Consider the following 49,178-nt stretch of genomic DNA (forward strand, 5'->3'; position numbering starts at 1 on the left):
TCGAGTGGGTGTGCAGGTTGCCGCGCCAGAACCGGCCCGGGGCGGCGAAGGCGATGGGTCGCATGGGTGCTCCTCGCTGGAATTGCGCCCCATGGCGTGCCGCAAGCGGCGCCGGCGCGCAAGCCCGTGTCCGGCCCGCGCCGCATTTCCCGCCACCCGGGCGCGGCACTGCCCGATTTGCGGGCGGGTGCGGGCAAAGCGCCGCGCCTCGCTGCGGCGCTCTTGTGCAGCCGCGCGGGCTCTGCTTGAGTTTACGGACGCTCCTCGCTGCCGGGGGCGCCAAAAAAGACCGGGTCCGACAGGGAAGACCGACATGAAACAGATCCTCAGCCTCGCGGCCGCAGCCATGCTGGCCGCCGGCGGTGCGCTTGCCGATACCGCCGTGAGCTTTTCCAACGACTGGAAATGGGAGGGGCCGGCCGCGCCGCTGCTCCTCGCCCTCGACAAGGGCTATTACGCCGACGAGGGGCTGGACGTGACCATGGACACCGGCAACGGCTCGCTCGAGGCGATCCCGCGCGTGGCCTCGGGCACCTACCAGTTCGGCGCCTCCGACATCAATTCGCTGATCAAGTTCCGCGACCAGAACCCGGACATGAAGGTTACGGCGATCTTCATGATCTACAACAAGCCGCCCTTTGCCATCGTGGGGCGCAAGTCGCTCGGCGTGAGCGCGCCGAAGGACCTGGAGGGCAAGACCCTCGGAGCCCCGGCGCCCGACGGCGCCTATGCCCAGTGGAAGGCCTTCGTGAAGGCCAACGGCATCGACGCGGAGAAGGTGACCATCGAGAACGTCGGCTTCCCGGTGCGCGAGCCGATGCTGGCCCAGGGCAAGGTGGACGCGATCACCGGCTTCTCCTTCTCCTCCTTCATCAACCTCAAGGCCAACGGCGTGCCGGAGGAGGACATCTCCACCATCCTGATGGCCGATCACGGGCTCGACCTCTACGGCAACGTGATCCTGGTGAACCCCGATTTCGCGGCGGAGAACCCGGACGCGGTGAAGGCCTTCCTGCGCGCCACCGTGAAGGGCTTCCTCGAAACCCGGGCCGACCCCGAGGCGGCGGTGAAATACGTGATCGCGCACAACGACGTGGCGCGCGAGCCGGTGGAGCTGGAGCGGCTGCAGATGGCGCTGGCGCAGAACATCTTCACCGAAGAGGTGATGGCCAACGGGCTCGGCGGGGTCGACATGGCGCGGCTCGAGCGCTCGATCGACCAGATCGCCGACACCTACGACTTCACCGCCCGCCCCGCGGCGGAGGAGGTGTTTGACGCCTCCTTCCTGCCCGAGCCCGCCGAGCGCGCCGTTCCCTGATGGGTTTCGTCGAGATCGAGGACGTCTCGCTGCGCTACCGTGCGCAGGGCGCGGAGGAGGGCACGCTCGCGGTCGAGGGGCTGAACCTCTCGGTGGAGGAGGGCGCCTTCGTGGCGGTGGTGGGGCCGTCGGGCTGCGGGAAATCCTCGCTGATGCGGCTCGCCACGGGCCTGCATTTCCCCACCACCGGGCGGGTCTCGGTGGCGGGGGCGCCGGTGAAGGGGCCGGTCTCGGTGGCCGGCATGGCGTTCCAGAACCCGGTGATGCTGCCCTGGCGGCTCACGCGCGACAACGTGCTGCTGCCGCTCGAGGTGGTGCAGCCGCACCGGAGCCGGCTGCGGCGCAACCGCGCCGAGTACCGTGCCCGGGCCGAGGCGCTGCTCGCCACGGTGGGGCTGGCGGGGCAGGGGGGCAAGTATCCCTGGCAGCTCTCGGGCGGCATGCAGCAGCGCGCCTCGCTGTGCCGCGCGCTGATCCACGAGCCGCGGCTGGTGATGCTCGACGAGCCCTTCGGTGCGCTCGACGCCTTCACCCGCGAGGAACTGTGGTGCGTGATGCGCGACCTGCACGCCGAGAAGCGCTTCACCGCCATCCTGGTGACGCATGATCTGCGCGAGGCGGTGTTCCTCGCCGACCGGATCTTCGTGATGTCGGCGCGGCCGGGGCGGGTGATCGCGGTGCGCGACGTGCCCATGCCGCGGCCGCGCGACATCTCGGTGACCTACACGCCGGAGTTCTCGGAGATCGTGCACGAGCTGCGCGGGCATATCGCGGAGGCACGGGCATGAGGCGCGGCCCGACCGGGAAGGCGCCGGGGGCCGGGGGCGCGCGGGGCGAGGCCCCGGGTCAGGCCCGGGGCAGCGGGGTGCCCGGGCCGGAGGCGGGGGGAGGCCGCTCTGCCGGGTTCCGATCCCACAAGGGGGCCGTGCGCCAGGCCGCGCCGGAGGAGGCGCCGGCCCGGCCGGCACCGCTTGCCCCGCACAACCGCTCGCGCCGGCCGGCACCGCTCTGGGCGCATCGCGACGAGGGGGAGGAGCGCTGATGGCCGCGCGCATCGACTGGGTGAAGGCCGCCCCCTGGCTCTGCACCATCGGCCTCTTCCTGATCTGGGAGGCGGCGGTGCGCCTGCTGGGCGTGCCCTATTACATCCTGCCCGCGCCCACGGCGGTGGCCTACGCGGCGGGCGAATTTGCCGGCGGGCTCTGGCGCAACTCGCTGCAGACGCTCTGGACCACGGCGGCGGGCTTCGGTCTCGCCATCGTCTTCGGGCTGGGGCTCGGGCTCTTCATCGGCTGGGACCGGCGCATCTACGCCGGGCTCTACCCGCTGATGATCGGCTTCAACTCCATCCCCAAGGTGGCGGTGGTGCCCATCCTGGTGCTGTGGTTCGGCACCGGCTGGCTGCCGGCCGTGCTCACCGCCTTCCTGATCTCCTTCTTTCCCATCGTGGTGAATGTGGCCACGGGGCTTGCCACCATCGAGCCGGAAATGGAGGATGTGCTGCGTGCCCTCGGCGCGAAGAAGTTCGACATCATGACGAAAGTGGGCATTCCGCGCTCGCTGCCGTTCTTCTTCGGGTCGCTCAAGGTGGCGATCACGCTGGCCTTCATCGGCTCGGTTCTCTCCGAGACGGTTGCGGCCAACGCGGGGCTGGGGCACATGATGTTGACGGCGCAGGCGAATTTTGAAGTGCCCCTGGTCTTCGCCTGTCTCATCGCGCTCGCGGTGGAGGGTATCGGCATGTACGCGCTGATGGCCTGGCTCGAGAAACGCATGACCGGCTGGGCACAGAGATCCGGGTTCAATCGCTGATGTCCATTTCACAGGCATACGAAGATCATGACGGGCTCGGCCTTGCCGCGCTGGTCGCCGCGGGGCAGGTCACGCCCGACGAGCTGCTCGACGAGGCGCTGGCGCGGGCCGAGGCCCTCGACCCAGCCCTCACCTGCCTCACCCAGCTCAGGCCGGAGACCGCGCGCCGCCATATCGGCGACGGGCTGCCCGAGGGCAGCTTCGCCGGCGTGCCCTTCCTGCTCAAGGATCTCGGCGCCGAGGCGGTGGACTTTCCGGCCAACAACGGGTCGCGCCTGCTGGCCGACACGGTCTACCCGGGCGACAGCGAGCTCTACACCCGGCTGAAGGCCACCGGCCTCGTGACCTTCGGGCGCACCACCTCGCCCGAGGGCGGCGTGGGCCCGGTGACGGAGGCGGCCGTCTACGGCGGCCCCACGCGCAACCCCTGGAACCTCGACCACACCTCCGGCGGCTCCTCGGGCGGGGCGGCGGCGGCGGTGGCGGCGGGCATCGTGCCGATGGCGCATGGCTCGGACGGCGGTGGCTCGGTGCGCATCCCGGCCTCCTCCTGCGGGCTCTTCGGCTTCAAGGCCACCCGCGCGCGCCTGCCCGACGGGCCGTTTTCCGGCGAGGGCTGGGCCGGCATGGCGATCGACGGTTTCCTCACCCGCTCGGTGCGCGACACGGCGGCGCTGCTCGATGCCTGCTCGGGCCCCGACCTCGGCGCGCCCTACGTGGCGCCGCCGCTGAAGGGCACCTTCATGGACGCGCTCTCCCGCCCCTCCGGGCGGCTGCGCGTGGCGGTGTGCCCCACCTCGCTCACCGGCGAGCCGATCCACCCCGAATGCGCCACCGCGGTGGCCGACGCGGCCAAGCTGCTGGAAACCCTCGGCCACCACGTGGAGGAAGCCCGGCCCGAGGCGAGCACCCTGCGGATGATGAAGGCCTGGACGGTGATCGTGGGCTGCGGCACGGCGCTGTGGATCCGCGAGGCGCTGGCCAAGCGCGGCCGCACCCTGCGCGAGGACGACATCGAGCCGGTGGCGCGCGGCGCGCTGGCCTGGGCGGCCGGGCTCACCGGGCCGGACTATCTCGCCGCGGTGGAGGCCATCCACGACTACGGCCGCGAGATGGCGCAGTTCTTCACCACCTACGACGTGCTGCTCACCGCCACGCTGGCCGAGCCGCCGGCCGAGGTGGGCCGCTTCCGCCACCGCTCGGAAGACTTTGCCGAATATCGGAACGGGCCGCAGGGCGTGTTTCCCTATTCGCCCTTCACCGCAGCCTTCAACGCCACCGGCCAGCCCGCGGCCTCGCTGCCGCTGCACTGGAGCGAAAACGGCCTGCCGGTGGGGGTGCACCTTGCCGCGCCCTTCGGCGAGGACACCTTGCTGATGGCGCTCTGTGCCGAGATCGAGGCGGCGCGGCCCTGGTTTCACCGCCGGCCGCCCGCCGCCAACCGCTACCAGCCCTGAGAGGAGGCCAGGGCACGCCCCCGGGAGCGGGGCGCTCGCACAGGAAGACCATGCCCCGGGCGGCTCCCGCGCCCGGGACGGGAACGAGGGTGACACATGCAGGCTCCAGCGCCGACCGACACGACTTCCCCGCTGCCGGCCATCGAGGCCCGCCGGGTGACGAAGATCTTCGGAGAGGGAGACGACGCGTTCCAGGCGCTCGACGCCGTTTCGCTCAGCATCCGGGAAAACGAGTTCTTCACGCTGCTGGGCCCCTCGGGCTGCGGCAAGACCACGCTGCTGCGGCTCATCGCCGGGTTCGAGCAGCCCTCGGCCGGGCATATCCTGCTGGAGGGGAAGAACATCTCCAACCTGCCGCCCTACAAGCGGCCGGTGAACACGGTCTTCCAGTCCTACGCGCTGTTCCCGCATCTGACCGTGGCGCAGAACATCGCCTTCGGCCTGCAGCGGCTGGGCAAGCCGAAGGCCGAAGTGGCCGACACGGTGGAGCGCATGCTGCGGCTGGTGAAGATGGAGCACCTGAAGGACCGGCGCACCTCCAACATCTCCGGCGGCCAGCAGCAGCGCGTGGCGCTCGCGCGCGCGCTGGCGCCCCGGCCGAGGGTGCTGCTGCTCGACGAGCCGCTCTCCGCGCTCGACCTCAAGCTGCGCAAGGAGATGCAGATCGAGCTCAAGCGCCTGCAGGGCGAGACCGGCATCACCTTCATCTTCGTCACCCATGACCAGGAGGAGGCGCTCACCATGTCCGACCGCATCGCGGTGATGTCGGAGGGCAAGGTGCTGCAGGTGGGCGGCCCGCGCGAGATCTACGACCGCCCGGCCGACCGGTTCGTCGCGAGCTTCATCGGCGACACCAACTTCCTGCCCGCGCAGGTGATCTCCACCGCCGGGCCGCGCGCCCGGCTCGCGGTCTGCGGGGTGGAGATCTCCGCCGCGCTGCCCGAGGGGGTGGAAGGCCCGGCGCTGACCATGGCGCTGCGCCCCGAGCAGCTCCGCCTCGAGGCGGCGGGGGCGGCGGGTGCCTTGCAGGGCGTGCTGAAGGACACGGTCTATTTCGGCACCGACACGCATTTCCACATCACGCTCACCGACGGCACGCCGCTCATCGCCCGGGTGCAGAACGCCCGCACCGCCGAGCATGCCTTCCGCGTGGGCGAGCCGATCGGCGCCCGCCCTCAGGCCGATGCCCTCCAGGCGCTGCACGACTGATGGCGCGCCCCTCTCTCCGCACCCGCTCGCCAGAGGAGCAGGCCGCGCGCAGCGCCCGCATCCGCGCGAGCTGGCTGCTCTCCACGCCCGCGCTCATCCTGCTCACCTTCGCGGCCTTCGGCCCGCTGCTGATCGTGCTCGCCTATTCCTTCGTGGCGCCGGGGGAATATTCCGGCGTGGTGTGGGAGCTCTCGGGCCAGGGCTGGTTCGAGGTGCTCTTCACCCGCGACATCTTCGATGACACGGTGAGCCTCGCGCAGGCGCATCTGTCGATCTTCTGGCGCTCGGCCTCGCTGTCGCTGCTCACCACGCTCATCACGCTGATCTTCGGCTTTCCCACCGCCTATTTCATCGCCACCCGGCCGGAGCGCCAGCGCCCGCTGTGGCTGTTCCTCATCACCATCCCGTTCTGGACCAACCTGCTGATCCGCACCTTCGCCATCATGGAGGTGATCCGCAACGAGGGCATCGTGAACACGGTGCTGCTCAACCTCGGGATCATCGACCAGCCGCTGCAGATGCTCTACACCTACGGCTCGGTGCTGCTGGGCATGGCCTACGTATACCTGCCGCTGATGGTGCTGCCGATCTACGCCTCGATGGAGCGCTTCGACTTCCGGCTGGTGGAGGCGGGATACGACCTCTACGCCTCGCGGCTCGACATCCTGCGCCTCATCGTGCTGCCCATCGTGAAACCGGGCATCGTGGCGGGCTCGATCCTCGTCTTCGTGCCCTCGCTGGGCGCCTACGTGACGCCGCGCGTGCTGGGCGGCGGCAACAACATGATGCTGGGCAACCTCATCGAGCTGCAGTTCGGCCAGGGGCGGAACTGGCCGCTGGGGGCGGCGCTCTCCATCACGCTGCTCATCATCGTCGCCTGCGCCCTCGTCTTCTACGTGCGCGCCGCCAACCGGGAGGACCCGCATGGCTGACCGCACCTTCGAAGTCCGCCGCCTGCCGGGCATGGCGGCCATCGCCATCACCTGTTTCGTCATCCTCTACGCGCCGATCGTGACGCTGGTGGTCTACTCGTTCAACGCCGGCTCCTCGGTGGCGCTGTGGGAGGGGCTGTCGCTGCGCTGGTACGCGGTGGCCTGGGACAACGTGGCGGTGCAGGAGGCGGCGATCCGCTCGCTGGTGGTGGCGGCCAGTGCGGCGGCCATCGCCACCGTGCTCGCCACGCTCGCAGCACTCGGCACCACGCGCACCGGGCCCTTCCCGGGGCGGATGACCATCTACACGCTCATCAACCAGCCGCTCATGGTGCCCGAGATCGTCACCGCCGTGGCGCTGCTGATCTTCTTTGCCATGATCAAGGTGGCCACCGGCTACACCGGGCTTGCCTACCTGATCGCGGCGCATGCCGCCTTCTGCGTGCCCTTCGCCTACCTGCCCATCCGGGCGCGGCTGGAGGGCATGGACCTGAGCCTGGAGCGCGCGGCGGCCGACCTCTACGCCACGCCCTTCGCCACCTTCCGCCACATCACCCTGCCGCTGATGGCGCCGGGCATCGTGGCGGGGGCGATGCTCGCCTTCGTGATCTCGCTCGATGACGTGGTCATCACCGAGTTCGTGAAATCGGCGGGGCAGGACACGCTGCCCACCTACATGCTGGGCCAGCTCCGCCGCGCCATCTCCCCGGAGGTGAACGCCATCTCCACCGCGCTGCTGGCGCTCACGGTGCTGCTGCTCACGGCGTTCTTCTTCCTCAACCGCAAACGCAACTGAACACGGGTAACCAACAGGGAGTTTCGAGATGAAAACCACCACCCGCGCCACGCTGCTCACGGCCACGCTGCTGGCCAGTGCCGGCATCGCCCATGCCGAGGGCGAGCTGCAGATCTACAACTGGGGCAACTACACCAGCCCCGAGCTGATCGAGAAGTTCGAGAAGGAATACGACATCGACGTCACGGTGACGGATTACGATTCCAACACCACCGCGCTGACCAAGATCGAGGCCGGCGGCCACGGGTTCGACATCGTGGTGCCCTCGGCCAACTACGTGCCGATCTTCGTGGAGAAGGGCCTGCTGATGGAGGCCCGGCCCGACGAGATGGAGAACTTCAAGAACGTCGCGCCCGAGTGGGTGGACGTGCCCTGGGACCCCGGCCGCCACTACACCGTGCCCTGGCAGTGGGGCACCACCGGCGTCTCGGTGAACACCTCCGTCTACGACGGCGACGTGAACACCTCCGCCATCTTCCTCGACCCGCCGGAGGAGCTGGTGGGCAAGGTGAACGTGGTGCCCGAGATGAACGACGTGATGGCGCTGGCCATCATGTATGCCGGCGGCGAGCCCTGCACCGAGGACAGGGAACTGCTCAGGAAGGTGCGCGACACCCTGGTGGAAGCGAAGCCCAAGTGGATGTCGATGGACTACGGCATGACCGACAAGATGTCGGCCAACGACGTGGCGGCCAGCGTGAACTGGAACGGCTCCTCCTTCCGCATCCGCCTCAACAACCCCGACGTGGTCTACGGCTACCCGAAGGAAGGCTACCCGGTGTGGATGGACTCGGTCGCCATCCTCTCCGACGCGCAGAACGTCGAGAACGCTAAGCTGTTCATGAACTTCATCATGGAGCCCGAGAACGCCGCGATGATCTCGGCCTTCGCGCGCTACGCCAACGGCATCACCGGCTCGCAGGAATTCCTGCCCGATGACATGAAGGACGCGCCGGAGGTGAACGTGCCCGAGGAGTTCAGGGAAGCCGGCACCTTCCTGCCGACCTGCCCCTCCGACGCGCAGAAGCTCTACACCGCGATCTGGACCGACCTGCAGAAGTAAGCCCCCCGCGGGCCGCCGCCCGCCGCGCGGCGGCCCGCGTTTCGTACCGTGCCCGCGAGCGGGCACGGCCCGCTCTCTCCGCCCGCCGTGCCTTCGGCGCCCGCGCCCTTGGCGGCGCCCGCGCCGAGCACTAGATCGACAGGGCTGCCTCCTCGCGGGGCGGGACGAAATGGAGAGAGAGATGAAGGTTCTATACACCACGCGCGCAACGGCCACCGGTGGTCGGACCGGCCAGGCGACCTCCGAGGACGGTGCCCTGGACGTGACGCTGGCGATGCCGAAGGAACTGGGCGGCGACGGTGCAGCCGGAACCAACCCCGAGCAGCTCTTCGCCGCCGGCTACGCGGCCTGTTTCCTCAGCGCGCTGAAGAACGTGGCCTCGAAGGCCAAGGTCAAGCTGCCCGACACCGCCGCCGTGACGGCGAGCGTGAGCGTGGGCCCGCGCGACGACGAGCAGGGCTTCGGCCTGGAAGTCACCCTGGGCGTCGACATCCCGGGCATGAACAAGGACCAGGCCGAGGACCTGGTGGAGGAGGCGCATGCCGTGTGCCCCTACAGCTACGCCCTGCTGAACGACACGCAGGTGCGCCTCAACGTGCTCTGACCCCCCCTTCGCCCGGCAGCGGCAGTGCCGCCGGCCCCTCCCGCACCGCTTCCGGCGCCCGCGCGCCCGGCGCGGCGCGGCTGGGGCGGGGCGCGGGCTTGCCCCTGCCGGGCCGATGGGCCAGTGTGTCGCCCGACGCGAACCCGCCCCGCCTTGCCCCGGCTTCCGCCCCGGCCGGCGCGGCCCGTGAGCGCCCCCGAGATCCAGACGCAGACCCGACCGATACGGAGACCACCGCATGCCCCCAAACCCCCTTTTCGACCTCACGGGCAAGCGTGCCCTCGTCACCGGATCGAGCCAGGGGATCGGCCTGGCGCTGGCACACGGGCTGGCGGGCGCGGGCGCGACCCCGATCCTCAACGGCCGTGACACCGCGAAGCTCGCCGCCGCCGCCGAGGGCCTTCCCGGCGCGCTCACCCTCGCGTTCGACGTGACCGACCATGCCGCCGTGCGCGCCGCGGTGGACGGGTTCGAGGCCGAAACCGGCCCGATCGACATCCTGGTGAACAACGCCGGCATCCAGATCCGCGGCCCGCTGGAGGAGTTCTCCGCCGCCAATTTCGAACGCATCCTCGCCGCCAACATCTCCTCGGTGTTCAACGCGGGCCAGGCCTGCGCGCGCCACATGATCGGCCGCGGCGCCGGCAAGATCATCAACATCGCCTCGGTGCAGACCGCCCTCGCGCGGCCCGGCATCGCGCCCTACACCGCCACCAAGGGCGCGGTGGGCAATCTCACCAAGGGCATGGCGACCGACTGGGCCCGCCACGGGCTGCAGATCAACGCCATCGCCCCGGGCTACTTCGCCACGCCGCTCAACAAGGCGCTGGTCGAGGACCCCGAGTTCACCGCCTGGCTCGCGAAGCGCACCCCGGCGGGGCGCTGGGGCGAGGTGGAGGAGCTGCAGGCCGCCTGCGTGTTCCTCGCCGGGCCCGGCGCGTCCTTCGTGAACGGCCACACGCTCTTTGTCGACGGAGGGATCAGTGTCTCACTTTGAACCGAAACGCCTGGTGATCGTGATGGGCGTGTCCGGCTGCGGCAAGTCCACGGCGGGCGAGAACCTGGCCGAGCATCTCGGCGGCGTGTTCCTCGACGGCGACGACTTCCACCCGGAGGCGAATGTCGAGAAGATGGCGCATGGCATCCCGCTCACCGACGAGGACCGCTGGCCCTGGCTCGACATCCTGGGGGGCGAGATGGCCAGCCGCGAGGGCCCGGTCATCGTGGCCTGCTCGGCGCTGCGCCGGGTCTACCGCGACCGGCTGCGCGATGCGGCGGGCGAGCCGGTGTGCTTCGTGCATCTCACCGCCTCCAAGGAGGTGATCTTCTCGCGCGTCGGCCACCGCAAGGGGCATTACATGCCGGCCTCGCTGGTCGAGAGCCAGTTCGCCACCCTCGAGACGCCGCAGGCCGACGAGAACGTGGTGACCATCGACACCGAGCCGCCGAAGGACGAGGTGCGCGCCACGCTGCTCGCCGCCTTCCCGAAGCCGGCCTCCTGAAGACCCCGCCGAAGATCCCGCGCGGGGCCTCTCGGGGCTCCGCGCGGCCCGGGCCGCGCCCGGTGGCGGCTCATCCGCCCGGTCGCGGCTCCGCCTCTCCCGCCGATGCCGCCTGCGGCGGCCCTGCGTCTGGCGGGGGCACGGGCAGGGCCTTCCAGCAGGCGAGGCCGAAGAGCCAGAGCCCGACGGGCACCAGCACGAAGCTCGCCGGCCCCACCGGCACCTGCGGCCAGGCCCAGTGCGCGAGGCCCAGCATCGCGTCGCGCTCGCCCACCAGCAGCAGCGCCACCACGTTGTTGACGAAATGGATGCCCATCGCCGCCGAGAGCCGTCCGGTGCGCGCGGTGATGAGGGCGAGCACCAGCCCCAGCCCCGCGGCCCAGAACACCACGAGCGCGCCCTCCATGAGCCCGCCGAACGGGTTGAAATGCAGCACCCCGAACAGGACCGAGGGCAGCACCGCCCAGGCGAGCGGGCTGCGGAAGTGCGCCGCCATCTGCTGCAGCAGGTAGCCGCGGAAGACCATCTCCTCGGCCGCGGTCTGCACGAAGAGCAGCGGCACGGCGAGGGCGATGAGCGCGAGCGGCGCGCCGGGAACGGGTTCGGGCGGTCCGGCGCTGGCGAGCACCATGAGCGCGCCGGCCAGCGCGAAACCCGCCGCCAGCCCCAGGCCGCGCAGGTAGTCCGGCCAGAGCGGGCCGCGCCCCAGCAGGCTGGTGACCGGACGGCGGTGGAACAGGCGCAGCGTGAGCCAGAGCAGCGGCCAGGTGAACAGGTAGCCGGCGAGGATGAAGATCTGCGCCAGCGGCGGCAGCGTGCCCTCGGGGGGCGCCTCCATGCCGATGGCGCGGGCCGCCAGAACGCCGGTGCCGGCGCTGACCGCCATCAGCCCGGCGCCGAGCAGGCAGGTGCCCGCGATGCTGCGCCAGAGCGCGCGTCGGGGCAGGGCGGGGCGGATGAGCCCGGGCAGGCCGGGAAAGGAGCGGGGGCGGGGCCCCGGGGCGTCGGGCATCGGCTGGTCCGGAAAGCGGGCGGCGCGGCGGCGGCGCCCGGGGGGGTGGCGGGAAGGCCGGGCCATCCGCGCCGCCGGGACGGGATGCGGCTGCCCTGGCGCGGCGGCGGGAGGCGGCTGGCTGCCCCCCCGCGCGGCAGTTTCCCGTGCGCGGCCGGGCCAGTCAAGTTGCCGTCAACCGGGGTGCCTGGGCGCTTGTGCTCGGCCGCCCGCTCGCATAGACCTGCCCCGACCGGTGCCGCCCGCGCAGTTCCCGCGCTGCGGTGCACGGGCGGAACATCCGGGCCGCGGTCGTGGCCCGGGCAGGCGGCGGGCGTCACGGGCGCCCCGCGCCCTGCCTGGCCGCAGGCGGCCCGCTTTCCCGCCCGCGGCACACCCCCGGACCCGGCCGCCTGCGACGAACCTGACCCGATCGGGAGGACATTGATGATTGGCCGTACTCTGGCTCCGGGCATTCTGCTTGCCGCAACGCTCGCCGCCTGCACGCCGCCCGCCGTTTCGGTGGACACGGGCATGCAGGTCCGCCGTGCCACGCGCGACGAGGTGCTGGTGAGCGCCGAGGGGCGCTCGGTGAGCCTGGTGCCGCCGGAGGGATACTGCGTGATGCGCGACTCGGTTCAGACCGCGGAGCAGGTGGTGTTCACCCTCATGGGCGAATGCGCCACCCCGGCCGCCGCGGCCATCGACGCCGACGACCTGCCGCCGGGCGGCCTGCTCACCGCGTCCGTATCCTATGCGCCGCTGTTCCGCGCGCAGGAGCCGCATGGTGCCTCGCTCGATGCGCTGGAGGAGTTCCTCGGCTCCGACCGGGGGCTGGCGCTGGTCGGGCGCGGGGGCGAGACGGAGCGGCTGCAGATCCTCGAATCCTACCGCGAGAACGATGCGCTGCTGCTGCTCGTCGAGGACAGCGGCGCGCAGGTGATCCCGATCTCGGCGCCGCGCTTCTGGCGGGCCTTCCTCGAGCTCAACGACCGGATGGTGAGCGTCTCGGTGAGCACGTTCCGCGACCGGCCGTCGGATGACCGGCAGATGCTCTCGCTGCTGCGCCGCTTCATCGCCGGTCTGCGCGAGGCGAACCGGCCGGCGCTGGTCGAGGCGGGCATCGCCGCCGCGGCGAGCCCGACCGAGACCACCGTGCAACCCGCGCCGGCCGCCCCGGCCGGGCCCACCGACCGCTGAACCGGCAGCCGCGGGGGGACGCGCGCCGCGCCGGGGGGGCCTTGCGGCCCCCGCAGCTTGGCGCGCGTGGCGAAGACCCTGGCGGGCCTTCGCCCGCGTGGCACCCGGCGAAAAGACCCTCGCCGCCGCGCCTGTGCGGCGGTCGGCAAAGCGGGGTGCAGCTCAGCCCTTCCGCCCGGGCGGCCAGCCCGGGCCGCGCCCGACCCTCCCCCCGGGAGGGCGCGATGGCGATGTCATCTCCCGCACGGCCGTCGTCCGGAGCTTTCGAGATAAATCGCTGACAACAGGCGGTGTTGCGCCCACCCGGGGTCGGGCGCGGCCCTTCGCGCACAGTTCGGAGCGATGAGGGGTTTGCGCGTTGGAGCGAGGTAGCGCAGGTGCCCTGTGCCCTGTGCCCTGTGCCCTGTGCCCTGTGCCCTGTGCCCGCGTGTGTCGGGCGCCCTCGCGGGGCCTGCCCCTTATTCTGCCGCGTCGATCACATGCGCGAAGGAACCGGAGACGGCGCCTTCGCGCAGGCCGGCGGGGCCCAGCGGCGCGCCCTCGGCGTCTTCCGCATCGAAGAGCGGGGTTCCCGCGGCGCGCAGTGTGGAGGCGTAGTGGAACTCGTGCCCGGCGAGGGCGCCGCGCCGCGGCGCGCCGGGGCGGGGCAGGAGGCGACGGTAGCCCAGGTGCAGCCGGCGCCGGGCGAAGCTCGTCTCCAGCCGCAGCAGGCCCAGCATGGCATGGCGCCCGCCCTCGGCATCCTCCAGCCCGTCGCCCAGCACCATGTAGCCGCCGCATTCGCCCTCGATCCGGGTGCCGGCCGCCATGGCCCGCTGCATGCCGGCGCGGAAGCTGCCGGCGGCGGCGAGGCGTGCGGCGTGCAGCTCCGGGTAGCCGCCGGGCAGGAAGATCGCGTCGGCACAGGCGGCGGGGGCCTCGTCGGCGAGGGGCGAGAAGGGCATGATCTCGGCCCCCGCGGCGCGCCAGTCTTCGAGCTGGTGGGCATAGGCGAAGGCGAAGGCCGCGTCAGCGGCGACGGCCACGCGCTGGCCCGGCGGGCTGAGGCCGGAACCGCCCGGGCCGGGCCCGGCCAGCGGCCGGGCGGCAGCCCGCAGGGCGGGGAGGTCGAGCGCTGCGGACACCTGGTCCGCGGCGCGTTCGAGGAAGGCCTGCAGGGCGGGGTGTTCGGCCGCCTGCACGAGGCCGAGATGGCGCGAGGGCAGCTCCAGCTCCGGATCCCGCGGCAGGGCGCCGAACACGGGAAGGCCGCTGCGGGCGAGGGCGTCGCGCAGCATCCGCTCATGGCGCGGCGAGCCCACGCGGTTGAGCACCACGCCGGCGAAGGCGAGGCCGGGCCGGTGGCGGGCGAACCCCTCCGCCAGCGCCGCGACCGACTGGCCCTGCCGGGCGGCGTCGATCACCAGCACCACCGGCAGGCCGAGGGCCTGCGCGAGATCGGCGGTCGAGCCGCGCCCCTCCGGCGGGGCGCCATCGAACAGGCCCATCGCCCCCTCCACCACCAGCAGCTTGCCGCCCTGGCGCGCGGCGAGGGCGCGCAGGCGCGCGGGCGCCATCGCCCAGGCGTCGAGCGAGACGCAAGGATGGCCCGTGGCGGCGGCGTGGAAGGCGGGGTCGATGTAGTCCGGCCCGCTCTTGGCCGACCGCACCGCCAGGCCCTCGCGCGCGAGGGCGCGCAGCAGGCCCAGGGTGAGCGTGGTCTTGCCGCTGCCCGAGGCAGGGGCGGCCAGAACGAGCCCGCGGGCCTGGCTCACGCCTGCTCGGCCGGCTTGCCACGGCCCAGCGGGTCGGTCGAGCGGGGGGCGATGCCGGCGGCCTGGCCCATCCAGTCCAGCGCCTGGCGCAGGAGCACGGCGCGGCCGATGCAGATGATGGCGGGGGGCACGACACCGGCGGCCTCCGCCTCGGCCGCGGCGCGGCCCAGCGTGGTCTCCAGCACGTCCTGGTCGGGCGAGGTGGCGCGGGTGACGATGGCCACCGGCTCGTCTGCCGACCGGCCTGCCGCGATGAAGCGCTCGGCGATTTTCCCGAGGTGTTTCATCGCCATGTACATCACCACCACCTGGCTGCCGCGGGCGATGGCCTCCCAGTCCAGCGAGGTGGGGGTCTCGCCGGTCTGGTCGTGCCCGGTGAGGAAGGTGACCGCCTGGTTCACGTCGCGGTGGGTGACCGGGATGCCGGCATAGGCCAGCCCGCCGATGCCCGCCGAGATGCCCGGCACGATGCGCACCGGCACGCCGTGCTGCACGAGGGTCTGGGCCTCCTCGCCGCCGCGGCCGAACACGAAGGGGTCGCCCCCCTTCAGGCGCAGCACCCGCCGCCCGGCGCGGGCAAGCTCGACCAGCGACAGCGAGATGTCGCGCTGCTTCGCCGAGGGCTTGCCGCCGCGCTTGCCGGCGAAGATCAGCTCGGTGCCGGGCGCGGCCCAGTCGAGGATGCGCTCGTCGACCAGCGCGTCGTAGACCACCACGTCGGCCTGGCGCAGGGCGTTGAGCGCGTGGAGTGTGACGAGGCCGGGGTCGCCGGGGCCGGCGCCCACGAGCCAGACCCAGCCGGGCAGCAGTTCGGGCCAGTCCGCGTTGCGCGGCAGGGAGATGGGGGTGCTGTTCATGTCGCCTTCATATCTGCCTGATCCGAACCGCGAAAGGCCCGTTGGCGCGCCGCGGGGCGGGGCCTATAGTCGCCGCCATGACACGCAAGCCGCAAGGGGAATTGCGCCGGGGCTGGACCACGGGCGCCTGCGCCACCGCCGCCACGCGGGCGGCGCTCTCCGCCCTCATGGGCCGCGGCTTTCCTGCGCAGGTCACCATCACCCTGCCGCGCGGCGAAACTCCGGTCTTCGCGCTGGCCGAGACCGCCTCGGGCCCCGGCTGGGCCGAGGCCGGCGTGGTGAAGGACGCGGGCGACGACCCCGACGTGACCCATGGCGCGCTCATCCGCGCCCGGCTGCGCTTCGGGCCCCCGGGCAGCGGCGTGAGCTTCCGCGCCGGCGAGGGCGTGGGCATGGTCACCCGCCCCGGCCTGCCGGTGCCGGTGGGCGAGCCCGCGATCAACCCCGTGCCGCGGCAGATGATGGCGCAGGTGGTGGCCGAGGACGCGCCGGGGCGCGACGTGGAGATCACCCTCTCCATCCCCGGCGGCGCGGCGCTGGCGGCCAAGACCTGGAATCCGCGCCTGGGCATCGCCGGCGGGCTCTCGGTGCTGGGCACCACGGGCATCGTGCGCCCCTTCTCCTGCGCGGCCTGGATCGCCTCCATCCACCGCGGGGTGGACGTGGCGCGGGCCGCCGGCCTCACCCATGTCGCGGGCTGCACCGGGGCCACCTCGGAGCGGGTGGTGCAGGGGCTGCACGGGCTGCCAGACCACGCGATGCTCGACATGGGCGATTTCGCCGGCGGGCTGCTGAAATACCTCGCGCGCCACCCCGTGGCCCGGCTCACCATCGGCGGCGGCATCGGCAAGATGGCCAAGCTCGCACAGGGCGCGACCGACCTGCACTCCGGCCGCTCGCAGGTCGACATGGCCGCACTTGGCCGGCTCGCGGGCCAGCCGCTCGAGGGGGTGAACACCGCCCTCGAGGCGCTGGAGCGCTGCGGCCCCGCCCTTGGCGCCGCGGTGGCGGCCGCGGCGCGGGCGCGGGCCGAGGCGCTGCTTGCCGGCACCGGCATCGCGGTCGACACCGTGGTGATCGACCGCGCGGGCACCATCGTGGGCCGGGCGTGAGGCTGCTTCTCCTCGCCGGTACCGCCGAGGCCCGGGCGCTGGCGGCGGCAGCCGTGACGGCGGGGCATGACGTGACCGTCTCGCTCGCCGGGCTCACCGCCCGGCCGGCGGCGCTGGCGGGGCGGTTGCGGGTCGGCGGGTTCGGCGGGGCGGAGGGGCTGGCGCAGGCGCTGCGCGAGGGCGGGTTCGACGCGCTGGTCGATGCCACGCATCCCTTCGCGGCACGGATGTCGGGGAACGCCGTGCGGGCAGTGCTGGCGACCGGCCTGCCGCTGCTGCGGCTCGAGCGGCCGGGCTGGGCGCCGGAGCCGGGCTGGCTGCATGTGCCTGACCTGGAGGCCGCGGCGGCCGCGCTGCCGCCGGGCGCGCGCGTCTTCCTCAGCACCGGGGCGCAGAGCCTCGGCGCCTTCGCCGGGCGGGCGGATTGCTGGTTTCTCGCCCGGGGGGCGGAGGAGGGGGCGTTTCCGCTCGCGCAGGGGCTGCGGGTGACCGGGCGGCCGCCGTTCGCGCTCGCGGCCGAGCGGGCGCTGATGCAGGCGCATCGCGTCGGCTGGCTGGTGACGCGCAACTCGGGCGGCGCGCGCGAGAAGCTCGACGCCGCCGCTTCCCTCGGCCTCCGGGTGGTGATGATCGACCGGCCGCCGCCGCCCGAGCCCGCCCCGCCCCGGGTGGAGGCGGTGGGCCCGGCGCTGGCCTGGATCGCGGCTCAGGCGGCGAAGTAGCCCGCGAGGATGCGGCGGTAGATGTCCTTGAGCTGGCGGATCTGCGCCACCTCGGCATGCTCGTCGGTCTGGTGCATGCTCTGGCCCACGAGGCCGAACTCGGTGACCGGGCAATGGTCCTTGATGAAGCGCGCGTCCGAGGTGCCGCCAGAGGTGGAGAGCTCGGGGCGCAGGCCGGTGACGGCCTCGGCCGCGTCGGCGATCAGGTCGGAGAGCAGGCCCGGCGGGGTGAGGAAGCTCTCGCCCGAGACCTCGATGCGGATGTCGATGGCGATGCCGGTCTCGGCGGCCACGGCGGCGGCCTCGGCGCGCAGCCAGTCGGCGAGGCTGGCGGAGGAATGGGCGTCGTTGAAGCGGATGTTCACCGTGGCGCGGCCGCGGGCGGGGATGACGTTGTTCGCCGGGTTGCCGGTGTCGATGGTGGTGACGGCGAGGGTGGAGGCGTCGAAATGCCCGGTGCCGGTGTCGAGCTCATGGCTCGCCAGCCGGTCGATGAGCTTCGCGAGGGCGGGCAGGGGGTTCTTCGCCCGGTGCGGGTAGGCGGCGTGGCCCTGCACGCCGGTGGCGGTGATGAAGCCGGTCATCGAGCCGCGGCGGCCGATCTTCATCATCTCGCCCATGCGCTCGGGGCAGGTGGGCTCGCCGACGAGGCAATGGTCCATGCGCTCGCCGTGCTCGGCCATCCAGTCGAGCAGGGCGCGGGTGCCGTCGCGGCCGGGGCCTTCCTCGTCGCCGGTGATGGCGAGCACGATGGCACCGTCCGGCGGGGTGGCGGCGACGAAGTCGATCGCGGCGGCGACGAAGGCGGCCACGCCGGATTTCATGTCGCAGGCGCCGCGGCCCCAGATGCGGCCGTCCTTCTCCACGCCGCCGAACGGGTCGACCGTCCAGTCCTCCGCGTTGCCCACCGGCACCACGTCGGTATGGCCGTTGAAGCCGAAGGTGCGGGCGTTGCCCTGCGCGCCCCAGCGGGCGAAGAGGTTCGACACGCCGCCGCGGTCGACCCGGGTGCAGGTGAAGCCGCCGAGGGTGAGCACCTCCTCCAGCAGCACCAGTGCGCCGCCCTCCTCCGGCGTGACGGAGGGGCAGCGGATGAGGTCGGCGGTGAGGCGTACGGGATCGGTGGGCATGGGATCGGGCTCTCGGCATTGCGGGGAACGGCCCCGTTCCTGCCGCGTTTCGCGCCCGCGCACAAGCCCCCGGGAGAGGGGGGGGGGCGGCGGCAGCGCGGCTGCCGGTGCGCTGAGGCGGCTCCCCGACGGGAGCCTGTAGCAGCCGTACCCATCCCGCGCGGGTGCTCGCAACGCCCGGGTTCCGCACGGAGGGACGCGCCCGACCCTGGGTGGGCGCGAGTAACGCATGTGGTCAGCGGTTTATCGTGCAAGCCCCGGACGAAGGCTGTGCGGTGCGCGACATCGCCATCGCGCCCCCCCGGGGGGGAGGGTCGGGCGCGGCCCGGGCTGGTCGCCCGGGCGGGAGGGGTGAGCCGGGCGGGCGCTGCGAAAGGGGGGGGGAGCGGCACCAGTCGGCCGGGCCCGCCTGCCGGGTGCGCAGCGCCCGGCGCGGCCCAAAGGCGGGGACACCGACAGGTGATCCCGGCACGGGAGCCCCCCGGCCCGCGTGCCGCGGGAGAACCGGACGGGGGCTCTCCCGTCCTCCGTCGACCCGCCCTTGCGGGCGCGTCTCCTGCGGTTTGGGCCGGGCCGCGCGTGCCGCGCGGCGGTGCCGCGACATTGGTGACGGGGCAGCAGGTGCCTTGCAGCTTTCCGGCCTGCGCGGCGGGGTGGCGGGCGGGGTCAGTCCTCGTCGTAGAACGGGGTCATCTGGGCGATGATCACGGCGTTCTCGGCCAGGGCGCGGTCCATGAGGGCGCGTTCCTCGTCGGGGATGTCGTGGCCCTCCTCGAGGCGTTCCTCGAGGGTGCCGTAGCCGGAGACCTCGAGGGGCGAGAGGTCGGCCTGGCGCAGGACATTCACCGTCTCGCGCACCGCCTCGGCCTCGTCCACGCCGGAGGCATAGCACATCAGGGCGGCGCCGGTGGAGCCGTCGGGCAGGCCGTCATCGGCGCTGCGGCCCACCTCGACGAGCAGGGTGTAGACCTTCTGGCGGCTGTCGGGCTTGGGCATCGGGGCTCTCCGGGGCGGGCGGCGCGGGCGTTGCGATGCAGGGCGCCGCGCGGGCGCCCTGCCTGTGGGGGCGGAGCGTCACGCTCCGCCCGGGGGCGCGTCAGTCGCGCAGCAGGTCGTTGATCGAGGTCTTCGAGCGGGTCTTCTCGTCGACCCGCTTCACGATCACCGCGCAGTAGAGGTTCGGGCCGCCCTTCTCGGAGGGCATGGAGCCGGCGACCACCACGGAGTAGGGCGGCACCTCGCCGTAGAAGACGCGGCCGCTTTCGCGGTCGACGATCTTGGTGGACTGGCCGAGGAACACGCCCATGCCCAGCACCGAGCCCTCGCGGACGATGCAGCCCTCGACCACCTCGGAGCGGGCGCCGATGAAGCAGTTGTCCTCGATGATCACCGGGCCGGCCTGCAGCGGCTCGAGCACGCCGCCGATGCCGACGCCGCCCGAGAGGTGCACGTTGCGCCCGATCTGCGCGCAGGAGCCCACGGTGGCCCAGGTGTCGACCATGGTGCCCGAGTCGACATAGGCGCCGAGGTTCACGAAGGAGGGCATCAGCACAACGCCGGGGGCGATATGGGCCGAGTGCCGCACGATGGCGCCGGGCACGGCGCGGAAGCCGGCCTCGCGCCACTGGTTGTCGCCCCAGCCCTCGAACTTGGAGGCGACCTTGTCCCACCAGGTGGCGCCGGCGGGCCCGCCGGGGATGGTGACCATGTCGTTGAGCCGGAAGCCCAGCAGAACCGCCTTCTTCGCCCACTGGTTCACGGTCCAGCTGCCGTCGGTGCCGCGCTCGGCCACGCGCAGCTCGCCCTTGTCGAGGGCGGCGAGGGTGCTCTCCACCGCCTCGCGGGCCTCGCCCTTCGTGGCGGGGTTGATCTTCTCGCGCGTGTCCCAGGCAGTTTCGATCGCCCGTTCGAGATCGGCGTATTCCATCGCGGCGGTCCTTTTTTACTGGTCGTATCCTTTGGCCCGCTATAGTGCGGTTCCCGCCCCGGCGCAATTGCCGGGGGCAGGGCATGACCACCCGAGGAGCGCAGAATGAGCGACGCCAGGCCCGGCCGCAGCCACGGCCATCTTCCCACCGCCGACGAGGACCTGCGCCGCGCGGGCCATGTCGAGGACACGCCGCAGACCCGCTCACCCTCCTACCGCCTCGCCTTTCGCGACGGCGATTTCCTCGCCCGCGAGGACCTGCGCCCGGTGCGCCTGCAGCTCGAGCTGCTGAAGCCCGAGCTTACCCTGCAGGAGCGCGGCATCACCGGCACGGTGGTGATGTTCGGCGGCGCGCGCATCCCCTCCCGGCCGGAGGGGGCCCGCACCGAGACGCTGGGCGGCCTGTCGCGCTTCTACGAGGAGGCCCGGCGCTTCGCCCGGCTGTGCACCGAGGAGTGCCTGCGCCGCGGCGACGGCACCCATGTCGTGGTGACCGGGGGAGGCCCCGGCGTGATGGAGGCCGGCAACCTCGGCGCGGAGGAGGCGGGGGGTGTCTCCATCGGCCTCGGCATCGTGCTGCCGCACGAGCAGGCGCCGAACCGCCACGTGACCCCGGAGCTGAGCTTCAACTTCCACTACTTCGGCATCCGCAAGATGCATTTCCTGCTGCGGGCGCAGGCGGTGGCGGTGTTCCCCGGCGGGTTCGGCACGCTCGACGAGCTGTTCGAGACCCTCACGCTGGTGCAGACCGGCCGGATGGAGCCGCTGCCCATCCTGCTCTTCGGCCGCGAGTTCTGGGAGCGGATCGTGAACTGGGAGGCGCTGGCCGATGCCGGCACCATCTCGCAGGACGACCTTCGGCTGTTCCATTTCGTGGAGACGGCCGAGGAGGCCTGGGAGATCGTCCGCCCCGGGACCTGACCCCGCCCCGCTCCGGGGGGGAGCGCCCGCCTCGCCGAGGGGGCCTCGCGGCCCCCGCAGCTCGGCGGGCGCGGCGAAGGGCTCTCCGGCCCTCCGCCGGTGCGGGGTGTCTGCGGGCGCGCCTTCGCGGCGACCGGCCCCCGGCTCAGCCCTTCCGCCCGCCTCTCCCCCCCGGGAGGGCGCGACGGGAATGTCGGTCGTGGTTCGGTTCTCGTCCGGGGCTTCGGGACAGAGCGCTCATCGCAGGCGCAGATGCGCCCGCCCGGGGCCGGGCGTGGCCCTCTGCGTGGCGGGGGAAGGGGCGGTTTCAGTCCCGGTGCCCGGCCGCGGCGCATCCCCTGCGGGTCCGCCCGGCCGCCACGCCGCCCGGAGCCGGCAGCCACGGTGACGCGAGCGGCGGAGGCCCGGAGAGGCCTTCGCCACGCCTGCGGAGCTGCGGGGGCGTAGCCCCCTCGGCGAGGCAGGCGTTCCCCCCCGGGGGGCGCTACTCGTCCACCAGGGCGAACTCGATGAGCTCGGTTTCCTGCAGCAGGGAGAGGTTGTCGTCGGCCACGAGGAGCACCCGCACCTGGCCCGTCGCGGTGGCCCAGGTCGAAATGCCCTCGAGATTGTCGTACTCGCCGAGGCTGCTCTCCATCAGCTCGCGCTCGTCGGTGAGCGCGTCCTCGCCCAGCATGAAGCTGCGCACCCGGCTGCGGAAGCCGATGAAGGCGAAGTCGCGCTCGAGCACGTAGAGCCGCCCGTCCGGGCCGATGTCGGCGCCGGTGACGAGGTAGGCCCCGCGCCGCGGCACCTTCAGCACCTCGTCCCAGGTGCCGTCGCGGAAGCGGTAGACCGGGAAGGGGCGCTCCATCTTGCCCGAGCGTTCGGGGATGGCGTAGAGCGCGGAGGCATCGCCCGCCAGCGCCTCCAGCCCGGAATTGGTCTGCAGCCGGCCGAAGGCGGCGGCGGGGGGCACGGCGGTGGCCGGCGCCCCGGGCCCCGCGTAGTGCCAGATGCGCGCGCGCCCCTCGAAGGAGACGTACCAGCCGCCGGAGCCGTCCATCGTCAGCCCCTCGGAATCGGCGAGCTGGCCGGTCACCGGCTGGCCCTTCGTGTCGAGCACGGGGGCGATGGTCTCCACCGTCGCGCCGGTCATGCGCTCGCCCTCGCGCAGGATGGCGCCGCGCACCAGGATGCCGCGGTCGCCCAGCGCCATCCAGGCATTGCCGTCGGAGCGCACGGCGAGGCCCGAGAGCCCGCCGAAACGCGCGTCCGCGTTGCGCAGCACGAGGCGCGAGAGCTCCTGCAGGCGTGGCTCGGCCCGCACGGCAGGCGCCGCGGCGAGCAGGGCCGCGACCGTCAGCGCGGCACAGGTACGGGGAAGCCGGGACAACACGCTCACGGGGCTGACAGGACCCCGCGGCAGGCGGCCGGCAGGTCGGCCAGGGTGAGGGCGGGCTTCGGCTGCGGGGCGGGCGTGCCGGGCGCGGGCGGCGCGGGGTTGAGCGCTTCGTCGGAGGTCCACCAGGCGAGGGTCTCGTCGCAGCCGTCGCCGGGAGGGATCGGCTCCTGCGCGGCGCAGAGGGCGGAGCCGGCGGGGCAGCTCAGCCGCACGTGGAAATGCGCGTCATGCCCCCACCAGGGGCGCAGCTTGTGCAGCCAGTCGCGCCCGCCCGCGGGCAGGCTGCGGCACAGGAGCTGCTTCACCGGGGCGGTGACGAAGATGCGGGCCACGGCGGGGTCCTCGGCCGCGGCGCGCAGCACGGCCTCGTGCGCCGGCGTCCAGTTCGCGTTCACCGCGCGGCCGTCGGCGCTGCGCACGGAGACGGAGGAGAGGCTCTCGCGCTCGGCCCGCCCGAGGTCGAGCCGGCGGGGCGGCAGCATCCAGATGTCGGCGTCGAGCCCGAGCTGGTGCGAGGCGTGCCCGGAGGTCATCGGCCCGCCGCGCGGCTGCGAGATGTCGCCCACGTAGATGCCGGCCCAGCCGGCGCGCTGCGCGGCCTCACCCAGCCGGGCAATGAAGGCGATGGTCTCCGGGTGGCCCCAGTTGCGGTTGCGGCTGAGCCGCATCGCCTGCCAGGAGGGCCCGGTCTCCGGCAGTTCCACCGCGCCGGCCATGCAGCCCTTCGCGTAGGAGCCGATGGCCGAGGCGAGGCCGAGCGTGGGCCCGCTCTCGGCCCCGAAGAGGGTCTTGGCCGCCGGCTCGGCGAGCCCGGCCGCCGGCAGGGCCAGCAGGGCCGCGGCCAGCGCGCAGGCGCGGCGCAGCGGGGCCGGGGCGGGGTGGGGCAGGGGCATCGGGCGGAGGCTCCGGGACAGGCGATGGCGCGGCCCCGGGGCGCCCGGGGTGTTTGCCAAGCATATCAGAGCCATGGCGCGGCGAAAGGGGGCGCACGCTCACGCCCCCGTGAGCGCGGGCAGTCGGGCCGGGAGTGGCGGGCCCGGGGCAGTCGGGCCGGCGCGGAGTGGTCGGGCCGGGAGTGGCGGGCCCGGGTGGCGGGCCCGGGGCGGTCAGGTCTCGGGCGGCCAGGGACGCTCGGCCTCGGAGCGCACCCAGGTCTCCACCCAGCCGGGCAGCGGCGGGTTCCACTCCGGCGCGCCGAGGGCGGCCATCACCCGGTCGGTGTGCACGATGCCGCCCGTGTCGGCCACCGCGGCGCGGTAGAGCGCGGAGGCGAGGCAGTCGCCGTCGCGCCACATGGACTGCTGCATGTAGAGGAAGCGCGCGTCGCGCCCGATCATCCGGCTGCGCATCTCGAAGCGGCTCCACACCTGCACGCGGCGGCGGTAGCGCACCGTCACGCCGGCCATGGTGAGGCGCCAGCCCTCGCGCTTCACCGCACCGAGCAGGCCGATGCGCTTCGCCAGCGGCAGGCGGCCGAGGTCGAACAGGGTCAGGAAGCGGCCGTTGTTGAGCTCGGCGAACATGTCGAGGTCCCACGGCAGGCAGGAATGGGCCGAGACATGCGTGCCGTCGACGGGCAGGTCGTCGAGCCGCGACGCGGCGCGCATCGACAGCGCCAGGCGGATGAAGGGAAACATGGGGCCCCCGGGGGAAAGGTCTGACTCACTGTCCCGCTGCATGGCACAGGCCGCGGGAAATGCCAATTCGGCGCGCTCTCCCGCCCCGCGCTGCGCCGGGGATACGCCGGGCCCCTCAAGTAGCGGGACATTCAGAATTGACTCGAATCGTATTCGGAAACCATCATCGACGCATTGATTGCGCAGTCTTCTGTGCGCTGATTTGCATGAATTCAGGTTTCATTTCGCGTAGTGCCGCGTTCGAAGGTCACTCTCCCTGATGGGGCGGAGTGCAACTTGCGGTTTATCTCTCTATCCTGCCGATTGTCGAAGGACGTATTGATTTATGTGCATTCCGGACCGTGCGCCGCGTTCTCCCGCCCTGCTGCTTTCCCTCCTCCTTGCGCTGTTCGCCGTGCTGGCGCACCCCCAGCCCGGCCGGGCCGATGCGGCCTGCACGCCGGAGCAGCGCAGCGCGCAGCGCGCGGCGGAGACCGGGCTGCAGAAGGCCCTGCGCGGCCGCGCCCGGGCCAGCGACAGGCTCGATGCCCAGGACCGGCGCATCGGCGCGTTGACCGCGGCGGGGGCGGATGTCTCCGCCCTGCCGCCGCGCCCCGCCCTGCCGGAGCCGCCCGGCGCTCCCTTCGACGACAGCGCGCGCCTCGCGCCGGATTGTGCCGACACCGCCGCCGCCGGCACCGCGCTGGAGGAGGCGGAAGCGCTGCTCGCTGCCTTCACCGGGGCGCTGGAGGCCGCGGAGGCGGAGATCGCGGCGCGCGAGACCGCGCTGCTCGATCTCGAGACCGCCACCGCGCCGGAGCCGGAGCCGGAGCAGGCCGCCCCGGCGCCGGGGGCCGCGGCGCAGCCCGGACCGCTGCCGGTCGAGGACAACGCGCTCCTGTTCCAGCGCGTGCTCACCCTGCCGGATGCGCGCACCGCGCCGGCGGCGGGAGGGGAGCCCGACGAGGCGGGCGCGCCGCTGCCGCCCTTCTCGGTGCTCTACGTCTTCGAGCGCGCCCAGGCCGGCGACGGCGAGTGGCTGGCCGTGGGCCCGCGCATCGACGCCGCGCCGCTGGGCTGGCTGCCGGCCGCCTCGACGCTGGAATGGAACAGCGCGCTGGTGATGCAGTTCGCGCCCAAGGGCAAGCGCGAGCGGGTGCTGTTCTTCGAGAATTCGCGCGACCTCGTGGACATCGTCACCGGCTTTCGCGTGGCGCAGGAGGCGGGCGAGATCTACGACGCCCTCGCCGCCGGCACGCTGGAGGACAGCCGGCTGGTCGCGGTGGAGCCGGCCACCGCCGTGTCCTATGCCGACGAGCCCTACCTGCTGCCCGTGGTGGGCCACGTGGAGCAGATGTTCGACGACGGCACCCAGGTGAACCTGGTGAAGGTCGCCTCGGTGTCGCTGCGCAGCGCCACGCTGGGCGCGCGCGACGAGGGCTCGCTCGAGGCGCCGGCCCCCGCGCCGGAGGCCGACCTGGCGGAGTTCCGTGTCGGCATCGCCTTCGTGATCGACACCACCGCCTCGATGGGCCCCTACATCGAGCGCACGCGCGAGACGGTGCGCGAGATCTACCAGGCCTTCGAGGCGGCGGCCACCGAGGCCCGGGCCTCCTTCGGCATCGTCGCCTACCGCGACAGCATGGCCCATGACGCGGGCGTGGAGTATCTCACCCGGGTGATCCAGCCGCTCGACGCGGCGGCCGACCCGCGCACCGTGCTCGCCAATCTCGCCCAGGTGGGGCCCTCGCGCTCGGCCACGGTGGACTGGCGGGAGGATGCCTATGCCGGGCTCGCCGAAGCCATCGAGGGGTTCGACTGGGAGCCCTTCGACGCCCGGATGATCTTTCTCGTCACCGATGCCGGCGCGCGCGAGGGGGCGGACGGGCTCGCCTCGCGCCACGACCTCACCACCCAGGTGCTCAACTCCGCCGCGGTGCAGAAGAACATCGCCATCCTGCCGCTGCACCTCGTCACCCCCGAGGCGATGAAGCTCGGCCAGGTGGAGAGCGCGGCCGACCAGTACCGCCGGCTCTCGGTGACCGGCGACGTGAACAGCCGCAAGTACGTGGCCGTGGCCGCCGAGACCGACGAGGCCTTCCGCCGCGAGATCCGCGCCGCGGCCGCCAGCATCGTGGAGGCGGTGGTGAAGGCGGCGCACAACCAGCGAATCGACACGCAGGCCCCCGCGGTGAACGACGGCTACATCACCTCCGACGACCCCGGCGCGGGCGGTGGCGAGGCGGGCCCGGCCACCCGGCTCGGCGGGCTGGTGGCCAACGAGATCCTGCGCGCCCAGCTCGAGTATCTCGGCCGGCGCGACGAGGCCGTCGCCCCCGGTTTCGTGAGCGGCTGGGCGGCGAACCGCGACCTCACCGACCCCACACGCGAGATGCTGGAGATATCGGTCTTCCTCAACCGCAACCAGGTGAGCGCGCTGGCGCAGAGCGTGGAGATCCTCGTCGACGCCTTCCGCGCCGCCGACCAGAGCCCCGGCGCCTTCTTTGACGAATTGCAGCTCGTCGCCGCCCGCACCGCCCGCGACCCCGAGCTGGTGCGCTCGGACGAGCGCGCCGCGGTGCGCGAGATCCTGCCGGCCTTCATGCAGGGCCTGCCCTATCTCTCCGAGGTGCTGGGGCTCGACCGGGCGCTCTGGTCCTCCTTCTCCGCCGCCGACCGCGAGCGCTTCGTGGAGGGGCTGGAGGAGAAGCTGCGCATCTACCGCCAGCTCTACGACCAGACCGAGAACTGGGTGGATTTCGGCTCCGGCGACCCGGCGCTGGAGGCCTATCCGCTCGCGCTCGCCAAGCTGCCCTGAGGGGCGGGCGCATGACCCTGCTCGAGATCACCGCGGCCCGGGTGCTGCGCGCCGCCGCCCACGGCGGGCCGGAGCACGAGATCGGGCTCGACCGGCTGAGCCTCGCGCCCGGCGCGCGGCTGGGGCTGGTGGGGCCCAGCGGCTCGGGCAAAAGCACGCTGCTCGAGCTCGCGGCGCTGCTGGTCTGGCCGCAGGCGCTGGGCGGCTTCCGGCTGGCGCCGCCCGGCGCCGCGCCGCTCGAGCTCGCGCCCTTGCTGCTGGCCCGCGCGCAGGAGCGGCTCACCCGGGTGCGGGCGGCGCATGTCTCCTACGCGCCGCAGAACGGCGGGCTGCTGCCCTGGCTGAGCGTGCGCGGCAACGCGGGCCTCGGCCTGCGCCTCGCGGGGCAGGCCGGGGCCGCGTCAGGCGGGCGGATCGAGACGGTGGCGGCGGCGCTCGGCCTCGCCCACCTGCTCGACAAGCCGCCCGCCGCGCTCTCGGGCGGCGAGCGCCAGCGCGCGGCGCTGCTGCGCATGGCGGTGAGTCCCCGGGCGCTGATGATCGCCGACGAGCCCACCGCCGCGCTCGACGCCGACACCGCCGGGCGCGTGCTCTGCGCCCTCGCGGGCATCGCATCGGCCGCCGGCGCGGCCTTCCTCGTCGCCTCCCACGACGAGGCGGCGCTGCGCCGCCACGGCTTCCGCCTGCTGCGCCTGCCCGCCCCGCGCGCCGGCAGCGGCGGCCGGCTGGTCTCGCGGCTCGACGGCGAGGTGGCGGCATGAGCGCGCGGGGCCCTCTCTGCAGGCCGGCCCGTCGCTCGCGCGGCGCGGGCCCCGGCCCGCGCGTGCCGGCCCGTTCCGCGGCGCGGAGGCGCGCGCACTCCCCTCTCGCGGCGTCCACGCCCCACGGTCCTGCACGCCGCGGGCGACTCTCGCTGGTGCCGGTCGGCCCGGCGACCCGGCGTCGATGCGGAGCCGGGAGCGCGCGCGCGCTTCTCTCCGTCCGCGTGCCCGCCCGCACCTTGCGCAGCGGGCGCATGGCTCTGTCCCGGCGGCTCGCGGATCCGGCGGTCGGGCGACGGGGCATCACCGCCACGCCCCCGGTCGCCGCCCCGCGCGCAGGGCCGCGCCCGACCCCGGGTGGGCGCCGCGCCGCCCGTGGTGATCGGTTCATCTCGCAAGCCCCGGACGAGGGGCGTGCGGCGCGGCACATCGCCAGTGCGCCCTGCCGGGGGGACGCTCGGGCGCGGCCCGGGCTGGTCGCCCGCGCCGGAAGGGCATGGGCCGCAGGGCCGCGCGGCGGGGCAATGCGGAGTGCGCCGAGGGCCCGCTCCCTCCGGCCGGCCGTGCGGGGGAGGGGCGCATGAGCCGGCTGCCGCGCCTCGGGCTCTTCGCCGCGCTCGCCTGCCGCGACCTCGCGCATGGCTGGCTCTCCACCGCCTGCCTCGCGCTGGGCGCGATGATCGCCATGGCGCCGCTGCTGCTGCTCTTCGGGCTCAACCACGGCTTCGTCTCCGGGCTCATCGCGCAGCTGCGCGAGGACCCGCGCACCCGGGAACTCACCCCCGTGGGCCAGTACACGCTCGATGCCGCCTGGTTCGAGCGCCTGCAGGCCGACCCGCGCACCGGCTTCCTGCTGCCGCGCACCCGCTACCTCGCCAGCTCCGCCGTGCTGCGCGCCGCCACGGCCGAGGGCGTGGCCGAGGTGGAGCTGGTGCCCACCGCCGCGGGCGACCCGCTGCTGCCACCGGCGCTCGCCGTCACCACCCCGGGCGAGGCCGTGCTCTCGGCCAGCGCCGCCGCGGCGCTGGGCCTCGCGCCGGGCGACGCGGTGAGCTTCGTCTTCACCCGCCGGGTGGGCAGCGCGCGCGAGAGCTTCCGCCACGAGGCGCGGGTGCTGCACGTGCTCGACCGCGGCCTCGCCCAGCGTGACACGGCGCTCATCCACCCCCGGCTGCTCGACGCGGTGGAGCGCTGGCGCGAGGGCGGCCCGCCGCCCGACCTCGCCGCCGCTCCGGAGCCGGGCCGCAGCTGGGCCAGCTTCCGCCTCTTCGCCCGCGACGTGCGCGACGTGCCGGCCCTGCGCGACGCCCTCGTGAGCCAGGGCATGGACGTGCGCACCGAGGCGGCCGACATCGCCCGCGCCCTCGCCATCGAGACCGGGCTGGGCTGGGTCTTCTCGGTGATCCTCGTGCTCACCACGGCGGGGGTGATGCTCACGCTGGGCTTCCAGCTCGCCGCCGCCACGGCGGAGAAATCGGGCGAGCTGTCGCTCCTGCGCATGCTCGGCGCGGCCGGGGCGGAACTGCAGCTCTTCCCCATGGTCCAGGGCGCGCTGCTGGCCGGGGCGGGGGCGCTGGCCGCCGGGCTCGCCGTGCTCGCGGCGCAGGGGCAGGTGAACGCGCGGCTGGCCGGCATCGCGGGCTTCGACGGGCCGATGTCGCTGCTCACCCCCGGGCACGTGGCCGCCGCAACGGCCCTCGCGCTGCTCGGGGGTGCCGTGTCGGGGGCCGTCGCGGGGCGCCACGCGGCGCGGCTGGAACCATCGGAGGGCCTGAGACGTGACTGACATCCTGCGACGCACCGCCCGGGGCATCGCCCTCGCCACCGCACTGGCCCTCGCGCCGGTGCAGCCTTCCGGCGCGGGCACCGGCGAGGGGGCGGGGGCATCGGCTCCCGCGCCCTCGGCCCGGGCGACCTACGGACCGGGCCTGGCGGAGGCTGCGGGTGCGGTCATGGCCGGCACCGCCGGTGTGGGCTCCGCTGGCGCGGCTCCGGTGAGGGCCGTCAGGGAGGGGGGGGCGGAGGGTCACGGCGGCGCGCATGCGCCACGATTGGCCGACGCGGCTCCGGCGGGCTCTTCCGACGGGCTTTCGGCAGGCAGCCGCGATGCGGCTTCGGGCGGCTCAACCGGTGCGCCTCCGGCAGGTTCCGCCGACGCGGCTCCGGCGGGATCGGCTGAGGCAACTGCGGCGGGATCGGCTGAGGCGCCTCCGGCAGGGGGCTCTGGTAATGCGCCTCCGGCAGGGGGGGCTAGCTATGCGCCTCTGGCAGGAGACTCCAATTATGCGCCTCCGGCAGGGGACTTTATTTATGCGCCTCCGGCAGGGGACCTTAATTATGCGCCTCCGGCGCAATGGTGCCGCACAGACGACCCCGCCCGCTTCCGCGCCCTCGCGGCAGAGCTCGCGGCAACGGACACCGGAGACCCCTCGCAGATCACCTGCCCCCAGATCGGCGCCGCGCGGGGCGCCCTGCCGGAGGAGATCGCCCTGCCGATGCCCTGCGGCCGGCAGGTGATGTTCCGCCGCGTCGACGTGCCGGCCGAACACGTGCTCGACCAGCAGCTCGCCAGCCTCGGCCGCCGCATCGAGGCCGACCGCGAGACCGTTCAGGTCGCCATGGCCAGCGGCGCCTGGCAAACCCCGGTCGCCGGCGGCTTCACCCTGTCCGACAGCGCGCCCGACGGCGCCTCCGAGGCCCTCGCCGCCCCGCGCGCCCGCGCCTACTACATCGCCAAGTACGAGATCACCGCCCCCCAGGCCCTGCTCTGGAGCCTCGGCCTGCTGGGCGAGACCGGCCCCGGCCCGGCGCCCGACGCCCCGGGCTGCGCGCCCTACACGGCGGCACTGGGGGGGCTCGACATGCGCTTCGTCGAGGCGGCGGGCAATTTCTCCTGGTTCGACGGCGTGGCCTTCACCCGCGACTGGATGCTCTGGCTGCTCGCGCAGGACCGCGCCGCGGTGGCCGCGGGCGGCGCCCCGGCGCTGCCCTGGGAGCAGGGCTCGCCCGGCGTGCTGCGCCTGCCCACCGAGGCGGAGTGGGAATACGCCGCGCGCGGCGGCGCGGCCGCGGTGACCGACCAGGCGCGCAGCCTGCGCCTGCCGCGCGTGATCGACCCCGCGACCGGCGAGCCGCGCGACGCCGGGCTCGACGAGATCTGCCTCGAGCCGCCGCGCCGGGTGCAAGACGCGGTGGGCCCGGTGGGCCGCAAGATGCCCAATCTCCTCGGCCTGCACGACGTGATGTGCAACGCCGAGGAACTCACGCTCGAGCTGTTCCGCATGACCCGGCCGGACGGGCTGCACGGCCAGCCCGGCGGCTATGTCACACGCGGCGGCTCCTCCAAGGTGGGGCGGGAGCGCAACGCGGTGGGCATGCGGGTGGAGAAGGAGTTCTTCCGCCTCGGCGGCGAGGTGCGCATCGCCACCACCGGCCTGCGCCCGGCCATCGGCGCCCCCGCCTTCACCGGCCGGCGCGACGCGGGCACGGGCTACGAGGAGGGCCTGGCCAACGAGCCGCTCAACACCGCGCTCACCGAGGCGCGGGCCCGGCTGGTGGCGGCGGGCGCGGGCCCGGGCCGGGAGAGCCGCGAGGCGGTGGGGGCCGAGCTCGACGCCCTGCGCGCCAGCCTGCGCGAGCAGCAGCTCGACCGCGCCCAGCTCGAGGGCCGGCTGGCCGGGCTGCAGGCCTCGCTCGAGCGGCTGGACACCGAGCGCAACGACAAGGCGCGCGAGAACGCCCGCCAGCTCGTGCGCGCCGGCGTGGTGGCGGCAAACCTGATCGACCGCATCGGGCGCAACATGTACTTCGCGCTCAACCAGCGCCGCACGCTGCTCTCGGGCGCGAAGGACGCGATATCCGAGAGCGTGCGCAAGGAGATGGACCTGGGCGAATGGCAGCGCCGCATCGCGGTGAACCAGACCCGCATCGAGGCGACCTTCGACCTCTACATCTCCACCCAGCTCGAGCTCGCGAAGGAGGAGGAGGGCTTCGCCGCCGGCCAGCTGCGCGCCGCGCGCGAGGGGCTGAGCGGCGCCAGCCTCGAGACCTTCGCCGAGAACGTGGCGATGTTCGAGCGCCACCAGTACGAGGTGCGCGCCGCCCGCGGCGCGGTGACCGAGGCGATGCGCGCCCGCTGGCTGGACGAGCTGGACGTGGTGCGCGCCGAGCGCCACGCGAAATTTCCCGAGTTCAGGTGAGACGATGACATGGGAGGGAGCATCGATGCGTGCAACACGGTTTCCACGGCCCCGGGCGGGCCTCCTCGCGGCGCTGGCCGCGGCCCTGGCGCTGCAGGGCTGCGCGGCCAGCAACACCGCCGCCCTGCGCGCGGCCTATGACGACCCCGACGATGTCTGCGTGGCCTGGCGCCGCCCGCTCATCGAGCAGCAGTCGACCGAGGAGCAGGACCGGCTGAAATCCGCCGCCGGCGGCGCGGTGGCCGCGGGCCTGCTCACCAGCGCCATCGCCGCCGCCACGGGCGACGACAAGTGGTGGCAGAAGGGCGCCTATGCCGCCGCGGCCGGGGCGCTGGCCGGCTACTCGCTGGCCTATTTCCGCCAGAAGGAGGAGCGCGCCAGCTCGCGCGAGCAGCTGCTTGGCAGCGTCGACAGCGACGCGCGGGCCGAGCGCGCCCGCCTCTCGGGCACCGCCGCCGCGGTGCAGGCGCTGCGCGACTGCCGCCGTCGCGAGGGCGCCACCCTCACCCGCAACATCGAGACCCGGGTGATCGACGCGGCGCAGGCCCCGGGCTACATCGACGGCTTCGCCCGGGCCGTGGCCGACGACAACCGGCTGATCAGCACCGTGCTCGACGGCGCGGACGAGCGGGTGACCGCCTATGTCGACGCCACCGCCGCGGGCTCGGACATGGAGGCGGCCCTGCTGGAGAACGAGCGCCGCGACGCCGCCGCCCGCGCGGCGAAGGCGCGGGTGCAGACCACCTCGCCCAACGTGATCGCCGCCTCGAAGGACGTGGAGACCCTGCGCACCGAGGACGCGGCGGCGGAGGCCGAACTCGACCAGCAGGTCGAGGCCATGCGGATCCTGGTCGGATGAGCCGGCGGCGTGCGGTCCTGCCGGCGCTCGCGCCCGCGGCGCTGGCCGCCATGCTGCTCGTCGCCGTGCTGCCGGGCGGCGCCGCGGGGCAGGGGGTGCCGGAGAGCTTCTGGGGCATGCCCGGCGGCGGCCGGGCCCCCCGCGCCGGCGACTACCCGGTGGAGGCGATGCAGGCCGACCTGCTCTGGGTCGGGTTCTACTACGGGCGCATCGACGGCGAGGAGGGCGAGGACACCCGCACCGCCGCCGGCCGCTTCCAGGAATCGCTCGGCGCGGCGGCCACCGGCACCCTCTCGCCGCTGCAGGCCGACACGCTGCGCAGGCGGGCCGCCCGCGCCCGCGAGCGCGCCGATTTCCGCGAGGTGAAGGAGGAATGGACCGGCGTCGCCGTGAGCCTGCCGATGGGCTATCTCGGCCCGCCCACCCTCGAGCGGCTGGAGGACGAGGTGACCACGGTGCGCTTTCCCGCCCGCGGCTCGGCCGATCTCGAGGTGCTGGTCTCGCGCTTCGAGGCCTTCGGCGGCAAGGTCCGGCCGATCTACGACTCCCTGCTGAAAGCCTACCGCGAGAAGGAGGAGTATGCGGAGGTGAACGGCACGATCTCGGGCAACTTCTTCCTGCTCAGCTACATCGTGGGCGACACTTTCTCCTCCCAGGTCTTCGAGGTGGGCCGCTCGGAGACCCGCGCCCTCACCCTGCGCTACCCGGTGTCGCGGCAGAACATCTTCGCGCCGGTGCGCATGGCGATGCTCGCCGGCCTCTCGCATTTCGACGGGCCGGGCCTCTCGCCGGCGGAGCGCAAGCGCCGGGTGTCGCGGCGTGAATACCCCGGCTACCAGGAGGGGCCGGAATGGTATCGCACCACCATCGCCACCGGCTCGGGCTCGCTGGTGACCTGGCAGGGCCATGTGCTCACCAACTTCCACGTGGTCGACGGCTGCGACAGCCTCACGGTGAACGGCAACCCGGCGCTTCTGCTGGGTGTGGACATCGTGAACGACCTCGCGCTGCTGCGCGCCGAGCGGTTCGCCAACCGCAGCCCGGTGCGCTTCCGCGCCCTCGACGCCCGGCTGGGCGAGGAGGTGATCGTGATGGGCTACCCGGTGTTCAGCGTGAGCCGGGCGCTCAACCTCACCACCGGCGTGGTCTCGGCCCGCGCCGGCCTCTACGGCGACCGGCGCAACATCCAGGTGACCGCGCCGATCCAGCCGGGCAATTCGGGCGGCCCGGTGCTCGACCTCGCGGGGCAGCAGATCGCGGTGGTGGTCTCGAAGGCGGCCGGCTCGCTGCGCGAGAAGGTCGACAACATGGGCTGGGTGATCCGAGGCGACATCGCCATCGACTTCATGCGCGACCTCGGCGTGGAGCCGCTGCTGGCGGGGGCCGAGCCCGCGCCGGACGCCCGGGTGCCCGACGTCGCCACCCGGGCCCGCGCCTACACCCTGCGCGTGGAGTGCCACGCCCCGCGCTGACCGGGGCAGGGGCGCCGGCACCCGTGCACGGGGACGTCACCGGAAGTGCGGCCGGCCGCCCTCGTCCGTGCCCCCCCGGAAAGGGGCCCGGCTGCCGGGGTGGGCGCCGCGCCGTGGCAGGGCCCGCGCGCCTGACCCGGCGACGCGGGCCGGGGGCGTCGGCTCCGACCCCCGGGCAGGCCACCGCCCGGGAGCGCGCTCCGGCGGTGCGCCGGATGCCGGACCTGCCGGAGAGGGCGATGGCCGCCGGCGCGCCGCGATGCCGGCGGGGGGCCTCAGGCCATGCCGCCCGCGATCATCCGCTCGGCGAGGGTGCGGAAGGCGCGGGCCGGGGCGCCGTCGGGAGCCTCGAGCACCACCGGGCGGCCGGCGTCGGAGGCGAGCCGGGTCGCGAGGTCGAGCGGGATCTCCCCCAGGAAGGGCACGTTCTGGCGCGCGGCCTCCTCGCGCGTGCCGCCATGGCCGAAGATATGCGCCTCGTCGCCGCAGACCGGGCAGACATACATCGACATGTTCTCGATCATCCCCAGCACCGGCACGTCGACCTTGCGGAACATGTCCATCGCCCGGCGCGCGTCGATCAGCGCCACGTCCTGCGGGGTGCTCACCACGATGGCGCCGGAGAGCTTCGCCTTCTGGGTGAGGGAGAGCTGCACGTCGCCGGTGCCCGGCGGCAGGTCGACCAGCAGGATGTCGAGCCGGCCCCATTCCACCTGGCCCAGCAGCTGCTGCAGCGCGCCCATCAGCATCGGCCCGCGCCAGATCAGCGCGTCCTCGGGCCGGGTCATCAGCCCGATGGACATGAAGCGCACGCCATGCGCCTCCTTCGGCGTGATGCGCTGGCCGTCGGGGGAGGCGGGGCGCGCGTGCTCGCCCAGCATCTGCGGCTGGGAGGGGCCGTAGATATCCGCGTCGAGCAGGCCCACCCGGCGGCCGGCGGCGGCCAGCGCCACCGCGAGATTGGCGGTGACGGTGGACTTGCCAACCCCGCCCTTGCCCGAGCCCACGGCCACGATCCGGTCGATCCCGGTGAGGCGCGGGCCCTCCGAGGGCTTCGCGCGCGGCTTCGGCGCGGCGGGCACCGCACCGGTGACGAGGATCGACACGCCGGTCACCTCGTCGAGGGCGGCAAGCCGGCGCTCGGCCTCGCGGCGCACCTCCTCCATCGGGCCGGCCAGCGCCTCGGGCGCCTCGATCACGAAGCGCACCTGGCCGTGGTGGATGCCGAGCGCGCGCACCCGGTCCGCCGCCACGATGCTGCCGCCGCCGGCCGGGTCGGCCAGGCCGGAGAGGATCTCCATCACCGTTTCGCGTGTCAGTGCCATCTGCTCGTCTCCCGCTGCGCACTCCCGAGGTAGGAGGGCGGGGGGCAAATGTCCATCGTCGCGACCATGGTCGCACCTGTCGCTCCCGCACTGGTGCCGGGCGAAACAGCGGCTAGGATCGGGGGCCTGATTCACCGGAGAATGCGATGACCGATATCGAAGCCCTTGTGCGACGCTACTACGATGCCTTCAACGCCGGCGACACGGAGGGCATGCTCGCCTGCCTCTCCGAGGACGTGCGCCACGACGTGAACCAGGGCGCGACGCGCACCGGCAAGGCGGCCTTCGCCGAGTTCTGCGCCCACATGAGCGAATGCTACCGCGAGGAGCTCACCGACATGGTGTTCCTCTTCGATGCCTCGGGCACCCGTGCGGCGGTGGAGTTCGTGGTCAACGGCACCTACCTCGCCACCGACCCCGGCCTGCCGGAGGCGAAGGGCCAGACCTACAAGCTGCCCGCCGGCGCCTTCCTCGCGGCCGAGGGCGGGGCGATCACCCGGGTCACCACCTACTACAACCTCCCCGAATGGGAGCGGCAGGTGCTCGGGTGAGCGTGGAGACCCGTGCCCTCACCGGCAGCGCCCTCACGCAGGCGCTGCCGGACCTCGCGCGGCTGCGCATCGAGGTGTTCCGCGCCTTCCCCTATCTCTACGAGGGATCGGAGGACTACGAGCAGGGCTACGTGCGCGCCTATGCCGAGAGCCGCGACGCGCTGGTGGTCGCCGCGCTCGACGGCAGCCGCATCGTGGGTGCTGCCACCGCGGCGCCGATGGAGGACCACGCGGCCGAGTTCGCCGCCCCGTTCGAGGCGCGCGGCCTCCGGCTGCCGGACATCCTCTACTTCGGCGAATCCGTGCTGCTGCCCGAGTACCGCGGCCGCGGCCTGGGCCATGCCTTCTTCGATGCGCGCGAGGCCCATGCCCGCGCCCTCGGCCGCCCGCTCTGCGCCTTCTGCGCCGTGATCCGCCCGCCCGACCACCCGGCCCGCCCGGAGGGTTACCGCCCGCATGACGCCTTCTGGGGCAAGCGCGGCTACGTGCCCGAGGAGGGCCTGGTGGCCGAATATTCCTGGCGCGACATCGGCGCGGCGGGGGAGAGCGCGAAGCCGATGCAGTTCTGGCTGCGCGCCACGCCCGCGGCCTGAGCCCGCCCCGGTTCCGCAGGCTTGCAGAACCGGCCGGCGCCGACTAGAAGATGCCTCGAATGGGGCGTGGCCAAGCGGTAAGGCAACGGTTTTTGGTACCGTCATTCGCAGGTTCGAATCCTGCCGCCCCAGCCACCTCCCCCCACATGCGCTCCCCGGGTGCCGGGACTTCGGGCTCCCCTCGTCCCCGGCCGCGCCTCCTTGCGCCCCGGCCGGTCGGCGGAGGCGTGGGGTGGCCCGGGAGGCAGCCGCCGTCCCGGCCGCGGGCGCGTTAAACCTTCCCCCGGGGCGCTGGCCGGTGCATCATGGGCCCAAGCCGCCGCGCAGGGCGGCAGGAGGCCGGGGAGGGGGCGGTGTCGCAGGGAGAGCGGATGGACGAGGCGTCGATCGACCAGCTTCTGGAGCGCGGCCACCTGCGCCGGCCGCTGGCGGAGTTCTTTCCCGAACTGCCCCCCGAGCGCTTCGAGAACTGCCACGTGATCTGCGCGCCGGGCCTCACCGGGGCGCCGCGCCTCACCCTCACCCGGATGCACGACGGCGTGCGGCGCAACATCACCATCGTGCTGGTGCCCGAGCGGCTCAGCGGCAGCATCGAGCTCAACCTCGGCCGCGAGAACCTGCATTTCCGCCTGGAAAGCGAGGCCTCGGTGCAGGCGAAATTCCAGCTCCGCCGCAATGCCACCGTGCGCGTGGGCGCCAATACCGCCATGCGCGGCGCGCGCTTCGTGTGCGACAACTCCGACCTCGCGGTGGGGCGTGACTGCCTGTTTTCCGACAACGTGCTCGTGCAGTGCAGCGACCAGCACGCCATCATCCGCCGCTCGACCGGCGAGATCCTGAACGGCCACCGCCGCCGGGTGGTGATCGGCGACCATGTCTGGCTGGGGCGCAACACCACGGTGATGCCGGACGTGACCATCGGCACCGGCTCGGTGATCGGCGCCGGCGCGCTGGTGACCGGCGACGCCGACGCCTATTCCATCTACGCCGGCATCCCGGCCCGCAAGATCCGCGACGACGTCACCTGGTCGAACTCCCCCGCCGGGCCCAACCAAGAGGAGCGCAGCCGCTATTTCTCCGGCGACCCCGTGCCGCTGGAAGACATGCGCGCGGTGCTCGATTCGCTCGAGGAAGACGGCTGAGCCTCAGAACAGGAAGTCGTCGGCGGACAGCGCATCCGCCCCGAGCCCGGCGAGCAGGATGCTGCTGCCCGCCCCGTCATCGATCAGCACGCCCGCGGCCAGTGCGCTCATGTGCCCGGCCAGCAGGTCGTCGAAGCCGGTGATGGCGGAAAGGGCCGAGAGATCGATGCGCTCGCCGGGCGCGGCGGGGTCGAAATCGGCGATCACGTCGCGTCCCTCGCCTTCGCGGAAGATGAAGACATCCGCACCGGCGCCGCCCTCCAGCCAGTCGTCACCCGCCCCGCCCAGCAGCGTGTCGTCGCCCGCGCCGCCGAAGAGCCGGTCATTGCCGGCGCCGCCGTCGAGCAGGTTTGCGCCGTCGTTGCCGCGGATCACGTTCGCCGTGTCGTTGCCGGTGGCGGAGGCGTCTGCCGCGCCGGTGAGGGCGAGGATCTCGACATGCCCGGGCAGGGTGAAGCCCACCGGGGAGAACACCCGGTCGAGCCCCTCGCCGGCCTGCTCGACCACGATGTCGCGCGGGCTCAGCACCCAGTAGAGATCGTCGCCGCGGCCGCCCTCGAGCCAGTTGCGCCCGCCGATGTCGCGGAACCGGTCGTTGCCGTCGCCGCCGAACAGCCGGTCGTCGCCCGCCGCGCCGTCGAGCAGGTTGTCGCCGGAATTGCCGCGCAGGATGTTTGCGCCGGCGTTGCCGGTGGCGTCGATGTCGGCGCTGCCGGCGAGCACGAGGATCTCGATGTGCTGGCTGTGGTCGCGCAGCGAGAAGGAGAGGGTGGAGACCACGCGGTCCAGCCCCTCGCCGCGCTCCTCCACCACCCGGTCGCCGGGGCTGGTGACGGCATAGACATCGTCGCCCCGGCCGCCGGCCATGTAGTTGCTGCCCAGCAGGTCGCGGAACGTGTCGTTGCCGTCGCCGCCGTAGAGCCGGTCATCGCCATGGGCGCCGTTGAGGAAATTGTCGCCCGCGTTGCCGCGGATGACATTGTCGAGCCCGTTGCCGATGCCGGCGAGATCGGCGCTGCCGGTGAGGAACAGCTCCTCGAGGTGCTGGCTGTGCTGGCTCAGCGCGAAGGAAACCGAGGCGTAGACGCGGTCATGGCCCTCGCCCGCGGCCTCGCGCACCCGGTCGCCCGGGCTGTCGACGAAATAGCGGTCATTCCCGGCGAAACCGGCCATCTCGTCGGCAGAGGGCAGGGCGGAGAACGTGTCGGCCCCGGCGCTGCCCTCGCGCAGGCAGCCGGCCGCGGCACCCCGTTCGGCGAGCCGGGCAACCATGGCCTCCGCCAGTGCGGCGCGGAAGGCGGGGGCGTAGTGCAGCGTGTCGGTGAACATCGCCGCGGCGTCCATGCCATGGGCGGAGGCGACGCTGTCGGGGTCGATGGTGGTCACGCGGCCGTCCCGCTCCGCCAGCCTGCGGTGGGCGGCGGTCACATCCTCCCAGTGCGCGCGCTCCGGCGCGCCGGGCGCGTGGTCGGAAAGCTCGGCGATCACCACCGGCGCGGTCTCGATGCCCACGACGGCCGGGCCGAGGGCCCCGGCCACCGCGGCGCGGGTGGCCTCGAACAGCGCGGTGAAGGCGGCCTCGTAGGCCGTGTTCACCGCGGTGCTGCGGCTGTCCGCCTCGCCCTGGAGCCAGAGGAAGCCCGCGGCATAGCTGCCGGGGTTGTCGCGCAGCGCCGCGATGGTGGCGGCGGCGAGTGTGGCCGGCAGTTCCTCCGGGCTCGCCCAGTCCAGCCCGGGGCTGCGGGCATAGAGCAGCGGCGCGCCGCCGGCGAAGGCCTCCACCAGCACGTAGTTGCCCGCACCGTACTGGCTGTCCAGCGCGGAGCGCACCTGCGGGGCGGCGCGCAGAGCATTGCTCTGGCCCGCGAGAATGACGACGGCTTTTCCCATGCGGCCCATCCGGTTGCGATGCGCCTTTGGGTAAGGCCGCCGGGCCTGCGGAAATTTTAAGCCCGGCGGGCAATCTGCCGGGCATTTTCGGCAAAGTTTCGCGGCCCGGGGCGCGCGGGCGCCGCACTGCCCGGATTTGCCGGGAAATCAGCCGATTTCCGGTCGATCCGGCGAAAATTTTCGGCAGATTCTCGGCATTCCGCACGGGGCGGAACGGGCGCCCCGGGAGGCCGCGGCGCGGCGCGGGGCTTGCAGGGCCGTTGGCAATTGTTTAGCTCCGTGGCTCCCTCAGCAACCGAAGGATGTCTGCGATGCCCGGCGCCACGCTTGCCATGGACTTCGGAACCTCGAATTCGGCCGCCGCGATCCTCGACGGCGGTGCGCCCCGGCGCCTGCCTATCGAGAGCGGTGCCGAGACGCTGCCCACGGCGGTGTTCTTCCCCGCCGATCGCGGCGCGATGCGCATCGGCGCCGCGGCGGCCGAGGCGCTGATCGAGGGCGAGGAGGGGCGCTACATGCGCGCGCTCAAGAGCGTGCTGGGCACCGCGCTCTTCCACGAGCAGCGGCTGGTGGGCGGGCGCAGGCGCACCCTGGCCGATATCGTGACCGCCTTCATCGCCGAGGTGAAGGCGCGGGCCGAGCGCGCCTCGGGCCGCAGCTTCTCCCGCGCGCTTTCCGGCCGCCCGGTGCATTTCCACACCGCCGACCCCGAGCGCGACGCCCGCGCCGAGGCCGACCTGCGCGCCTGCTACCTCGCCGCCGGCTTCGAGGAGGTGCGCTTCCTCTTCGAGCCGGAGGCCGCGGCGCTGGCCAGCCACGGGCTGGGCCGGCAGGGCACGGCGGGGCTGATCGTCGACATCGGCGGCGGCACCTCGGATTTCTCGGTGTTCCGGGCGGGGGGCAACCGGGTGGAGATCCTGGCCAGCCACGGCATCCGGCTGGGCGGCACGGATTTCGACCACGCCATCTCCATGGCCCATGCCATGCCGCACCTCGGCCATGGCGGGCTGCTGCGCCGGCCGCTGGGCGAGGGGCTCACCCAGGTGCCGAACGCCATCTTCGTCGAGCTCTCCACCTGGGCGAAGATCCCCTTCCTCTACAGCCGCGACACCCGCAGGCTGGTGGAGGACATGCTGCGCCAGGCGGAGGACCCCCTGCGCCTCGGCCGCCTCGCCACGGTGATCGGGGAGGAGCTCGGCCACGAGCTCGCCTTCGCCGTGGAGCGCGGCAAGATCGCCGCGAACGGCGGCGAGGGCGGGGCCGCCATCGACATGGGCTTCATCGAGCCCGGGCTGGCGGCGCCGGTTTCGCCGGCCTCGCTGGAGGAGGCGCTGGCGGGCTGTCGCGAGCCGCTGCGCGAGGCGATGCACGAGACGCTGCGCCTCGCCGGGCTGACGCCGGCGGAGGTCGGCTCGATCATCCTCGTCGGCGGCTCGAGCCTGATGGGGCTCGTGGCCACCGAGGCGGGAGCGGTGTGCCCGCAGGCGCAGGTGAGCCGCTCCGAGGCCTTCACCGCCGTGGTGGACGGGCTCGCCCTCGCCACCGAGGACGCGCTCGCCGCCTGAGTTCAGGCTGCCGCGGCCGCCCGGTAGCGCGCCGCGGGGTCGCGCAGCGACAGGTTCGGCCCCATCGCGAGGCGCGCCGCCTCATAGGCCTGCCACTGGCCCGCATCGGGCAGGGCCGGGATGGTGACCGTCTCGCGCGCGTCGAACCCGGCGAGGGCGGCATCCACCATGTCGTCGACCTCCATCACCATCTCCGGCGGGAAGGCATCGATATCCTTGCCGGAGCGGGCCCAGATCTCGGTGCGCGTGGCGCCGGGCAGCACCGCCTGCACGTAGATGCCCCGCGCGGCCTCCGTCGCCGCGAGCCCCTGGCTGAGGGTGAGCACGAAGGCCTTCGTCGCGGCATAGGCCGGCTCGAACCGTTCGGTGGCGAGGGCGAGGACCGATCCGATGTTCACGATCTCGCCGCCGCCGCGCAGGGCGAAGGCCCGTGCGGCTACGGCGGCAAGCCGGGTGGGGGCGCCTACGTTGAGCGCGAGCAGCCGGGCCACCTGCTCCGGCGTGCTCTCGGCCAGCGTGTCGCTGAGCGCCATGCCGGCGTTGTTCACCAGCAGCCCCACGTCCGGCTCCGCCAGCCGCGCGGCCACCCGGTCGAGCGCGTCGGGCCGGGTGAGATCGGCCACCAGCACCTCCGCGGACACTCCAGTTTCGGCGCGCAGCCGCGCGGCGAGGGCGTTCAGGCGCTCCGCGTCGCGGGCGACGAGCACCAGCGGATGGCCGCGACGGGCCAGCCTGTCGGCATAGACCGCGCCGATGCCGCTGGAGGCGCCGGTGACGAGGGCCGTGGCCCGCTGCGGGTTCGTGGTCATGACGGGATCTCCTGTAGCTCGATGTGAGTTGCGAAACGATAGTGACTATCGAAAAGCTAGGGAGTCTCCGTGTAACTTGCAATAGGATAGTGACGAGATTATCTTCAGGCCATGACGAAGGATCCCGCACAGTCGCAGCCGACCTGCCCCATCGCCCGCGCGCTCACGCATGTCGGGGATGCCTGGAGCCTGCTCATCCTGCGCGACGCGGGGCTGGGCCTCACCCGGTTCGAGCAGTTCCGCCAGAGCCTCGGCATCGCGCCGAACATCCTGTCGCGCCGGCTGGCGGCGCTGACGGAGGCGGGGCTGCTGGAGCGGCGCGCCTATTCCGAGCACCCGCCGCGCTTCGAGTACCTGCTCACGGAGATGGGCCGGGACTTCGGCCCGGTGCTGCACGCGATCGGTGCCTGGGGCCGGCGGCACGGCGGGCCGGCGCCGCTGTCGGTGCCGGTGGATGCCGAGACCGGCGTGCCGGTCGAGCCGGTGGTGGTGGACGGGCCCACGGGCCGGCCGATCGGCAGCTTTCCCATCCGCCTGCGCCAGCCCTGAGGCTCCGGCGGCGTGGCCGGGCGGGCAGGGCGCGCGCCTGCCATGCAGCATGGGCCCCGCCCGTGCCGGGCGGCCCGGCCACGGGGCAGCGACGCCTGCCGCGGTGGCCGCCGCGCGTGGAGGCGTGCAATGGAAACGCTGGACGGAAGGGCGGGGCAGTCGGGCCTTTGCGGCCCGGCACGCTCATGGCGCCGTGGGGCCTGTGCTCGGGAGCCCGGGCGGCGACTCCGGCCTTTCCGTGGCGCGGGGCGCCCGGCGGGCCGTGGCGGGGATCAGCCGGTTTCGGGCGGCAGGGCGGCGATCAGGGCGTCCAGGCGCGCGCGGTCCTGCGCGGTGGCGGGCAGGAACACCACGAGGCCCAGCTCGGGCCGCCCGTCGACGCTGAAGGTGGAATAGTCCATCCGCACCCTGCCCACGCCGGGCGCGTCGATGCTCTTGTGCCCCTCGCCGTGCACATGCACCTCCTGCTCGGCCCACATGGCGCGGAACTCCGGGCTCTCGGCCGAGAGCGCCTCGACGAGGGCGCGGGTTTCCTCCTGCAGGCCGGCGCGCAGCGTGTCGCGGCGCACCGAGCCGACCACGTGGCGGGCCACGCTCTCCCAGTCGTCGAGCCGGGTGGCGGCGGGGCGGCGGAACAGCATGCGCAGCACGTTGCGCCCGGTCGCCGGCAGGGCGGTGAAATCGGCGAAGATGGCGGTGGCGGCGCGGTTCCAGGCCAGCACGGTCCAGTCGGGTGTCTTCACCACGGCGGGCGTGTCGCCGAAGGCGTCGAGCACCTGGCGCAGCCGGGGCGGCAGCCCGGTGGGCGGGCCGGGGCGCACCTGCGGCGGCCGGGCCTGGGCGAGCAGGAACATGTGCTCGCGCTCCTCCTCGGTGAGGGCGAGGGCGCGGGCCAGCCGCTCGAGCACGTCGGCCGAGGGCGCGCCGCCGCGCCCCTGCTCGAGCCAGGTGTACCAGGTGGCGCTCACATGGGCGCGCTGGGCCAGTTCCTCGCGCCGCAGCCCCGGCGTGCGCCGCCGGGTGAGCGGCAGGCCGAAGGCCGCGGGGTCGAGCCGGGCGCGCCTGTCGCGCAGGAAGGCGCCGAGCGCCTTGCCCGGCTCGGTGGGCGGGGCCGACCCGGAGGCGGGGTTCGCCTTCGGGCCGGGCGCCTCCGAAGCCGCCCTGTCGCCGGTCGCGGGCTCCTGGCGCCGCGTGCCGCTGCTGTCCGTGCCGTCCATCGCCGTCCCAGCCTGTTGGTGCGCATACCGGTATGAGCTCACGTCTTACCCCGTGGCGCGGGCCCGTTATCTGTCTTGCCACCACACAAGGAGGATGAAAAGCCATGCAAGTATTCGTGACAGGTGCCAGCGGTTTCGTGGGATCGGCGGTGGTGGCGGAGCTGGTCGGCGCGGGGCACGCGGTGACCGGGCTCGTGCGCTCGGAGGCCGCCGCGGCGGCGCTGCGCGCGGCCGGCGGGGCGCCGTTGCACGGGGAGCTGGCCGATACGGCCGGGCTGGCCCGGGCCGCGGCGGCGGCCGAGGCGGTGGTCCACACCGCCTTCGTGCATGATTTCGACAATTTCGCCGCGTCCGTGGCGCTCGACCGCGAGGTGATCGGCGCCATGGGCGGCGCGCTGGAGGGCAGCGGCAAGCCCTTCCTGGTGACCTCGGGCATCGGGCTGCTGCAGTCCGGCGACGGGCCGGGCACCGAGGAGACACCGGCCGCGCGCACCGGCCATGCCGCGCTGCGCGGCGCCAACGAGGAGCTGGTGCACGGCCTCGCGGCGCGTGGCGTGCGGGCCGGCGTGCTGCGCCTGCCGCCCTCGGTGCACGGCGCGGGCGACCATGGCTTCGTGCCCTGTCTCGTGGCGCTGGCGCGGCGCAGCGGGGTGTCGGCCTGGATCGGCGAGGGGACGAACCGCTGGTCGGCGGTGCACAGGGCGGATGCCGCCCGGCTCTACCGCGCGGCGCTGGAGCGGGGAGAGCCCGGCCAGAACCACCACGCCGTGGGCGAGACCGGCCTGCCGTTCCGCGAGATCGCCGAGGCGATCGGCCGGGGGCTGGGCCTGCCCACCGTCTCGGTGCCGGAGGCGGAGGCCGGGGCGCATTTCGGCTGGATCGCCGCCTTCGTGGCCCGCGAGATGGCGGCCACGGCCCGGCTTACCGCGCAGCGCCTCGGCTGGGGAGCCGAGGGGCCGGGCCTGCTGGAGGACATGGCGGCGAGCGGCTATTTCGACGCCTGACCGCGCCCGCGAGAGCGGCGGCCTGCCCCCCCATCCGGGGGGGCGGGCGCGTGCTTGACAGCTCCGGCTTTCTGCAAATAGCGTATCCGTCATACCGTATACGTACATGCGGACCACAGAAGCGGTGGCACGGATCCCGCGTGTTTGCCCGGGCGATGCCACCCTCACCGACAGGGATGCGCAAGCTGATGATCGATGCACGCAAGGAACGGGCCCGCCGGCTGCTGGACCTCACCGCCACCGGCCGGATGAGCCGGCGGCAGCTGATGTCACGGGCGGCCGCGGCGGGGCTGCTGGGCGTGATGGCGCCCGAGGCCATCGCCCAGGCGGTGAGGGCGGGGGAGGTGCAGGCGATGAACGGCCGCACCCTCGCGCCCGGGTACGACTACATCGTGGTGGGCAGCGGCTCGGCCGGCTCGGCGGTGGCGCGGCGCATCCTCGACGGCACCGACGCGCGGGTGCTGGTGATCGAGGCCGGCGGCAGCGATGTCGGCGTGCCGGAGATCGACACGCCCTCGGCCTGGGTGGCCAACATCGGCTCGGAGCGGGACTGGACGTATTTCTACGCCCCCACGGAGCAGGTGAACGGCCGCTCCATCCTGCTGTCGCGCGGCAAGGTGCTGGGCGGGTCGTCCTCGATCAACGCGCTGGTCTGGGTGCGGGGCAACCCGTCGGACTACGACGGCTGGGCCGCCGCGGGCGCCACCGGCTGGGACTGGGCCTCGGTGCTGCCGTATCTCAAGCGCATGGAAGACTGGGAGGACGGCGAGACCGCGCTGCGCGGCGCCGGCGGCCCGATCCGCGTGGAGCGCGCGAAGGACCTCCACCCGGTGGCGACGGCGCTGATCGCCTCCGGCCGCTCGCTCGGCATGGCCTATGTCGACGACATGAACGGCGAGACCAGCCTCGGCGTCGGCCCGATCAACATGAACCTGCGCGACGGCACCCGCGACAGCGCCAGCCGCGCCTACCTGCGCCCGGCGATGGACAACCCGCGCCTCACCGTGCTCACCGGCGCGAAGGTGACCCGGCTGCTGCTGGAGGGCACGCGCTGCACCGGGGTGGAGGTGCTGGTGGAGGGCCGGCCGCTCACCTTGCGCGCGGAGGCGGAGGTGGTGCTCTCGGCCGGGGCGATCGACACGCCGCGGCTGATGATGCTCTCCGGCCTCGGGCCCGCGGACGAGCTGAGGGCGCTGGGCATCGCGCCGGTGGCCGACCTGGCCGGCGTGGGGCGGAACCTGCAGGAGCACATCCTGCTCGGCGGGATGATCTTCGAGGCGGCGGGGCCGATGCCGCCGCCCAACAACAACCTCGAGGGCTCGACCTTCTTCTCGAAGTCGCGCGGTGACCTGGCCGTGCCCGACCTGATGTTCGTCTCGATGCAGATCCCCTACCTGATGCCGGAGCTGGCCGCGGCCAACCCGGTGCCGCCGAATGCCTTCACCATTTCGCCGGGCCTCATGGGCGTGCAGAGCCGGGGCTACATGCGCATGCTCTCCGACCGGCACGACGGGCCGCTCGAGATCCAGCCCAACCTGCTCGCCGAGCCCGCGGACATGGACGCCCTGGTGCACGGGGTCGAGCTGGGCCAGGAGCTGGCGCAGCAGCCGGGCTTCCGCGAGATCACCGGCCGGCAGGTGGTGCCGAAGCCGGTGATGACCCGGGCGGAGAAGGAGGCATTCGTGCGCATGAGCTGCTCGACCTACTTCCACCCCGTGGGCACCTGCCGGATGGGAACGGATGCCGAGGCGGTCACCGCGCCCGACCTCAGGGTGCACGGCATCGAGGGCTTGCGCATCGCCGATGCCTCGGTGATGCCGCGCATCACCGGCGCGAACACCAACGTGCCCTCGATCCTGATCGGCGAGCGGGCTGGGGATTTCATCACCGGCTGAGCGGCGGCGGCACCCGCCGGCCCGGCCTCCCGCCGGGCGATCCGCCACGCGGTGCCGCGCATGCCTGCGTTGCCCGGTGCTACCCGGTGCTGCGAGTGTCACGGCGGACCGGCGGACCGGCCGGGGCTCTCCCCGCGCTTTGTCCCGCAGGGCGGCCCGCGACATGGCGCGGAGGAGCGTGTGCCACGCTCCTGCCAGGCCCGGCCCCGGGGGCGGGGCGCCGGAGCCGCATGGCGGCGACACGCGCGGCGGGGGTTCGATGCCCCCGTCGCGCGTTTGCCCTCCACCGGCGCATCGGCCGGGCCGTGTGCACCGGCGACAGCAGGGACCCCGGCGTCAGCGCGGGGAAAAACGTCGGACGGGGGCATCGAGCCCCCGACCGCCGTGTCGCCGCGGTCCGCGTCTCCGGCGCGCAGGCCCTCAGTGGCTCAGGGAGAGGCGGGCGTCCTCCACGGCGCCCGCGAGGCGCTCGACGAGCAGGTCGAGCTCGTCCTCCGTCGCGTTGAAGGGCGGCGCGAGGATGATGTGGTCGCCCCGCAGGCCGTCGATCGTGCCGGAGCCGGGGTAGATGGCGAGGCCGCGCCGCAGGGCCGCGTCCTTCACCCGGGCGGAGAAGCCCGCGGCGGCGGGGAAGGGGGCGCCGCTCTCGCGGTCGGCCACGCATTCGAGGCCCAGGAAGAAGCCCCGGCCGCGGATGTCGGCGATGTTGGGATGGGCGCCGAGATGCTGCCCGGCCCGGGCGCGCAGGCCGGGGGCGAGCCGGGCGACACGGGCGACCAGCCCCTCCTCCGCGATGATGCGCTGCACCTCGAGCGCGCCGCGGGCGGCGAGGGGATGAGCCTGGTAGGTGTGGCCGTGCACGAAGGCGCCGGAGCCCGCCTCCAGCGCCGCGACCACCCGGTGGCCGACCAGCATCGCGCCGATGGGCACGTAGCCGCCGCCCAGCCCCTTCGCCACGGTCTGGATGTCGGGGGTGATGCCCTCGTCCTCCCAGGCGTGGCGGCGGCCGGTGCGGCCCATGCCGCACATGATCTCGTCGAGCACCAGCAGCACGCCGTGGCGGTCGCACACCGCGCGCATGGCGGGGAAGTAGCCGGGCACCGCCGGCGTGCAGCCGGAGGTGGCGCCCACCACCGTCTCGGCCAGGAAGGCGGCCACCCGGCCGGGGCCGAGGCGGGTGATCTCGGCCTCGAGCTCGGCGGCCAGCGCCGCCACCCAGTCGGCGTCGGAGAGGCCGGGAGGCCGGTGGCGAAAGGCCTGGCAGGGCGAGACATGGCTGAAGCCGGGCATCAGCATCGGCTCGTAGATCGCCCGGCGCGCGGCATGGCCGCTGGCCGAGAGCGCGCCCAGCGTGTTGCCGTGGTAGCTTTGCCGCCGGGCGATGACGTGGGTGCGGGCAGGCTCGCCGCGCTCGACATGGTACTGGCGGGCAAGCTTCAGCGCGGCCTCCACGCTCTCGGAGCCGGAGGAGACGAAGAAGGCCCGGGCGAAGGCGCCGCCGCCGCTCTCCACCAGCAGCTCCGCCAGTTCCTCGGCCGGCGAGCTGGTGAAGAAGGCGCTGTGCAGGTAGCTCAGCGCGGCCGCCTGCCCGGCGATGGCCCCGGCCACCCGCGCGTTGCCATGGCCGATGCAGGCCACCGCGGCGCCGCCCGCCCCGTCGAGCACGCGCGCGCCCGAGGCGAGCTCGATCCAGGAGCCGGCGCCGCGCAGCGCCAGGGCCGGGGGCGGGCCGGCGCGGTTGAGCACGCGGCTCATGCGGCACCGGGCGAGGACAGGGCGGCGGGAGCGGGCATGGCGGGGTCTCCGTCGGGAAAGGGACACCCGTCGACTATGCAGGTGCCGCGCGCCGGGGCAACGCCCTTCCCCACGGGAATTCACTGCAATTCACTTGGGCCGGAGGCGCGGGGCGTGGCCTTCTGGGGCAGGGCGGCCGCGCCACGGGTTCCTGTGCCGCGGCCGCCCCGGGGCATGCGTATCGCCCGGCCCGGGGCAAGCACTGCGAGGCGCATCGATCGATGGGGACGAGAGCCGAGACCGGGGCCGGCCGCGCCGCCCCCGCGGGTGCCCCGCGCCACCGGCGGGGCGCCCTGCGCGAGACCGACTTCACCGGCATTGCGCGGCAGGACAGGGCCGCAGGCCGGCGCCGGCGCTGCCTGCCCGCTGCGCGGCCAGGCCCGCACCGCGCCCCGGCAGCAGGAGCGGCACCGGCGCATGCCTTGCGC

Annotated in this window: 43 protein-coding genes and 1 tRNA gene (1 of these 44 only partly in view); 29 read left to right on the plus strand and 15 right to left on the minus strand. The window is 73.7% G+C overall.

All coding sequences use genetic code 11. The annotated features are described in order from the left end of the window. A protein-coding gene (locus D3P35_RS16185) for a PHP domain-containing protein (protein ID WP_118135785.1) crosses the window boundary here: on the minus strand, window positions 1–64 show its 5' portion. It extends 860 nt beyond the left edge of the window; only the first 64 of its 924 coding nucleotides appear in the window; it begins with the start codon at window positions 62–64; its stop codon lies beyond the left edge, outside the window. A 249-nt stretch (window positions 65–313) separates the two neighbouring features. On the opposite strand from D3P35_RS16185, the gene D3P35_RS16190 reads away from it, so the two are divergent. The 11 genes from D3P35_RS16190 to D3P35_RS16240 all read left to right on the plus strand — a co-directional run bounded on the left by D3P35_RS16190 (window position 314) and on the right by D3P35_RS16240 (window position 10,693). Then, window positions 314–1,318, plus strand: a complete 1,005-nt coding sequence (locus D3P35_RS16190; protein WP_118135786.1) for an ABC transporter substrate-binding protein — start codon at window positions 314–316, stop codon at window positions 1,316–1,318. Then, window positions 1,318–2,106, plus strand: a complete 789-nt coding sequence (locus D3P35_RS16195) for an ABC transporter ATP-binding protein (RefSeq protein ID WP_118135787.1) — start codon at window positions 1,318–1,320, stop codon at window positions 2,104–2,106. The genes D3P35_RS16190 and D3P35_RS16195 overlap by 1 nt, the downstream gene beginning before the upstream one ends. A 253-nt stretch (window positions 2,107–2,359) precedes the next feature. Then, window positions 2,360–3,130 (plus strand): ABC transporter permease, encoded by a 771-nt coding sequence (locus D3P35_RS16200; RefSeq protein ID WP_118135788.1) that lies wholly within the window; start codon window positions 2,360–2,362, stop codon window positions 3,128–3,130. Then, complete coding sequence (locus D3P35_RS16205; RefSeq protein ID WP_118135789.1) at window positions 3,130–4,587, plus strand: amidase; 1,458 nt, start codon at window positions 3,130–3,132, stop codon at window positions 4,585–4,587. Before D3P35_RS16200 ends, D3P35_RS16205 begins: the two co-directional genes overlap by 1 nt. 96 nt (window positions 4,588–4,683) lie before the next feature. Next, window positions 4,684–5,796: an ABC transporter ATP-binding protein gene (locus tag D3P35_RS16210; RefSeq protein ID WP_118135790.1), complete on the plus strand. Its 1,113-nt coding sequence runs from the start codon at window positions 4,684–4,686 to the stop codon at window positions 5,794–5,796. Continuing rightward, window positions 5,796–6,728 carry an ABC transporter permease gene (locus D3P35_RS16215; RefSeq protein WP_118135791.1) on the plus strand — a complete coding sequence of 311 codons (933 nt, stop codon included), beginning with the start codon at window positions 5,796–5,798 and terminating at the stop codon, window positions 6,726–6,728. Before D3P35_RS16210 ends, D3P35_RS16215 begins: the two co-directional genes overlap by 1 nt. Beyond that, window positions 6,721–7,524, plus strand: a complete 804-nt coding sequence (locus D3P35_RS16220) for an ABC transporter permease (RefSeq protein WP_118135792.1) — start codon at window positions 6,721–6,723, stop codon at window positions 7,522–7,524. The genes D3P35_RS16215 and D3P35_RS16220 overlap by 8 nt, the downstream gene beginning before the upstream one ends. A 28-nt stretch (window positions 7,525–7,552) precedes the next feature. Beyond that, complete coding sequence (locus tag D3P35_RS16225; RefSeq protein WP_118135793.1) at window positions 7,553–8,587, plus strand: extracellular solute-binding protein; 1,035 nt, start codon at window positions 7,553–7,555, stop codon at window positions 8,585–8,587. A gap of 181 nt (window positions 8,588–8,768) precedes the next feature. After that, window positions 8,769–9,191 (plus strand): organic hydroperoxide resistance protein, encoded by a 423-nt coding sequence (locus D3P35_RS16230; protein WP_118135794.1) that lies wholly within the window; start codon window positions 8,769–8,771, stop codon window positions 9,189–9,191. A 238-nt stretch (window positions 9,192–9,429) separates the two neighbouring features. Next, window positions 9,430–10,188: an SDR family oxidoreductase gene (locus tag D3P35_RS16235; RefSeq protein WP_118135795.1), complete on the plus strand. Its 759-nt coding sequence runs from the start codon at window positions 9,430–9,432 to the stop codon at window positions 10,186–10,188. Beyond that, complete coding sequence (locus D3P35_RS16240) at window positions 10,175–10,693, plus strand: gluconokinase (protein ID WP_232830522.1); 519 nt, start codon at window positions 10,175–10,177, stop codon at window positions 10,691–10,693. The genes D3P35_RS16235 and D3P35_RS16240 overlap by 14 nt, the downstream gene beginning before the upstream one ends. Before the next feature lie 70 nt (window positions 10,694–10,763). Here the strand turns inward: D3P35_RS16240 and D3P35_RS16245 are convergent, their stop codons facing one another. Then, window positions 10,764–11,705 carry a CPBP family intramembrane glutamic endopeptidase gene (locus tag D3P35_RS16245; protein ID WP_198670654.1) on the minus strand — a complete coding sequence of 314 codons (942 nt, stop codon included), beginning with the start codon at window positions 11,703–11,705 and terminating at the stop codon, window positions 10,764–10,766. A 513-nt stretch (window positions 11,706–12,218) separates the two neighbouring features. Here D3P35_RS16245 and D3P35_RS16250 point away from each other — a divergent pair. Beyond that, complete coding sequence (locus tag D3P35_RS16250; RefSeq protein WP_118135797.1) at window positions 12,219–12,884, plus strand: hypothetical protein; 666 nt, start codon at window positions 12,219–12,221, stop codon at window positions 12,882–12,884. Between the two features lie 458 nt (window positions 12,885–13,342). Here the strand turns inward: D3P35_RS16250 and D3P35_RS16255 are convergent, their stop codons facing one another. Together D3P35_RS16255 and cobA are read right to left on the minus strand one after the other, a co-directional pair. Beyond that, a complete protein-coding gene (locus D3P35_RS16255; protein ID WP_118135798.1) occupies window positions 13,343–14,638 on the minus strand; it encodes a cobyrinate a,c-diamide synthase in 1,296 nt (431 codons plus the stop codon). Further along, complete coding sequence (gene cobA, locus D3P35_RS16260; protein WP_118135799.1) at window positions 14,635–15,495, minus strand: uroporphyrinogen-III C-methyltransferase; 861 nt, start codon at window positions 15,493–15,495, stop codon at window positions 14,635–14,637. Before cobA ends, D3P35_RS16255 begins: the two co-directional genes overlap by 4 nt. Before the next feature lie 77 nt (window positions 15,496–15,572). Here cobA and D3P35_RS16265 point away from each other — a divergent pair, with 77 nt between their 5' ends. Both D3P35_RS16265 and D3P35_RS16270 read left to right on the plus strand, forming a co-directional pair. Then, entirely contained in the window at window positions 15,573–16,607 is a 1,035-nt protein-coding gene (locus D3P35_RS16265; protein ID WP_118135800.1) for a cobalt-precorrin-5B (C(1))-methyltransferase, read from the plus strand. Then, complete coding sequence (locus tag D3P35_RS16270) at window positions 16,604–17,329, plus strand: cobalt-precorrin-6A reductase (RefSeq protein ID WP_118135801.1); 726 nt, start codon at window positions 16,604–16,606, stop codon at window positions 17,327–17,329. The genes D3P35_RS16265 and D3P35_RS16270 overlap by 4 nt, the downstream gene beginning before the upstream one ends. Here the strand turns inward: D3P35_RS16270 and dapE are convergent. The 3 genes from dapE to dapD form a co-directional block, all read right to left on the minus strand. Beyond that, window positions 17,314–18,459 (minus strand): succinyl-diaminopimelate desuccinylase, encoded by a 1,146-nt coding sequence (dapE, locus tag D3P35_RS16275; protein ID WP_118135802.1) that lies wholly within the window; start codon window positions 18,457–18,459, stop codon window positions 17,314–17,316. The two genes, D3P35_RS16270 and dapE, sit on opposite strands and share 16 nt — an antisense overlap. 666 nt (window positions 18,460–19,125) lie before the next feature. Then, entirely contained in the window at window positions 19,126–19,455 is a 330-nt protein-coding gene (locus D3P35_RS16280) for a hypothetical protein (RefSeq protein ID WP_118135803.1), read from the minus strand. A 100-nt stretch (window positions 19,456–19,555) separates the two neighbouring features. Further along, window positions 19,556–20,386 (minus strand): 2,3,4,5-tetrahydropyridine-2,6-dicarboxylate N-succinyltransferase, encoded by an 831-nt coding sequence (gene dapD / locus D3P35_RS16285; protein ID WP_118135804.1) that lies wholly within the window; start codon window positions 20,384–20,386, stop codon window positions 19,556–19,558. Window positions 20,387–20,491: 105 nt separating this feature from the next. On the opposite strand from dapD, the gene D3P35_RS16290 reads away from it, so the two are divergent. Next, entirely contained in the window at window positions 20,492–21,307 is an 816-nt protein-coding gene (locus D3P35_RS16290) for an LOG family protein (RefSeq protein WP_118135805.1), read from the plus strand. Between the two features lie 484 nt (window positions 21,308–21,791). Here the strand turns inward: D3P35_RS16290 and D3P35_RS16295 are convergent, their stop codons facing one another. From D3P35_RS16295 to D3P35_RS16305, 3 genes are all read right to left on the minus strand, one after another. Continuing rightward, window positions 21,792–22,682 carry an esterase-like activity of phytase family protein gene (locus D3P35_RS16295; protein WP_157982177.1) on the minus strand — a complete coding sequence of 297 codons (891 nt, stop codon included), beginning with the start codon at window positions 22,680–22,682 and terminating at the stop codon, window positions 21,792–21,794. Between the two features lie 5 nt (window positions 22,683–22,687). After that, window positions 22,688–23,584 (minus strand): penicillin-insensitive murein endopeptidase, encoded by an 897-nt coding sequence (gene mepA / locus D3P35_RS16300; protein ID WP_118135807.1) that lies wholly within the window; start codon window positions 23,582–23,584, stop codon window positions 22,688–22,690. Between the two features lie 213 nt (window positions 23,585–23,797). Then, the gene (locus D3P35_RS16305) at window positions 23,798–24,328 is read right to left on the minus strand and encodes an acyl-CoA thioesterase (protein WP_118135808.1); all 531 of its coding nucleotides are present in this window, start codon (window positions 24,326–24,328) and stop codon (window positions 23,798–23,800) included. Window positions 24,329–24,653: 325 nt separating this feature from the next. Here D3P35_RS16305 and D3P35_RS16310 point away from each other — a divergent pair, with 325 nt between their 5' ends. The 6 genes from D3P35_RS16310 (at window position 24,654) to D3P35_RS16335 (ending at window position 34,416) form a co-directional block, all read left to right on the plus strand. After that, window positions 24,654–27,125 carry a vWA domain-containing protein gene (locus D3P35_RS16310; RefSeq protein ID WP_118135809.1) on the plus strand — a complete coding sequence of 824 codons (2,472 nt, stop codon included), beginning with the start codon at window positions 24,654–24,656 and terminating at the stop codon, window positions 27,123–27,125. Window positions 27,126–27,136: 11 nt separating this feature from the next. After that, the gene (locus D3P35_RS16315; RefSeq protein WP_118135810.1) at window positions 27,137–27,886 is read left to right on the plus strand and encodes an ATP-binding cassette domain-containing protein; all 750 of its coding nucleotides are present in this window, start codon (window positions 27,137–27,139) and stop codon (window positions 27,884–27,886) included. 580 nt (window positions 27,887–28,466) lie between these two features. Continuing rightward, entirely contained in the window at window positions 28,467–29,672 is a 1,206-nt protein-coding gene (locus D3P35_RS16320) for a hypothetical protein (RefSeq protein WP_157982178.1), read from the plus strand. Window positions 29,673–30,381: 709 nt separating this feature from the next. Beyond that, entirely contained in the window at window positions 30,382–32,085 is a 1,704-nt protein-coding gene (locus D3P35_RS16325; protein WP_118135812.1) for an SUMF1/EgtB/PvdO family nonheme iron enzyme, read from the plus strand. A 25-nt stretch (window positions 32,086–32,110) separates the two neighbouring features. After that, entirely contained in the window at window positions 32,111–32,944 is an 834-nt protein-coding gene (locus tag D3P35_RS16330; protein ID WP_118135813.1) for a hypothetical protein, read from the plus strand. Next, the gene (locus D3P35_RS16335) at window positions 32,941–34,416 is read left to right on the plus strand and encodes a serine protease (RefSeq protein ID WP_118135814.1); all 1,476 of its coding nucleotides are present in this window, start codon (window positions 32,941–32,943) and stop codon (window positions 34,414–34,416) included. Before D3P35_RS16330 ends, D3P35_RS16335 begins: the two co-directional genes overlap by 4 nt. Window positions 34,417–34,691: 275 nt before the next feature. Here D3P35_RS16335 and D3P35_RS16340 read toward each other — a convergent pair whose 3' ends face one another. Then, the gene (locus D3P35_RS16340; protein WP_118135815.1) at window positions 34,692–35,741 is read right to left on the minus strand and encodes an Mrp/NBP35 family ATP-binding protein; all 1,050 of its coding nucleotides are present in this window, start codon (window positions 35,739–35,741) and stop codon (window positions 34,692–34,694) included. 146 nt (window positions 35,742–35,887) lie between these two features. On the opposite strand from D3P35_RS16340, the gene D3P35_RS16345 reads away from it, so the two are divergent. The 4 genes from D3P35_RS16345 to D3P35_RS16360 all read left to right on the plus strand — a co-directional run bounded on the left by D3P35_RS16345 (window position 35,888) and on the right by D3P35_RS16360 (window position 38,027). After that, window positions 35,888–36,292: a ketosteroid isomerase-related protein gene (locus D3P35_RS16345; protein ID WP_370031589.1), complete on the plus strand. Its 405-nt coding sequence runs from the start codon at window positions 35,888–35,890 to the stop codon at window positions 36,290–36,292. Beyond that, window positions 36,289–36,885: a GNAT family N-acetyltransferase gene (locus D3P35_RS16350; RefSeq protein ID WP_232830523.1), complete on the plus strand. Its 597-nt coding sequence runs from the start codon at window positions 36,289–36,291 to the stop codon at window positions 36,883–36,885. The genes D3P35_RS16345 and D3P35_RS16350 overlap by 4 nt, the downstream gene beginning before the upstream one ends. A 60-nt stretch (window positions 36,886–36,945) precedes the next feature. Further along, window positions 36,946–37,020, plus strand: a tRNA-Gln gene (locus tag D3P35_RS16355). A 236-nt stretch (window positions 37,021–37,256) separates the two neighbouring features. Then, window positions 37,257–38,027, plus strand: a complete 771-nt coding sequence (locus D3P35_RS16360; RefSeq protein ID WP_198670655.1) for an acyltransferase — start codon at window positions 37,257–37,259, stop codon at window positions 38,025–38,027. Between the two features lie 3 nt (window positions 38,028–38,030). Here D3P35_RS16360 and D3P35_RS16365 read toward each other — a convergent pair whose 3' ends face one another. After that, entirely contained in the window at window positions 38,031–39,917 is a 1,887-nt protein-coding gene (locus D3P35_RS16365) for a hypothetical protein (RefSeq protein ID WP_198670656.1), read from the minus strand. 311 nt (window positions 39,918–40,228) lie between these two features. Here D3P35_RS16365 and D3P35_RS16370 point away from each other — a divergent pair, with 311 nt between their 5' ends. Beyond that, on the plus strand, window positions 40,229–41,482 hold the full coding sequence (locus tag D3P35_RS16370; protein WP_118135818.1) for an Hsp70 family protein: 1,254 nt from the start codon (window positions 40,229–40,231) through the stop codon (window positions 41,480–41,482). Between the two features lie 2 nt (window positions 41,483–41,484). Here D3P35_RS16370 and D3P35_RS16375 read toward each other — a convergent pair whose 3' ends face one another. Further along, entirely contained in the window at window positions 41,485–42,291 is an 807-nt protein-coding gene (locus D3P35_RS16375) for an SDR family oxidoreductase (protein ID WP_118135819.1), read from the minus strand. 111 nt (window positions 42,292–42,402) lie between these two features. Here D3P35_RS16375 and D3P35_RS16380 point away from each other — a divergent pair, with 111 nt between their 5' ends. After that, window positions 42,403–42,840, plus strand: a complete 438-nt coding sequence (locus tag D3P35_RS16380; RefSeq protein WP_118135820.1) for a helix-turn-helix domain-containing protein — start codon at window positions 42,403–42,405, stop codon at window positions 42,838–42,840. 272 nt (window positions 42,841–43,112) lie between these two features. Here D3P35_RS16380 and D3P35_RS16385 read toward each other — a convergent pair whose 3' ends face one another. Then, on the minus strand, window positions 43,113–44,057 hold the full coding sequence (locus D3P35_RS16385) for a helix-turn-helix transcriptional regulator (protein ID WP_118135821.1): 945 nt from the start codon (window positions 44,055–44,057) through the stop codon (window positions 43,113–43,115). A gap of 104 nt (window positions 44,058–44,161) precedes the next feature. Here D3P35_RS16385 and D3P35_RS16390 point away from each other — a divergent pair, with 104 nt between their 5' ends. Together D3P35_RS16390 and D3P35_RS16395 are read left to right on the plus strand one after the other, a co-directional pair. Beyond that, on the plus strand, window positions 44,162–45,061 hold the full coding sequence (locus D3P35_RS16390; RefSeq protein WP_118135822.1) for an SDR family oxidoreductase: 900 nt from the start codon (window positions 44,162–44,164) through the stop codon (window positions 45,059–45,061). A 188-nt stretch (window positions 45,062–45,249) separates the two neighbouring features. Beyond that, window positions 45,250–46,956 carry a GMC family oxidoreductase gene (locus D3P35_RS16395; RefSeq protein ID WP_198670657.1) on the plus strand — a complete coding sequence of 569 codons (1,707 nt, stop codon included), beginning with the start codon at window positions 45,250–45,252 and terminating at the stop codon, window positions 46,954–46,956. 420 nt (window positions 46,957–47,376) lie between these two features. On the opposite strand, the gene D3P35_RS16400 is transcribed toward D3P35_RS16395, so the two are convergent. After that, the gene (locus D3P35_RS16400) at window positions 47,377–48,711 is read right to left on the minus strand and encodes an aspartate aminotransferase family protein (RefSeq protein WP_118135823.1); all 1,335 of its coding nucleotides are present in this window, start codon (window positions 48,709–48,711) and stop codon (window positions 47,377–47,379) included. Window positions 48,712–49,178 lie beyond the last annotated feature (467 nt).

Source organism: Oceanicella sp. SM1341, assembly GCF_003448965.1.
GTDB lineage: Bacteria > Pseudomonadota > Alphaproteobacteria > Rhodobacterales > Rhodobacteraceae > Paroceanicella.

Excerpts from the sequence above, each read along its gene's own strand:
- D3P35_RS16190 (WP_118135786.1), top strand. The coding sequence starts at position 314 with ATGAAACAGATCCTCAGCCTCGCGGCCGCAGCCATGCTGGCCGCCGGC.
- D3P35_RS16195 (WP_118135787.1), top strand. The coding sequence starts at position 1,318 with ATGGGTTTCGTCGAGATCGAGGACGTCTCGCTGCGCTACCGTGCGCAG.
- D3P35_RS16200 (WP_118135788.1), top strand. The coding sequence starts at position 2,360 with ATGGCCGCGCGCATCGACTGGGTGAAGGCCGCCCCCTGGCTCTGCACC.
- D3P35_RS16205 (WP_118135789.1), top strand. The coding sequence starts at position 3,130 with ATGTCCATTTCACAGGCATACGAAGATCATGACGGGCTCGGCCTTGCC.
- D3P35_RS16210 (WP_118135790.1), top strand. The coding sequence starts at position 4,684 with ATGCAGGCTCCAGCGCCGACCGACACGACTTCCCCGCTGCCGGCCATC.
- D3P35_RS16215 (WP_118135791.1), top strand. The coding sequence starts at position 5,796 with ATGGCGCGCCCCTCTCTCCGCACCCGCTCGCCAGAGGAGCAGGCCGCG.
- D3P35_RS16220 (WP_118135792.1), top strand. The coding sequence starts at position 6,721 with ATGGCTGACCGCACCTTCGAAGTCCGCCGCCTGCCGGGCATGGCGGCC.
- D3P35_RS16225 (WP_118135793.1), top strand. The coding sequence starts at position 7,553 with ATGAAAACCACCACCCGCGCCACGCTGCTCACGGCCACGCTGCTGGCC.
- D3P35_RS16230 (WP_118135794.1), top strand. The coding sequence starts at position 8,769 with ATGAAGGTTCTATACACCACGCGCGCAACGGCCACCGGTGGTCGGACC.
- D3P35_RS16235 (WP_118135795.1), top strand. The coding sequence starts at position 9,430 with ATGCCCCCAAACCCCCTTTTCGACCTCACGGGCAAGCGTGCCCTCGTC.
- D3P35_RS16245 (WP_198670654.1), bottom strand. The coding sequence starts at position 11,705 with ATGCCCGACGCCCCGGGGCCCCGCCCCCGCTCCTTTCCCGGCCTGCCC.
- D3P35_RS16250 (WP_118135797.1), top strand. The coding sequence starts at position 12,219 with ATGCAGGTCCGCCGTGCCACGCGCGACGAGGTGCTGGTGAGCGCCGAG.
- cobA (WP_118135799.1), bottom strand. The coding sequence starts at position 15,495 with ATGAACAGCACCCCCATCTCCCTGCCGCGCAACGCGGACTGGCCCGAA.
- D3P35_RS16265 (WP_118135800.1), top strand. The coding sequence starts at position 15,573 with ATGACACGCAAGCCGCAAGGGGAATTGCGCCGGGGCTGGACCACGGGC.
- dapE (WP_118135802.1), bottom strand. The coding sequence starts at position 18,459 with ATGCCCACCGATCCCGTACGCCTCACCGCCGACCTCATCCGCTGCCCC.
- D3P35_RS16280 (WP_118135803.1), bottom strand. The coding sequence starts at position 19,455 with ATGCCCAAGCCCGACAGCCGCCAGAAGGTCTACACCCTGCTCGTCGAG.
- dapD (WP_118135804.1), bottom strand. The coding sequence starts at position 20,386 with ATGGAATACGCCGATCTCGAACGGGCGATCGAAACTGCCTGGGACACG.
- D3P35_RS16290 (WP_118135805.1), top strand. The coding sequence starts at position 20,492 with ATGAGCGACGCCAGGCCCGGCCGCAGCCACGGCCATCTTCCCACCGCC.
- mepA (WP_118135807.1), bottom strand. The coding sequence starts at position 23,584 with ATGCCCCTGCCCCACCCCGCCCCGGCCCCGCTGCGCCGCGCCTGCGCG.
- D3P35_RS16305 (WP_118135808.1), bottom strand. The coding sequence starts at position 24,328 with ATGTTTCCCTTCATCCGCCTGGCGCTGTCGATGCGCGCCGCGTCGCGG.
- D3P35_RS16310 (WP_118135809.1), top strand. The coding sequence starts at position 24,654 with ATGTGCATTCCGGACCGTGCGCCGCGTTCTCCCGCCCTGCTGCTTTCC.
- D3P35_RS16315 (WP_118135810.1), top strand. The coding sequence starts at position 27,137 with ATGACCCTGCTCGAGATCACCGCGGCCCGGGTGCTGCGCGCCGCCGCC.
- D3P35_RS16320 (WP_157982178.1), top strand. The coding sequence starts at position 28,467 with ATGAGCCGGCTGCCGCGCCTCGGGCTCTTCGCCGCGCTCGCCTGCCGC.
- D3P35_RS16325 (WP_118135812.1), top strand. The coding sequence starts at position 30,382 with ATGCCCTGCGGCCGGCAGGTGATGTTCCGCCGCGTCGACGTGCCGGCC.
- D3P35_RS16330 (WP_118135813.1), top strand. The coding sequence starts at position 32,111 with ATGCGTGCAACACGGTTTCCACGGCCCCGGGCGGGCCTCCTCGCGGCG.
- D3P35_RS16335 (WP_118135814.1), top strand. The coding sequence starts at position 32,941 with ATGAGCCGGCGGCGTGCGGTCCTGCCGGCGCTCGCGCCCGCGGCGCTG.
- D3P35_RS16340 (WP_118135815.1), bottom strand. The coding sequence starts at position 35,741 with ATGGCACTGACACGCGAAACGGTGATGGAGATCCTCTCCGGCCTGGCC.
- D3P35_RS16345 (WP_370031589.1), top strand. The coding sequence starts at position 35,888 with ATGACCGATATCGAAGCCCTTGTGCGACGCTACTACGATGCCTTCAAC.
- D3P35_RS16360 (WP_198670655.1), top strand. The coding sequence starts at position 37,257 with ATGGACGAGGCGTCGATCGACCAGCTTCTGGAGCGCGGCCACCTGCGC.
- D3P35_RS16365 (WP_198670656.1), bottom strand. The coding sequence starts at position 39,917 with ATGGGAAAAGCCGTCGTCATTCTCGCGGGCCAGAGCAATGCTCTGCGC.
- D3P35_RS16370 (WP_118135818.1), top strand. The coding sequence starts at position 40,229 with ATGCCCGGCGCCACGCTTGCCATGGACTTCGGAACCTCGAATTCGGCC.
- D3P35_RS16375 (WP_118135819.1), bottom strand. The coding sequence starts at position 42,291 with ATGACCACGAACCCGCAGCGGGCCACGGCCCTCGTCACCGGCGCCTCC.
- D3P35_RS16380 (WP_118135820.1), top strand. The coding sequence starts at position 42,403 with ATGACGAAGGATCCCGCACAGTCGCAGCCGACCTGCCCCATCGCCCGC.
- D3P35_RS16385 (WP_118135821.1), bottom strand. The coding sequence starts at position 44,057 with ATGGACGGCACGGACAGCAGCGGCACGCGGCGCCAGGAGCCCGCGACC.
- D3P35_RS16390 (WP_118135822.1), top strand. The coding sequence starts at position 44,162 with ATGCAAGTATTCGTGACAGGTGCCAGCGGTTTCGTGGGATCGGCGGTG.
- D3P35_RS16395 (WP_198670657.1), top strand. The coding sequence starts at position 45,250 with ATGATCGATGCACGCAAGGAACGGGCCCGCCGGCTGCTGGACCTCACC.
- D3P35_RS16400 (WP_118135823.1), bottom strand. The coding sequence starts at position 48,711 with ATGAGCCGCGTGCTCAACCGCGCCGGCCCGCCCCCGGCCCTGGCGCTG.